Below are 57528 nucleotides of genomic sequence, written 5' to 3'. Positions count from 1 at the left end.
AAATAACGGTAGTCGAGCAAGCTCTTAGATTACATAAATCACAACTTACTGATCCTATCACTTTGCTTGCTGCGTTAGGCGGTTTTGAAATTGTACATATTACCGGTGCTATGCTTGCTGCTGCTGAGCAGGGCATGGCTGTAGTCGTTGATGGTTTTATTTGTAGCGCCGCAGCTATGGTTGCTATCGCGATTAACCCAGCAGTGAAAGATTATTTAATTTTTGCGCATTGCTCAAACGAGCAAGGGCATCGACTGATGTTAGACGCGCTAAATGTTACGCCACTGCTGCAACTTGATTTACGTTTAGGTGAAGGTACGGGCGCGGCGTTGAGCCTTCCGCTATTGCAAGCCGCACTTGGTTTTTATAATCAGATGGCCAGCTTTGCTGACGCCGGTGTTGAGCAGGTTGTTAGTTAATGCAGCCTAATCATGAGCAAAATACAGTAACGCAATGGCAGCTGCTGTTACTGGCAATCAGTTTTTTAACCCGGTTACCAGTGCCACTAAACTTTGTGGTAACGGGCGCTCATTTAAATCAAGCAAGCCGCTACTTTGCTTTGGTGGGGTTATTACTCGGCGGGTTGTTAGCACTGGCATATAGTGTTTTCCAGCTGCTGTTACCCCCTTCAATCAGCGTATTACTAATGATGGCTGTGGGACTGTTATTAACGGGTGCCTTTCACGAAGATGGGTGGGCTGATGTATGGGATGGTTTTGGTGGCGGTTGGCAGGTAGAGCAAAAACTTGCCATTATGAAAGACAGCCGTCTTGGCACCTATGGCGCAGCGGCATTATTTATCATACTGCTAGCGAAATTTCAGAGCTTACTCTTTCTAAGTGAGTCATTGTTAAGTGTGCTGAGTGCAATTGTGATTGGGCAATGCCTAAGCCGCGCCGTCGCGACCAGCTTAATATTCAGTATGAATTATGTAAGCGCTGATGCTACTGCAAAAGTAAAACCGCTGGCGATGCATTTATCGGTCACCAGTTTGGCCACGTTACTTTTAACCGCCGCTACTTTGCTGGTTAGCCTGATTGCCGTTGGCATATTGTTATGGCAAACCGCATTCATTCTTATCGCAGTATTACTGCTCCTCAGAGTAATCATGATCCGCTGGTTTAAGCAGCAGTTAGCTGGTTACACTGGCGATTGTTTAGGTGCGGCACAACAGCTCAGTGAAGTGATTATTTACCTTACCTTAGTGAGTCTATTATGAGCCTTAACCACACACTTATTTTAGGCGGCGCGCGCAGTGGTAAAAGCCGTTTTGCCGAGCAGTTAGCTCTAAACAGTAATAAAGCGGTTATTTACCTCGCCACAGGGCAAGCCCATGATAGTGAAATGCAAGCACGTATTGCCCACCATCAACAACAGCGTCCCACCGATTGGCCGTTGGTTGAAGAGCCAATAACATTAGCCGATGCGCTACAAACATACAGTACTAAAGACAACTGTATTTTAGTTGATTGCTTAACGTTGTGGCTCAGTAACTGTTTATGCCATGCCAGAGCTGACTGCTGGAATGAGCAAAAAGCAGCGCTGTTAACGGCTCTTGCACATTTACCTGGGCAGGTCATTTTTGTCAGTAATGAAGTGGGCCACGGTATTGTGCCACTGGGTGAATTAAGCCGTGAATTTGTCGATGAATCGGGTTGGCTACATCAAGCCATAGCCGCAAGCGCTGCAAGGGTTGAATTTATCATGGCAGGTCTTGCCTTAACATTAAAAGAGCAGTCATGATGAAAACATTAATGGTACAAGGTACCACTTCTGATGCAGGGAAAAGTACTTTAGTGGCAGCGTTGTGCCGGGTATTTGTTGAGCAAGGCATTAAAGTTGCGCCATTCAAACCGCAAAATATGGCTTTAAATAGCGCTGTAACCGAAGATGGCGGCGAGATTGGTCGTGCGCAAGCATTACAAGCAATTGCCGCTAAAGTAGCGCCACGGGTTGATTTTAACCCTATTTTACTCAAACCAAACAGTGATACTGGCGCGCAAGTGATTATTCACGGCAAAGCGATTAGTAATATGGAAGCGCAGGCATATCACGATTATAAAAAAGTCGCGATGGATGCGGTGCTCGCCTCACAACAACGTTTAAGCGAAGAGTTTGAACTGTTAGTGGTTGAAGGGGCAGGCAGCCCTGCTGAAATCAATCTGCGTGCTGGTGATATTGCTAATATGGGTTACGCCGAAGCGGTTGATTGCCCCGTGATCATTATTGCAGACATAGATAAAGGCGGTGTGTTTGCGCATTTGGTCGGTACTCTTGCATTGTTAAGCGAGTCAGAACAAGCACGAGTAAAAGGCTTTGTGATCAACCGTTTTCGTGGCGATATAGGTTTATTGCAAGGTGGCCTTGATTGGCTTGCAGAGTACACCGGTAAACCTGTATTAGGTGTATTACCTTATTTGCATGATCTCGCCTTAGATGCCGAAGATGCTGTCGCGATAGATAACCAAGTCAGCCAAGCGAAAATTAAAATAGCCATTTTACTGTTGCCACATATTAGTAATCATACTGATTTTGATGCACTGCGATTAAATCCACACATTGATACTAATTACGTACGCCATACCCAAGCAATTCCAGATGTTGATCTTATTATTATCCCTGGTAGCAAAAATGTGATCAGTGATTTGACCTTTTTAAACAATGAAGGCTGGGGTGAGCAAATTAAGCGTCACCTACGTTACGGCGGTAAACTACTCGGTATTTGTGGTGGCTTACAAATGTTGGGCACTGATATTTTTGACCCTGATGGAGTTGAATCAAAGCAAACTCAATGTAAAGGCTTAGGTTTTGCTGATTTTGTTACTCATCTCGGGCAGCAAAAAGTACTAACCCAAGCTGAGGGAGCGATCACTTTACAGGGCCAGCAAGCCAAAGTGAGCGGTTATGAAATTCATGCCGGTAGCAGCCAAGGCGCCGCATTTGAACAGCCATTTTTAAAATTTACGCAACATCCTAATGATGTTGCGCAAGACGGTTTTATATCAAAAGATAACTGTATAGCAGGTACTTACTTACATGGCTTGTTTGATAGCAGCGCAGCCACGCAATTGATACTCGATTGGGTATTGCCAAATAGTGGTATTACGCAATTAATTGATATCGACACACATCGCGAACAGCAATTAACGCGCTTAGCGAACATGTGCAAAGAACATTTAGATTTAGACAAAATAACGCAAATTTACCAAACTTGGGAAGGAGTTAAGCATGAGCGATAAAAATAACGACAAACACCAGCAACGCCAACAAAAAGTAAAAGATAAAGTGGATGAGCGCATTGCCGCGGCACAAACAGAGAAAGGCGTTTTTCAGGTGATCACCGGTAACGGCAAAGGTAAATCAACCTCAGGGTTTGGCACCGTAACACGTTGTGTAGGTCATGGCATGAAAGCTGCCGTGTGCCAGTTTATTAAAGGTACTTGGCCCTGTGGAGAGCGCAATGTATTGCAAGGCGCAGGGGTTGAATTTGTCATTATGAACACCGGTTTTACCTGGGAGACGCAAAATAAAGAATCAGATACCGCAGCGGCGCAAGCGACGTGGCAAGAAGCTAAGCGTATGTTGGCTGACGAATCAATTAATTTAGTATTACTTGATGAAATTACTTATATGATCACCTACGGTTACATTGATTTAGAGGAAGCACTCGAAGTGATCGCTAATCGTCCGCCAATGCAATCTTTAATTATTACTGGTCGTGGTGCGCACCGCAAGTTAACTGACTTAGCAGATACCGTAAGTGAAGTACGCAATGTTAAGCACGCGTTTGACGCCGGTGTTAAAGCACAAATAGGGTTTGATTACTAATGGCTAGGTTTAGGTTTATACTCGTTTTATCGTTGGCTTTGTGCTGCTTTAAGCTCGTGGCTGAGCCTAATAAGCAGCAATTAAGAATTGTTGCCCTTGCCCCGCATATCGTTGAAAACCTGTATACCATAGGTGCGGGTGAGCAAATAGTTGGCACTGTTGAATATGCCGATTTTCCCGCTGCGGCAAATGATATTGTGCGCATTGGTGGTCATCAAGGCATTCAGCTGGAGAAGCTATTAGCACTTAAACCAGACTTAGTGTTAGCCTGGAAAACCGGCAGTAAAACTGAAGATTTAGCCCGTATCGAAGGCTTTGGTATTGAGGTTTTTTACAGTGATGCGAGCGACGTTAATAAAGTACCAACTGAATTGCGCCGTTTAGGGGCGCTCACTGGACGTGAGCAAGCGGCTGAGCAAGCGGCGATTAAATTTGAAAATAAAATTGCAGTCATTAAAGACAAATATAGTGATAAGAGCAACATTGCGGTGTTTTATCAATTGTGGCCAGAGCCGATGATGACGGTAGGGAAAAATACCTGGATCAATCAATTAATCGACATTTGCCAAGGGCGCAATGTATTTGCAAACAGCCGTACGGATTACCCGCAGATCAGCATTGAGAATGTGGTTGTAGCAAAACCTGAGGTGATAATATTACCAGGCGAAAAATCACAAAAGCCGCAAACTGTGATTGATTGGTCGTCATGGCCAGAAGTGCCAGCAGTAAAGCATAATCAATTTGTTCATGTTAATGCTGATTTATTACATCGTTTTACCACGCGAATGCTCGATGGTCTTGCTGATATGTGTATTAAAATGGATGCCTCACGCGCCGTAATTAAGGAGCCACAATGAGTAATTGGCAAGACTTTTTAAAAACCGAATGTGCAAAGCAATATATGCAAGATACGCTTGCTGTGGTTGCACAAAAACGCAGCCAAGGTATTGCTGTATACCCAGCACAATCGCATGTATTTAGCGCTTTTGATGCAACACCGCTGGATGAAATAAAAGTGGTGATGCTCGGGCAAGATCCTTATCACGGCGAAGGCCAAGCACATGGTTTATGTTTTTCAGTGTTGCCTGAACTGCGTAAACTGCCGCCATCATTAAAAAATATTTATAAAGAGCTGGCTACAGATATTGCAGGCTTTAGTATCCCTGAGCATGGTTACTTACAACGCTGGGCAGAGCAGGGCGTATTCTTACTCAATACAGTGCTGACTGTTGAGCAAGGCCAAGCACATTCACACAAGCACTTAGGTTGGGAGCAGTTTACTGATCAGGTGATTGCCCATATTAATCAACACTGTGAAGGTGTGGTGTTTATTTTATGGGGGGCGCACGCACAAAAGAAAGGTAAAGGTATTGATAGCTCAAGGCATTATGTTTTAAATGGCCCACACCCGTCGCCGCTGTCTGCACATCGTGGCTTTTTTGGTTGTCAGCATTTTTCCAAAACTAATCAGCTACTAACGCAGCAAGGTAAGAGTGCGATTGATTGGCAAGTTTAACAATTGTAGGCGGGGTTTATCCCGCGCAGATTGGAGGCTTTGTCGCGATGTAAAATCGCTTATATGGACTACACAAATTGTAATTCAATGCATGTAGGTTAGCCTGCGCAAAATGTAGCTAATTTAACAAAAATAAAGCCCCTTACAGCTCAGTAAGGGCCCTTTAGTTGGTTAGTTGTACTGCGCTGTGTAAATTAAAAATCTAATTCATCAATCGCAATATTGTCTGCAAAAAAATCTAACTCCTGTAGTTCTTTACGTAAACGATGCTTATCTTTTAAAGCTTCTATTTCGCGCCATTTTCTCTTTTTATTTTTCTGAGAGGCCTTTCTTGTTGTATCAGGACCTTCTAATATTTCTAAAATATCGTCTAGGCTATCCATGAACTTCTCCTATTGATTTTTTGAACCTCGGAAATACCTATACCACAGGCCAAACTAAAATAGAATAAAAAAGTGACGGTTATGTTACAGGTAAGTGATAAATTAATGAATAGGGATTATTTTTGGCATAAAAAAACGTCGTAAATACGACGTTTAGTCTTTTATTAATTAACGAGCCGATAAAAGCGGTTACATCGCTTTAAAGCGTGCTTCTAGTTGCTCTTGGGCATCTGCAAATGAGCGAATACCTTCAGCTAGTTTTTCAGTCGCCATGGCATCTTGATTATGTAACCAGCGGAACTGTGCTTCAGTTAATGGTGCTGGCTTTGGCTCTTTAGCAATATCACTTTCAAGTAAATATTCTTGTGCGCCTTCAAGGTTACCTAGCTCTTCTAAAAGGTTCGGGCTAATCGTTAGCTTGTCGCAACCAGTTAGTGCGATGATTTCACCGGTGTTACGGAAACTTGCGCCCATAACTACGGTTTTATAATCATGGCGCTTATAAAATTCAAAAATACTGCGTACTGATTGCACGCCTGGATCTTGTAATGGATCGGTTGGTTTTTCTAAGCCGTTAGCAACGTGCCAATCTAAAATACGGCCAACAAATGGTGAGATTAAAAATACATTCGCATCGGCGCAAGCACGGGCTTGGGCATCACTAAATAACAAGGTTAAGTTACACTTAGTGCCTTCTTTTTCTAGCTGCTCAGCGGCTTTAATCCCTTCCCATGTTGAAGCAACCTTGATTAAGATTTTGTCTTTGCTCACACCTTCTTTTTCATAAAGACTTAATAAGGTATGGGCTTTATTAATGGTCGCTTGGGTATCAAATGATAAGCGCGCATCAACCTCGGTAGAAATGTAGCCAGGTACGATTTCACTGATCTCTTTACCTAGCAATACGGCAAAGTAATCACAGGCAAGTTCTAATTGTTTAGCAGCGTCTTGCTCGGTTTCTTTAGCATAACTCCACGCTTTATCTAAATACGGCTTATAGGCTGCGATTTCACTGGCTTTTAATAGCAGTGAAGGGTTAGTTGTTGCATCTTCTGGTTGGTGTTTTTTAATCGCTTCAATATCACCAGTGTCGGCCACGATAGATGAATGTTGTTTGAGCCTTTGTAGAGCTGAAGTCATTTGCTTTCCTCATTCCAAGCAAGTTAAAAGAAAATACTGTAACTACCTTATACTGCAACACTGTGACAGTGCTTTATAGGTCTTATGTCCGTATCAGTAAAGAACGAAGGCGCATTGCTTAATCTGCTATGCGAATAAGGTAGGTATCATACCAATCAATTCAAGCAGATTGATATAAACAAAACGTGCTTTTCGTTTCATTTAATGTTGAAATTGACATTAAATAATTTCCAAGTCAATAGCTAACTATGATCACTGTTATTTCACCTGCAAAAAATTTAGATTACGAGAGCCAAGCAAGTACCGATAAATTCACGCAACCTGAGTTACTTGAACACAGCGAAGAGTTAATGACAGTGTGCCGCGAATTAACGCCAGCACAAATTAGCAGTTTAATGAAAATTAGCGATAAGCTAGCAGGCCTTAATGCTGCGCGCTTTAGTGAATGGTCACAGCCGTTTACTAGCAACAACGCTAAACAAGCTGTGATGGCCTTTAATGGCGATGTATATGGCGGTTTAGATGCCAACAGCTTAACTGCTGGGCAACTTGATTATGCACAAAGTCATTTACGTATTTTGTCAGGTCTTTATGGGTTATTAAAACCACTTGATTTAATGCAAGCGTATCGCTTAGAAATGGGCACTAAGCTTGATAATAGCCGTGGTAAAAACCTCTATGAGTTTTGGGGCACTATTATTGCTGACAAACTCAATACCGTACTGGCAGAGCAAGATAGCCAATATTTAGTAAATCTAGCATCAAATGAGTATTTTAAAGCGGTTGATAAAAAAGCCTTAAACGCGCAAATCATTACTCCGCACTTTAAAGACTGCAAAAACGGCCAATATAAAATTATTAGCTTTTACGCGAAAAAAGCCCGCGGCTTGATGGCTCGCTACATTATTGAGAATAAAGTTACCCAGTTAAGCGATTTAAAAAAGTTTACTGTCGATGGTTACTACTTCAGTAGCGAAGCGAGCCAAAAAGAGCTTGAACCGGTATTTTTGCGTGATGAGCAAAATTAGATTGCTAACTTTATTGTAACAATGCTCACAGCTCGAGATCTGAACAATCTGAAAGTGGCAAAGGGCAGAGTGAAATAAGCTCATAAGCGCGAGTTTTCCTCGCGCTTTAACTGTGCATTTCTTATCTAGCCGATGTACATTTTTACACTATTTGCAGCGTAATAATTGGTAATAACATTAGACACCAACTAAAACAGCAACTAGTTTTGAGTTAATCAGGTCGAAGGTTTGACGTTATGAGTAACAGCCACACTGAACAGCCCGAAAATCCATGTATTCGTCACTGCTGTTTAGATAATAATGATATATGTCTTGGTTGCTTTAGAACACTCGCTGACATTTTAGCGTGGCATAGTGCTACTTTAGAGCAAAAACAGCAGATCCTTAATGAATGCCAAATTCGTAAAAACGCTCAGCATAAGTAATCGCGTTGTCATTTAAAATTTAGTTCGCAGGACTTACCTCAAATTCCAAGAGCAACCACTCTATAAACACCCTCACCACAGCACATCCCAAGCCGCGGCACAGAAAAATAGAGCATGTTAGCGATAGGCTCGTTTCATTGTATTTGCAGTAAATATTTAGTGGGTCAATTTTTGTTAAATATACTGAACGATTTATTAGCGTGTGAGGTTGCATACGTATTCAATTTTTATTCTGTTAGAACCATTCTATTGTTAATCGCTTGTAAATGTAAAAGTACCTAAATGACAACATAATGGAAAACACAATGAAAATTAAAAAAATAGTAACCACGATAGGGCTAAGCGTTGGCTTAAGTACTGCATCGATTGCAAATGCAGCACCCACCACATTCGTCCATTTATTTGAATGGAATTGGCAAGATGTCGCCCTAGAATGTGAACAATACCTAGGACCTAAAGGCTATGCTGCGGTTCAGGTCTCACCACCCAATGAGCATATCATTGGCAGTCAATGGTGGACGCGTTATCAACCTGTCAGTTACCTGTTACAAAGCCGAGGCGGTAGCCGTGAGCAGTTTATTGATATGGTTAATCGTTGTGATGCCGCTGGCGTTGATATTTATGTAGATACCTTGATCAATCATATGGCGGCAGGCAGTGGAACAGGCACCGCTGGTAATACCTATGGTAATAAACAATACCCAATTTATAGCCCACAAGACTTTCACACCAGTTGCACCATTAATGGCTCAGACTACGGCAACGATCGTTACCGAGTACAAAACTGTGAGTTAGTCGGCTTAGCTGATTTAGATACAGCTGCAACGTATGTTCAAAACACATTAGCGGCTTACATTAATGAATTACAAGCCATTGGTGTTAAGGGATTTCGGTTTGATGCAGCTAAACACGTTGCAGCCAGTGATATTCAAAGTTTAATGGCGAAAGTAAATGGTTCGCCAGTGGTATTTCAAGAAGTGATTGATCAAGGTGGCGAGGCTGTAGCAGCCTCAGAATACTTAGCCACAGGTTTAGTGACTGAATTTAAATACAGCACTGAGCTTGGCAATACCTTTAGAAATGGCTCACTCGCATGGTTAAGTAATTTTGGTGAAGGCTGGGGATTTATGCCAAGTGCATCAGCTGTGGTATTTGTAGATAATCACGATAATCAACGTGGTCATGGTGGCGCTGGCAATGTAATTACCTTTGCCGATGGCCGTTTGTACGACTTAGCAAATGTATTTATGTTGGCTTACCCGTATGGTTATCCAAAAGTAATGTCTAGTTATGACTTTGATGGTGATACTGATGCCGGTGGCCCAAGCGTACCTGTGCATAACAACGGTAATTTAGAATGCTTTGCAAGTAATTGGCAATGTGAACATCGTTGGTCATACATTGCCGGTGGCGTAGATTTTAGAAATAACACGACAGATAACTGGGCAACAACCAATTGGTGGGATAATACAAATAATCAAATAGCCTTTGGTAGAGGAAGCGCTGGCCATGTCGCAATTAACAAAGAAGAGTCAACACTCAATGCCACCGTGCAAACAGATATGACTCCAGGACAATACTGTAACGTGTTAAAAGGACATCTGACTAATGATGCAACAAGTTGTACTGGTGAAGTTATAACGGTTAATGCTAATGGCACTATTAACTTAAATGTGGCTGCGTGGGATGCAATGGCTATTCATAAAAATGCCAAGTTAACCACAAGCACCACCCCCGATCCTGAGAGTGATTGGCAGCGCACTGTGATATTTATTAGCGCACAAACGCAAAGTGGCCAAGATATGTTTATTCGCGGCGGGATTGACCATGTTTATGCAAACACAAACCTTGGACGTAACTGCCAAACAAGTAATTTTGAATGTGCGATGCCAATTCGCCACAATAATTTAAAAAATGCCACTACCAGTCCTTGGAAAGCGAACGACAACTACCTAGATTGGTACGGTGTTGAAAGTGGCCAAAGTACTGAAGCGCAAGGCACGGCAACCGATTGGACCACTAATATTTGGCCCGTAACTTGGGGAGCAGAAAAAACCGTTGCTAACGATGGCTTTGGTGTTACACCGCTAAATATTTGGGGGGAGCATTATTGGCTGCTCGATGTTGATATGGATTGCAGCAAAGCGGTTAATGGCTGGTTTGAGGTCAAAGCGTTTATTAAAAATGGTCAGGGCTGGGAGGGCGATATAGCGCAAGCAAACACCCCTTATGTTAGTACTAATCATGTTGCTCAATGCGGCAAAATTAATAAGTTCGAGTTTAGTAATTCAACTGTAGAAATACGCAACTTCTAATTTTATTACAGGAACACCGCAACTAAACCATGAGTATGTGTTTAGTGGCGAAGGCTAGCTCTACCTTGCTGGATCAGACCACTTAGGTGTTTGCCAGTAAAAGGCAGCACAAAAACTAAAAAGCCGAGCTTAGGTAGTTGCTCGGCTTTGTTAATTATCCAGAATTTAGGTTAATTACTGTTATTTTTTCTTTTTGACTTTCGTTTTTGCTTTTTTACGGGCTTTTATTTTAGCCGGATCTTTAAGCTTTTTGATCGGTAATTTAGCTTCTTTATGTTGTGGCTCAAGACCTTTGATAACACGACGTTTCAGCTTTTGCTCAGTGTAACGCTCAACTTTGGCAACAATTGCAATATCGTGGGCTTCCACTAATGAAATCGCGATGCCTTTTTTACCGGCGCGGCCAGTACGGCCAATACGATGCACATACACATCTGCGGTACGCGGCATATCAAAGTTAATTACATGGCTGATGTCCGCAACATCAATACCACGGGCGGCAACATCGGTTGCGACTAAAATTTTAGTCCGACCAGAATGGAAGTTTTCCATCGCTTTCATACGTTTGTCTTGTGGCATTTCACCACGCAGCCATGCAGCTTTAACACCGTTGTTAGTTAACTCGCCAATTAAGGTTTCTAGGCGCTCACGGGTTTTAACAAACACAATCGCTTTGCTTACATCAGGACCATTTAGGGTATTAACCAGTAATTCCAGTTTATGATGATAGTCATCGGCTAAATGGATCCACTGGTGAATTTTGGCTTTTTCTTTACGTGATGACTCCGCTTCAAGCAGTGCAGGGTCATTTAATATTTGCTCTGCAAAACGTTCAACACTGTCGCCTTCAAGAGTGGCTGAGAACAAAAAGCATTGACGACGGTTTTTAGCTTCTTCACAAATGCGCATCATCTCTTTACGAAAGCCCATGTCTAGCATGCGGTCGGCTTCGTCTAAAATAAGCATTTCGACATTTTCAGCGTGGAAGTTTTCGGTTTCTAGGTATTCCATTAATCGCCCTGGTGTGGCAATTAAAATGTCGTTATTTTTTTCAAAAATTTCTTTGTGCGTACCGTAGTTAATACCGCCAGTTACTACGCCTATTTTAAGGTGAGTGCCTTTGGCAAGTAGTTCACACTGTTCATGAATTTGATAAGCTAACTCGCGCGTTGGTGTCATTATTAACACGCGGGCAAAACCAGGTTCACGACGCGGAAAATCAAGTAAGTATTGAATCGCTGGGATCAAAAATGCCGCTGTTTTACCAGTACCGGTTGGTGCAGAGGCTAAAATATCACGCCCTTGCAGCGCTTCAGGAATTGCTTGTTGTTGAATGCTGGTAGGGGTTTCATAACCCATTTTAGCAACGGCTTGTAGTAGCTTGTTATCAATATCAAAATCAGAAAATTGCATAGAGTGTCAAAAATAGAGGACAATTGCCGTTAATTATACGCGCTATCCGCCAGTTGGTGAATGAAAAGGTGAAAAAATGTCAGGCTTTGTGTTTAAACAATTTAAAGTAGCGCAAACCCGCAGCGCGATGAAAGTCTCAACGGATGGGATTTTACTGGGGGCATGGGCTGATTTAGCCACCGCACAGCGGTTGCTTGATATTGGTACGGGAACTGGCTTGTTGGCACTAATGTGCAAGCAACGTAAGTCCAGTATGGCCGTTAGCGCCGTTGAAATTGATGGCAATGCATGTGCTGATGCACAGCAAAATTTTGCTAATAGCCCATGGCCAGATATTAGGTTGATGCAAAAAGCTATTCAGCAAGTAACCAGTGAGATTAAATTTGATGTGCTGATCAGTAACCCGCCGTATTTTAACGCCAGTTTAAAAGGGGAGGACTTAGCCCGTAATACCGCACGTCATACAGATAGCTTAAGTTTTAGTGAGTTACTCAGCGCATTTAAAAATTTGAGTCATCAAAATAGTTTTTTTAACGTTATTTTGCCGTGTCCTGAGGCGCAGTTATTTATCGCTCAAGCACAACGACAAGGGCTGCATTTAGTGCGCCATTGTTTGGTGAACACGACGAAAGCAAAAGTGCCAAGTCGCAGCTTAATGTGTTTTGCCTATCAGGCAGAGCCATGCGAGCAAACTAGTTTAACGATTCATGCTGAAGGTGGGCAATATAGCGATGAGTATATTGCCCTATGTAAGGATTTTTATTTAAAGATGTAGTTACTAGGCTATAACGTTGGGTTACAGCCTTGTTTTGATGCGATTAACGATCGTTTAACTGCTGGCTTATTTCGCTAAAAATACTGGCATCATCAATGGTTGATGGGATCTGCAGTTCATCCCCATCAATGAGTTGACGGAGGTTTTTACGTAAAATTTTACCTGAGCGTGTTTTTGGTAAACGTTCAACACTGACGATATTTTTTAAACAGGCGATAGCACCAATTTGATTACGAACGGCGAGGATCAATTGTTGCTCAACGTCAGTGGGGTTACCAATAAAATCGTTTTTTAATACGATCATCGCCATTGGCAATTGCCCTTTGAGTGAGTCATTTACGCCAAATACAGCACATTCTGCTACTGCGGGATGGGCGGCCACAATCTCTTCCATTTCACCGGTTGAAAGCCGATGACCTGCCACATTGATCACATCGTCGGTTCTACCCATAATAAACAGGTAACCGTCGTCATCTAAGTAACCGCCGTCACCCGTTAAATAATACCCAGGATATTCGCTTAAATAGCCTGCTTTATAGCGTTTTGTGTTTTGCCAAATAGTTGGTAAACACCCAGGTGGTAATGGCAATTTGATCACTACCGCGCCTTGTTCGTTTGCTGCACATTGGCTGCCATCGACATTTAGAATTTGTACATCAAAACCTGGAGTGGGGACAGTTGCACTACCGGGCTTTGTATTTAGTTGCTCAATGCCGATAGGGTTGCATGCAATTGCCCAGCCTGTTTCTGTTTGCCACCAATGGTCAAGCACAGGTAACTGAGTGTGTTCGGTTAACCATGCATAGGTTGCGGGATCTAACCGCTCACCAGCTAAAAATAATCGTTTTAAACTCGTGGTATCGTACTTTTTAAAGCCCTCAGCGGTGGGATCTTCTTTTTTGATCGCTCTAAAAGCGGTTGGCGCACTGAATAAAGCGTTTACTTGATACTCTTCAACTACTCGCCAAAATGCACTGGCATCAGGTGTGCGTACGGGTTTTCCTTCATAAAGTACTGTGGTGCATCGAAACATTAATGGCGCATAGACAATATAAGAATGGCCCACCACCCAGCCAATATCAGACGCTGCCCAAAATACTTCTCCAGGTTGCATGCCATAGACTGTTTCCATACTGTAATGCATAGCAACAGCATGGCCTGCGTTTTCGCGTATTACGCCTTTTGGCGTGCCGGTTGTGCCTGATGTATATAGAATATAAAGCGGGTGATCACCTGCAACGGGAACTACATCGGCGGGTTCAGCTGTTTGCATGGCCTGCTCCCAATCGATGTCCGTAGCATTGAGCTTTGCTGTAATATGTTTGCGTTGATAAATAATACTGTGCGCAACTTTATGCTCGGCAAGCTTTATTGCATTATCAATAAGTGGTTTGTAAGCAATGACTGAATTCACCTCAACCCCACATGAGGCACTGAGGATTAATTTGGGTTTAGCATCATCAATGCGTACCGCTAATTCATGGGCGGCAAATCCACCAAATACCACAGAATGAATCGCTCCTAAGCGAGCGCATGCCAACATACCAATAACAGCCTGCGGGATCATTGGCATATAAATGACGACACGATCCCCTTTTACAACACCTAATGATTGCATTACACCGGCAAATTTAGCGACTTCTTGTTGAAGTTGTAAATAGCTATATGTGCACTTGCTGTCAGTGACGGGGGAATCATAAATTAGCGCTGTTTGCTCACCAAACCCAGCTGCAACATGTTGATCTAATGCCAGATAACAGCTATTGAGCTGGCTATCTGCATACCAATGATAAAGGCCGTCATTATCTTGTGTGTAAGCGTGTTGCGGGGCTTTGAACCAAGGGATGCGTTTTGCTTGTGTTAACCAAAATTCGGCTGGATCGTGAATAAACGACTGATATTGTTGTTGATAGTTGCCTTGCATAGCAGGATCCTGTGTATAAATGTGTGAGAGACCCTACAAAATGTAAGCCCTTTTCTATAAACCCGATATGCGACCATAGTCTGTTAGCCGTTTAGCAGTAATATTCACAGGGTTAAATACTACTGCCGTTAGCTGACATTCTCAGGCTTTATACTACGCTTTTAAAGCAGCTATATATTAGGAGAACAATAATGACAGTTTCAGCAATTCCAAAGGGGTATCATGCAATTACTCCTTACTTGATAATTAACGGTGCAGCAAAAGCAATAGATTATTACTGCAAGGTATTTAACGCGCAGCTTATTATGCAAATGCCTTTACCTGATGGTGGTATTGCCCATGCGGAGATTAAAATTGGTGATTCGCATATTATGCTTTCAGATATGTGCCCCGAAGTGCATTTTAAAAGCCCCGATGAGCTGGGCGGCACACCGGTTAGTTTAATGCTGTACGTTGCGGATGTGGATGCTGTATTTGCTCAAGCAATTGCAGAAGGTGCAACAGAAGTTCGCCCAGTGCACGACCAATTTTACGGTGATCGAGCGGGCACTTTACAAGACCCATTTGGCCATGTTTGGACAATCGGCACTCATAAGGAAGATCTCAACGATGATGAAATTAGTCAACGTATGGCCGATTTAATAAGCAAAGAAGAAGACGCATAAATTATTAACACGCATAAATTATGGGGCTCATATCTGATCTTACAGTTTTGAAAAATAGGTTTATATTTCATCTGACAGACAGCTATGAGCGAAAAGCAGTCAGTCGGATTTTTTACATTGTATGACTGCTTCAAGCTTAAAGCAGCCGTTGATATCAAATATCTAAATGGTAACAGTGGACTTATCTAGAATTCTCTGAACACTCAACTTATAAAGTTCACTTTGCCCAAAAAGAGAAATTACAAATAGTGTAGAACAACATACGCTTCAAAGACCAATATGGACTATCGAAAAACGGTTGAGTTAAAGTAATTTATAATGCATATTCATTAACAATTTTTGGGAATGATTGTACTAAATTTTAGTTTTATAATTAGAAATATTATTCAGTTGCAAGATTATATGATAAATAGATGTTATAAAAGGAATTGAGCATGTGTTTTACAACAAAAATATTGCAAGCTGAACATGGAGATTGCGTTTTAATACAAGGGAAGTTTGATGGTGCTATCTTGCGAAATATATTAGTTGATGGTGGCACAACTAATACTTACCGTAGATCAAATCGTCCAGGGCCATTAAAAAATGAGTTGGCTAAAATTAAATCACAAGGACATAAAATTGACTTACTCATTTTAACTCATGTTGATGATGATCACATTGCTGGCATATTAGCTGGATTCAAGCAAAATGAGTTACTAAACGAACTAACACAGGAAGTTTGGTTTAATTCTGGAAAATTAATTTTTGAACATTTTGGTAAAAAAATAGACAACTCTAATTTTGTAGAAGCATCGCAGATCAGAGATGACGTTTCCGGCTTAACTAGTATTAACCAAGGTGTTACTTTTGAATCTATTTTAGAAAATAAAGCAATCTGGCATCAAGAGTTAATCTTGGCAGGTCAACAAATAGAACGGTTTGGAGCAACATTTTCCATATTATCACCCACTAAAGACAAATTAGAAAAATTACTCGTAAAATGGAAGAAAGAAACCAGTTCTAATTTGACTTCTGCCGGAAATACGGATTATTCAAAAGGTTTTGCCGAGCTATTAGAAAACGATGAATTTAAAGAAGATAAATCTATTCACAACGGTAGTTCAATTGCTTTTATTTTTGAATATCAGGGGCAAAAAATTATGCTATTAGGTGATGCGCATGATCATGTTGTCGTTGATAGTTTGAAACAGTTATTTGCAAAAGGTTTTACTAATCAATTTGATTTTGTAAAACTATCGCATCATGGCAGTCAATATAACACCAGCAGCGAATTTTTAAATTTAATTAATTGTGATAATTTTGTTGTGTCAACCAACTCATCCAAGCATGGTTTGCCAAATAAATTAACTTTAGCGCGAATTTATCAAGCGAAGCCAAACGTAACTATTTATTTTAACTACCCTGAGTTAGTTATTCCTAAAATATTCAATAATCCACAAGAAAAAATAGACCTGGAAGCTCAAGGCTTTAAGTTATCTAATCAAGGTACAATTTTTTAATTATGGCTAACCCGCAAGATATAATAAGAAAAAATACTGTAGTAGTTGATGATGGCAGCGGTGTTATTTTGCAGCCGATGACTCAAGAATATAGTTATGTGGTTACAGCAAAGCATGTAATTCAAGTTGATAAAAATGATATTTCTAAAGGCTTTAAATTACAGAATGATATTGAGATCTACACGACAGCTGATACTAAAATAGCTCTTTTTGATTTCTACTATCATAACGATGTTGATCTAGTGATATTGAAAGTTGAATATTTAGAATCGGATATATTAACAAAACATAATACTTGTCAGTTTGACGAAAGGTTACAACTATGGGGTTTCCCTCAATTCTCAGCAAATCATAGAAATGAAGAAAAGCCACGTAAAGAGTGGATTGAAAGTTATGCAGCTACTGTCTGTAGCGTAAGTTCTGATAAACTTGAATGTAAAGCTGATGATAACGTTGAAATCAGTGGGCTGGAAGGTTTTTCTGGTGGTGGGCTGTTTGATATCACAGATAATAAAGTTTATTTGGCTGCTATAGAATATCGGGTTCACAATCCCGATGCGTATGTAAATCGTATTTGCTCTGTACCAATTCAAAATTTGCAGAAAATCCTAGACGAGAATAATTTATTACCTATTTGTCCTCCTTATCTTGGTTCTTTGAGCGAGTTAACATCAGAAGCTTTCCAATCTCTATCTTTTTTTAACCCACAAACCAAAGAAAAGTTAGCAAAACTATTTACTAACTTATCAAAAGATAAAATTGAACAAGCCTCGTTTACTCCTTATAGCTTAATTCAAAAAAATAAAAAGTTAATTAATGAGTTAAATAACGAGCCAAAATCAATTGAAAACAAAGAGTTATGGACTTCTATTTTAGAGTTTTTACAAGTATACGAATTACTTGATTCGCAATTTGAGTGGGATGAAGAATTTGTAAATTACCTAACTAAAAACTTTAAATTTTTGTATTTTATTGATGAGAGTTGGAAAAATAAATTAAAGGATATCGTACTGTTCGATTGTGGCGATTTGGTTAATGAAGGCTACTTAATACTTATACACAACGGCTCAGAAAGGCCGGATGAGCCTGATCAGCTAAACAAATATCGAGATCCTGAAAATTTGCCATCTTTTATTGCGAATGGAATAGACGATCCAGATTCAATTGCTCATATTCATTCTAAAAGATCGAAAAATATATCTATTTTACATATGGCCAAATTGAATAAATTTAGCCTGAGTGACAGGGAAGCTGACTTTGACAATTTAACTGTTGTACACCTAGAAGAAATGAAAAATCAACTAATAGATAGTTATTCAAAGTATTTGAGCTGTGGAGAGAAACAATGATTTCATCATTTGTACCTGAAAATTTAGAAATAAACAGCGAGTTCTTAAACTCTAACCATTTTGATTTATATAATTTTGTATATTCAATTACATCGAAATCTAGGCTTTCATGTATTTGCATAAAGTTAAACGAAGAAGCAACGTTAGTTGAACATTGGGAACGAATTACTAATGAGATCGCGATTGAATTTATTAGTAATTTAAATGACAGTTTTTCTAAGTGGAACTGCTATTTAATTTTTATTTGTCCGAGAGCAGTAAGCAAAGAAATTAAGTACAAGATTGAGAACGATAAATTTGCTATACGTAAAATTGTTATTGACGATATTAAAAAACAATTAACGGAAGATGAAATTAGTAAATTACTTAATGAACGAATTTTATCGAGTAATATTCGATTGGCTCAAAAAATGACGTCCAATAGTAAAGATAACGTTAGCTTATCAGATGTGGCAAATCGAATTTTAAATGTCGATATACCTTTAGATGCTAGTGATAATTCAATTGAACAGCGAAAATCTTGGATCGGCGAAGAAATAGAAAGGATTCGTATAAATGAAAATCAAACAAGTTAAAATCCAAGCGTTTAAATCTTACCTTGAAGAAAAAGATGGGATATTTGATTTCTCTCATGGCAATGAAAGCGATGTTGCTAATATAGTTTCTATTTATGCCCCCAATGGTTTTGGTAAAACATCCTTTTATGATGCTGTCGATTTTTGCATTACTAATAATGTGACGCGTTATATACGAGATGACAAAGTTCGAGTTAAAAACGATAAGTTATCTAAAAAAGGCTCTTATATTTTAAGAAACTCTAAAGCATCTAAATCATTAGATACAAAGGTCGATATTGTTACCAGCGATAATCAAGTTTTTAATAAGGTCTTAAAGCGTAAAAATGGTAATCATAGAGATTATTTATTTAGAGATTCAGACACGCCAGAAAATAAAAAGTACTTCCGTGATTTAATGTTATCACAAGAAGCCATAGACGCTTTTTTGCGTGAAACCGATCCTGCTACCAGATATGAAAAATTTGCTGAAAACCATGTAAATGAACTTTCTGAATTAAACTATAAACGTAAACAAATCCAAAAAATATTAGATGACATTAATACTTCGGTTAAAACGGATAACAAAACAAAGCTAGGTAAAGATAGTGCATTATTAAAAGTTAATGCTGATGGTACTATTCTAACTAAATTGGGTGAATTAATTACTCAATGTAACAATTTCGGTTTAAGTATAACACCTATTCAAAGCGATTTTGATGAGGCTAAATATAAACTGTTGAAGTTGGAAATTAGACATTTATTAGACACTTTAGACCAAGACGCTATACAGAAAAACCAACTTAAAGGCTTGTATTTAGGTTTTATTGAGAGTTTTGAATTTATTAAATCATCAATTTATCGCATTCAAAATGCTAGAGAACCAATTCATTTATTTAGGATAAAACAGCAGTTAACTCACCAAAAAGATGACTTAATAAAGCTTGAGTTGAAGTTATCTACATTAACCAACCGTTATGAGCAGATATCGGAAATTTGTAATGATGAAGATAGCTTTTTTAAAAAGTTATCAGAAAAAAATGGTTTATTAGCTAAAAACAAAAAACTTAAAAAAGACTTAGTGCTAATAGAAAATGAAAAAAAATTGCTTACAGTGCAAGTTTTAGAAGCTGAAAAGTTACAGCACCAGACTAAGCTTGAATCTAATTCATTGCTAGAAAAAGAAAAAAATAGTCAATCCCTTTTTGTTCAAAAAACTGAACTAGAAAAACGTTTGCAAAAGCTTAAAATTAGAAATGAAGAACTTGTAAAAGAGCTTAGCAATAAAAATCTCGATTTAGAAAAGCAGAATACCCAACTTAAGTATGTTAATAACTTCGATATTCATACCCCAGTTGCAGCAGAAATGGAGCGTATAGACGTTAAATTATTTAATCAATTTCATACTGAATTTAAAGAAAATATTTTAAGAATTGATAAGTTAAATCTTGACCTGACGGCTAAGAAAAATGAAATAGCTAGAATAGAGCAACACTCAAGTGCTATTTCTGAATTGATTAAATTGGGTAGTCAAATAATTGAACACACAGAAACCAATAATTGCCCATTGTGTTCTCATCCACATCAAAATTTTGAAACACTCAAAGCCGAAGTTAAAAATAATAAAGCTCTTGATTCGATTACTAGTGCGCTAATCCAATCCCAGTCGGAAATTGCATCTAAAATAAAGGACTTGGAAAAAGAGAATGAAGCGATTTCGTCTAAGTACGATGAATATAAAAATCTACAAATTCAAGAATATTTAGATTTTATGGCTAAATTAAAAGCCAGTATCGAATCATTGACCAATGATAAATCTCGGTTGAATAGCGAGATTAGGTATTCTAATGATGAGTATGAGTCGATCTTAAAAAGCAGCCTGTCTATGAATCAAGCAGAGTATAGTGCTTATTTGCGTAAATCAATTGAAGATACGGAACGCACTCTTGCAGCAACAAACGACAACATACAGCAAAAATTAGAAGCCATACAAAAGCTAGATAACCCCTTTAAAACGTTACGTGATGAAGATCTTTTAATTGCTCAAAGAATAAAAGGGATGGAAGACTCTAAGTTATACCAACAATTTATTGAAATATGCCGTATTGAAGACGTTGAACTTTCTTTAGATGTTGATGTTTTACGTGAAAAATTTAGAAAATTAAATCTCAATTACTCAATTTATGTTCAAACAGCAAAAAATAATATCCAGCAGTTGTCTGAAAAAATAAAAACAGGCGAAGATAAATTGCCCAATGCGTTACAAAAATTAACCGATGATGAACAGCAAAGAATGATTGTACAGGCAGAGCAAACTGTAAAATCTGAATCTGAAAAACTTAAAAAATATTCTAATATATTCCCTGAAATAGTTGAGATTACCGTTTTTGATGTGGAACAAAGATATAAAGATGCAAAAGTACAAAATCAGTCTATAGATCAGGATATTCAAAAGATTAATGAGCGACTTAATTTTTTGAAAATGTTGGAGAGCTCTGCTGATGAAGCATTGAAGTTAAGTGAATCGGTTAAATTGCAAAATGAAATAGAGCTACTATCTCTAAAAATTAGCTCATTAGAAAAATTACAAACAACTTTGAAAGTAGATATAAAGTTAATAGACGATAGAATCGAAGCTTATATAAATGACTATTTTTATTTAGATGTTATTAACGAAATATACAAGACGATAGATCCTCACCCGGAATTCAAAAAAATTGAATTTAGCTATGAAGCTTCAAACTCTAAACCCGAATTACATATCAAAGTTAAAGATCAGGACAATAATGAAATTATTGCCCCATCACTTTATTTTAGTTCTGCTCAAATCAATGTACTGAGTTTGAGTATATTTTTAGCTAAGGCTTTAAATACTAAAGATTACGATGGCAATGATACACATTGTATTTTTATTGATGATCCCGTTCAGTCTATGGATTCGATTAATGTTTTAAGTGTGATTGATTTATTCAGAAATATTGCATTTGAATTTGATAAACAACTTATTATTTCAACGCATGATGAAAATTTTCATGGGTTATTAAAAAAGAAAATACCGCCGCATTTATTTAAGTCTAAATTTTTGAAACTTGAGTCATTTGGGAAAGTAGCAATCGACTAATAAATGAAATTAGGGAGCCCGCCTGTTTTCTTATTAGTCACAAAATCAGGTTATCATTTAATAAATGATGTATATTCCAGTGATTTGAACACCGGTTACCCCGCTGTTCACGATGCTCTGGAATATGCAATAGGCACTGAAATATTAAAAAGTTTCAGTGTCTTTCTCTGATACGTTGAACTTCGAGGCTGCTTTTTAGTATCTGACGAATGACCGCCTTGGTGGCATTTGCGACCATCAGTATAGACTTAAATTCAAATACTGAATGTCCGCAATTGGCACTCAGCCGATAGTTGGTATCGAGCGATATACGGTCATTGAGGTTTTAGTTAATCTAAGTCACTACTACTAGGGTGACCTGTGAGGAAACTTTTCTCTTTTTGCATAATAAAATAACCTACCCCAAGGGTAATATTTATAGTTAGCAATAATTTACACTATTTGCTATTAATAGAAGCACATAAAAGAAGGACATTTTTGCGTGAAAATAGGGAAAGTGTCCTCTGATAAAGCTGCTAGCCGTATAGTTGTAACCTCTAGTTTGTGTGATACTGTAGTGATACATTATTTGGTCATGTATTGGATTTATTATGAGAGTTGAACTTGTTACGACCCTTAAACGTCAAGCTACCAAAATTTTAGCGGATCTCCATGCTTCTAAAGAACCCGTATTAATTACTGAACGTGGTCAACCATCTGCTTATTTAGTTGATGTCGATGATTATGAGTTTATGCAACAGCGAATGGCTATTCTTGAAGGTGTAGCACGCGGTGAGCAAGCAATTAAAAATGGTCATACATTTTCAAATCAAGAAGCAAAAGAAAAAATGAGCAAATGGCTGAAGTAATATGGACGTCATCAGCTCTCGATGATTTAAATGATATTGCTGAATATATTGCCTTAAGTAATATTCCAGCGGCTAAAATATTGACTCAAAAAAATATTTGATAAAATATCTAGATTAGAAAGTCACCCCGAGTCGGGTAAAACACCGCTGGAGTTAATTAACTTAAATTACCGTGACGTTAATGTTAATCCTTGTCGTACTTTCTATAAAGTTGATAGCGATAAAGTTTATATTTTACATGTCATGCGTCAAGAACGAGAGCTGCGTAGATTTCTTCTAAAGAGTTAAATACGGCTAATCGGGTAGGCCGGAGGTCTCTAACCTCCAGCCCCCACACCACCCAGTATGCGCTTTTTATAGCTGGAAGTGCAATGAGCGGTTCATCTCCCGTAATAAATATTTATCCAAACATCTCTCAATGACGCTAAACCGTCATTGCCTAGCACAATATTAATTCCTTTTGTTTTAGCGCTTTTAAATATTTTGATTCATCATAAGCTGTCCTTGCTTTTCAACAGCTAAATAGAATTCTTACCTATTTATAGGCCTGCGCTCTTATCGCTGATTGGTGGGAGTTACCTTTCGATTTTTGCTGCGCGTAATATATACCAGCCCTATGATTACAGGCTGGGCAGAAGATAATTAAGGAAAGGTAATTTCAACTGTTGAGGCTTTATTCAATAGTGGTAATAAGGATTTTTCGCGTCTTAAGTCTTTTAACTCACGTTCTAATTGGCGTTGTTGTGTATTTAACTCTTTGCGCTGCGTTTGCGTGATGTTATTGCTGTTTAACTGCTGATTAATTTCAGAGAGTTGTTGTTTTAGCTCGGTTATACGGTTATCAACTGCTATGCGACGTTGTTGGATTTGATAACGGTCGTTACCTTCTTCCCACGCTTTTCGAAATGCACGGTTGTTACATACACCGTTATATGAGACTCCGCGCATAGCCAGAGTAAAGCCGTTTTCAGGTTGGCAATACACGGCTAAGCCATCCTCGTAGCTAGTTTTAAATTGTTCAATGTTTGGGTTGATATTGTAATCGTTACACGCCGCGATCTTTGTTATGCCATCGGCATAATCACCACCATTTACGCCGTGTTCATAACCTAAACTTTCCCAGTTGGCTGTTCTACACTCATCCTGACTCAAGGTTGTACAGCCATTATTTAGCAATACAAAAATACTTAATATTAATAAACGATTTTGCATAACTATCCTGTTATTTACGTTCTGTTCCAATACCTTATAGTACATTTTATGGTTATTAAAAAGCTACAATTTAAGTGGGTTTGTAGACTATTTTAAGTAACAAATTATGTCCTTCATTAAGTTTAATTGCCACAGAGCGCATCTTAACTAGTGGTGCTTTGTACTGCGCGGAGCGCCAAGTATAATCGCCACTTGGCAAATACACACCGATAAGAATGCACTCACGCCCAAGGCGCCCCCAAAATTATTAAAGTAAGGGATTAAATTTTCAAACATGACAGCAAATATAATACTGGATGAAAATAGCGTATAGATACCAAAGCGTTTTGGCGCACTCATGCCAATAAAGGAGCCACCAAAAAAAATGCTGCTGTATAGCTCGGCGTTGAATTCGGTGGGGAGTAGAATAAGGTAAGCGACGATAGATAAAATGGCAGAGGCCCGAATCGCATCAAGACGATGGTGCTTAGCCAAATAAAAGGTCGAGAATGCGCCAAGTAATGCTAATAGGATTGCTGCTAAATTCATCATACGATCCCTTTCGCTAAGACAAATAAAGCCACGCTGATGAAGGCAATACTACCTAATTTCCCGCCAAAACCAGTAAACATCTTCGCAGTCAGCACATATAACATAGCGCCAATTAAAGAAATAATGGCAAGTTCCCAATAACTATTGATCAAACCTTGTGAGCACATACCGGCAAAACTGCCAGCATAAATAGCAGCGTAAGGATGGTTTTCATACTGCTTTGGAAAAGCAATAAAACTACCAATAAGTCCGGTTAAACAGGACGCGATAACAGCGGGAACTGCAAACTGAGTATGCAAAATAAAACAACTCATACAGCCGATAAAAAATGTGACGTACTTTAGGAGAAAAAATTTGCTCATGAGGGCAGCGGTTTCTTTAATGAGTTTAGTAATTGAGAGTGTGGCAGTGCTTAGCTATGTTACTAAACACTGCGCTGAAGTTATACGAGTTTTTCGTTAAAAAATGCGACCGTTCGTTGCCAAGCAAGTTCGGCGTTTTCTTTATCGTAGCGTCCAGTTGAATCGTTATGAAAGCCATGGTTGGTTTTCGGGTACATATGCATTTTATAGTCAACACCGAGGCTTTTTAAGTCACGCTCATAATCGGGCCATGTTGCATTGACGCGCTCATCGAGCTCGGCAAGTTGGATAACTAAGGGGGCTTTAATATTTTTACGCAGCGCTTCGCTGGCAGGAGTGCCGTAAAAGGGCACGCCAGCATTTAACAGTGTTGAGTCAACAGCCGCTAAGTAATTAACAATGTAGCCGCCAAAACAAAAACCAACGGCGCCAAGTTTACCGTTACCTTGCGGGTGCGATTTTAAGAATCTAGCCGCAGCGACAAAATCGTTTTGGATTTTTTCTTGATCCATAGAGCGCTGCATTGCTCGTCCCTCGTCATCATTGCCTGGGTAGCCGCCAAGTGGAAATAGCGCATCGGGTGCAAAAGCAATAAAACCAGCTTTTGCTAAGCGACGGGCAACATCTTTAATATATGGATTTAACCCACGGTTTTCATGGATCACTAAGACCACTGGGCGTGTGCCAGTTAACCCTGTTGGAACGACCAAATAACCTTGGCCTTTACTGTGGCCATCGGGTGAATCAAAGGTTTGGTAAGTGGCTTTGATTGCTTCGTCATTAAACGAAACTTGTTCGGCGAGGGCATAATTTGGTAATAATGCCGCTGTTAAAACGGCCATTGAATAGCCCAATGCAGCTAAGCTTGCAAGTTTTTTCATAAAGGTGCGTCGGTCCATTTTTCCATGGGCGTATTCATCGTACCAGTCAAAAGCTTCTTGAGGGATGTGATCTGAGAGTGGGTTTTGCATGCCAGCGCCTTTATGTTAATGAGAAACTTTTTATAACATAGCTGAGAGAATTTAAAATGTATATTATTGTATGCTTAGCAACCAACATTGAGCACGCACAATTAAGTTTAACTAACTTCTTCACCGGCATGCTTTGCGGCTAATTCATCAAGTTCCGCACAGGTGTAGTCAAATCCTACGCCATCAAATTGATAACTTACTTTTACATCAAAACCCCCATTGAGCAGTTTTGTTGTTACGCGAGCGATAGGCCAGTGTTTTAATTCGTTTAAAAAACGATTAGCTATTTGCGCCGATTGAAAGTGATAGCGTATTTCTGAATTCATATAAAGTAAGTATAATTTAGGCTGTTAACCTCGCAGTTTGTGGATTTAGCTGATTTAGTCAAGTTTTTTGTTATTTAACCTGTTTGATAAACTCGATTGTGCGGTTATTAGCATTGGTTTTCGTGTGCTTTTGCTTTAACGTAAGGGTCTATCAAATAAAATAGTTTGCGAGAAGATTAAAAAGTATGCCTAAGTACGGTATAAACGTGTTATGAAAACGCCAAAACAGATCCTACCGTTAATCGAAGACGGTATCGTTGATGAAGTCATCAGCCAGTTAATGAGTGGCAAAGAAGCCTCGGTGTATGTCGTTCGTTGCGGCAATGATATTCGTTGTGCGAAAGTCTATAAAGATGTGCAACAGCGAAGTTTTAAACAAGCTGTAAAATACCAAGAAGGACGCAAAGTACGAAATAGTCGTCGTGGTCGAGCGATGGAGAAAGGCTCTAAGTTTGGCCGTAAAGAACAAGAAAACGTGTGGCAAAATGCAGAAGTTGATGCACTTTTCACGCTGTCTCGGGTTGGTGTAAAAGTACCACAGCCTCATGGTTGTTATGATGGGGTACTGATCATGGATTTAGTCACTGATAATGACGGTGATGTTGCGCCGCGTTTAAATGATGTCAGTTTAACTACTGAGCAGGCAATTGAAGATCACGCCACTATGGTGCATTACATTCGTTTAATGTTATGTGCGGGTATTGTGCATGGCGATTTATCTGAATTTAATGTGTTAGTAGACAGCTATGGTCCGGTGGTGATTGATTTACCGCAGGCGGTGAATGCAGCGGCAAATAATAATGCTCAAGAAATGTTTTTACGCGACGTACGCAATATGCGTTTGTATTACGGGCAGTACGCACCAGAAATACTCGACACACGTTTTGGTGAAGAAATGTGGGCCTTGTACCAAGCTGGTGAATTAACCCCTGAAACCGTGCTTCACGGTGATATCGCAGATGATCATGCTGCAGCTGATGTTGATTCAGTACTTGATGAAATTAAAGCGGCGTTTGAACAAATGCAGGAGAATCAAGAGCGAATAAAGGCCGCACAAGCGCCTGACGAAGATTAGTCCTACTCTGTGGTAGTGAGGTATTAAAGTGGGCGCGCTAACAGCTTAAAACTCTGTTAGACTGCGCAGCCTTTAGTGACTCACAGTGAGTTGCTGTAAACGACAGTTAGGAACGCCGGTGTCAAAATTTTTCTATCGTGGTAAGCCCGATATCATGGGCAAGCACAATCAAGGTACGTATCAACCTAAACCAAAAGTAAAGCCAGGCAGTGAAGGCAATCCACTGCAATTGTGCGTACCAAACCATGAACGTGAAAGTGAAGTTATCGCCATTTTAACGGCCAACGAGCTATTTGCAGAGATCATTGTTGATAGCGAGCTTGCTGAAAATATAGCGCCTTTAGAAATTGTGTTACAGAAGCCCGTTAGCCAAGTTTTTGCAAAAACGCCACAGCGCAACGATCCTTGTCTATGTGGTAGCAATAAAAAATACAAAAAATGTTGTGGCTAACTAATTTAACGCTGCAACTGGCAGTACTGCTGAGTAACTTGAGCTCAGCTTAAATACATATTTTTCTCGTTAAAATCGCGTTTACTATTTACCGCTCAGTGCAGCATATGTTCATGTTTTTGTGCTAAGGTTAGCCATAATAGATGATAATTCAAGCAGTGATAATCGCGTATGGCATACTGTGAAAATGAGTTTAATCAACAGCTTGAAAGAAAGTGGTTACAGCGAGCATGTTCGTCGCTGTTTATACTTTCACTGCTGTTGATTGTTGTTTTGTATTGCACTTTTTTACCTGAACTTAGTGAGCATATATTTTTAAACGGTGTACTCACTGACACTATAAACTTGTTAATTGTTGTGGCTATTTTTGTGATCGTGCAAAAAGCCAATTTGTCGACCACTGCTTATGTCTATTTAAGTCTCGGTTTGACGTTTTGGACTGCAGGATTAACCTTTGATCTGCTTGATGAAATTTTAACTCAGCCGTTATTTATCGGTATTTATGTCGAAGATATTTTGCGTACTGCGGGAATGCTGCTTACCTGTTACGGGCTAAAGTTAACAATGGCTGATTTAAAGCGCACTCAGCAATGCTTATCAAAAGAGTTGACCACGGATTATTTAACAAAAATAGCAAATCGACGCTTTTTTTATCAACACATACAACAGGTGCAAGCCCAGCGGTTTACTCTGATTATTATAGATATCGACTTTTTTAAATCGATCAATGATGAATTTGGTCATGATGTTGGCGACAAGGTGCTGACCGAGCTGGCAGCGTTATATGCAAATGTACTGAGTCAAGACTGCGTATTTGCGCGCCTTGGCGGAGAAGAGTTTGCCGTATATGTGCCTGATGATAATCAGCAATATGCTATCGACCTCAGTCAGCAGTTACTCGCAATTGCACGAACTATTGAGCTAAACAAACAGCGTAATGTAACAGTGAGTATTGGGGTGTCGTTTAAGGCCGCTGATGAGTCACTTGCTGAGGTACTTAAGCGTGCCGATCAAGCGTTATATAAAGCTAAAAACAACGGACGCAACCAATATAGCCTTGCTTAATTTCTAAGCGATTGATTATAGTAAAATTTACAATTTTGACTGGGATTTTTACAGCCTCAGCCACATTTTACCCCCTGCTCATTTACTTTTTATAAAGAAAAGCATTATTAAACAATGCCTTTATTTAACTGTTAGGGCTGGTATTGAGCTTGCACTGTATCGATAATATGACTTTATTTTTCAAGGTAATACTATGGCTGTTATGCAACGCTTAAAACAAAAAACGCGACAATTGATAGATTCAAAACACATGCTAACCAGCATAACTGCGGCCTCATTTTTAGAGTCAACAATCGTTCCTATCCCTCTTGAAGCTGTACTCGTGCCTTTGATGCAAGCTCGTCGTGATAAGCTTTGGCTGATAGCCTTAATGGCTACCATAGGCTGTGTAATTGGTGCGTTATTTGGCTATGCGTTAGGGTACTATTTGTTTGATGTGGTAGGTGATTGGGTGATCAATAGTTTTTCAAACCCAGCGCAGTTTGAACAAGTAACACAGCAAATGCAGCAACAGGGTTTTTGGTTTGTAATAACCCTTGGCATTGTGCCCATTCCATTTCAAATTGCGATGCTAGCTGCCGGCGCGACGAAATATTCGTTAGTGATGTTTTTAATTGCCACCATGATCGCGCGTTCAATCCGCTATTTTGGCTTAGCGCTGGTGGTGTATTTTGCGGGTAATCAAGCTGAGCGAATTATTAAAAAGCATAAAACCAAGGCGATGCTTGGCTTAACAGTATTAGTGTTACTTATTTGGTGGTTAACAACCTTGCTATAGCCGCTAAATAGCGGCTATAGCAGTCAGTTTACTTGTTGGTGCTGTGTATCAGTGAATGTACTTGGCGCCAATCGACCAGTTTAAAGTTTTGTGGCTGTTGTGGCATACGGTTAAAACCATCTTGCACAATTAACACGCCAAGAGGATAGCCTGGCAAAGGTTTGGCTGTAACCGTTAAGCCATCGGTTTCTGATACGCCATCAATGCCTTGCGCTAAATTGGCGATAATATTAAATTTGCTGGTAAATTCAAGGGTAGGGTGATTTTCCCCCTTGTTTATCCGATACACTACATAGCTATTATCACCTTGGCTTGATACCACTAAGAAGCGCTCATTTTCACCTTGATAAATTTCCATGCCTTCTACATCATCAATCAACAGTTCATTAATTGACTGCAATAAAATCGGCGCTTGTTTTGCGTCGGGCTCGGCATCGATAAACCAAATCCCAGCATCTTCTTCACCGGCAAACAGTTCGCCGTTTTCATCATCACTACTGCAACCTTCAGGTTGGCTTGGCAGGTTAAATTCGCGCACAAGTTTGCCAGCGACTTTTTGCTGTTGGTTGGTAATTTTGTATTGCTGATATAGCCCTGATTTGTCATTTACAAAGACATAATTCCCAGAATGCGATGAGTACATACATAAGCCATATATTTCACTTAAATTTGTCGCCACGCTGCCTAGCAGCTGTATGTTATTGTGTAGATCTACAGTGAATAAACTAATGCTATTTTCACTGCGATTACTGGCTGCTATCAAGGTCTGAGTGGGATTATCTATGCTGCTATTTTGGCGAACATCAACATTGTTAACTCTGCCAACTTCCAGCGCTTGAGTTTGCTCTCCCGCTAAGTTGTATACCATAAGGCCGCGGCGTTTATCGGTACCTATGATCAGACTTTTGCTGGCATCTGTTGGGTGCAGCCAAATGGCTGGGTCATCTGCGGCATCGCCAAAGGCAGCAACGGGGGTCGTTTGCCTATTCGCATACACATGAGCTGTTTTTGCTGCGGTGTTATTTGTTGTGGCGCTGCTAAGTGGCTCTAAAATGAGTTGGCTACTGAGGTACGCGCCCGTTTCATCATCATAGATAATGGCTTGCGTGTTGGCTGTGTTATTAGTCACGGCTACAGCAGCGATACTTTGTTCACCTGCTAAATGCCATTTTTGCTGCAAGTTGTGCTCAGTATGGTATCTGTGTAGGCTATTATCGCTGCTTGTGGTAAACCATAAACTGCCATCTGCGCTGGTGGTTAATACGCCAATCCCGCTGCTGAGCTCGCCAAATGGTGCCACCATTGCCAGTGGCTGTTTATCTGCGGAGGATTCTGCATTGGCGTTCATTTGCCAAATGCCTAGCTCTTCTTCACTGATAAATAGTTGTTGGCTTGCATCATTAACCGCACAGCCTGCGGCTTCATTTACAGCTGCAAACTCTCTTACTGCAATATTAGCGGTTTCTCCGCTGGCAAGATTATACACTATGGTTTCTGTCATTAAGCCACGCACATCAGCAACAAAAGCTGAAATACTGCCAGTATCGAGATTGTTAAATAAGCATACCGCATCAGGTCGCGCTTGTGGGACGACAATTTCGGGGTGCTCTGTTAGTTGCCAATTGCCGTTATTTTTAGCAAGCGTAAACATCGCAACCTGATCATGCTCGTTATCAATACTAGCCACCAAAAAAGTATTCTCGGCAATAGAGCGTACTGACAAGGTTTCAAAATTCCCTGACTTAACAACATCACTGTGTTGGCCATTTTTTGAGACTACAATGAGACCCTGACTTTCACTTGCCAGTAACCATGTATCGTCAACAAGCCAAGCGGCTTGTGAACCTTGAATATTATTTTGTTGCCAAAATGGCGTGCTGCTAAGCTTGAGCGTAGTTTGCTCTGCGAGTGAGGAGTGAGCATCTTGGCTGCTGCAAGCGCCTAATGTTGCTGTGAATGTAAGTATGCTTAATGCATAAGCAAGTGGTTTAAGTGTTGGCATGAATAAAGTCCTAGTTAGCTTGGTATGCGATGCAAGCTAAATAACTTTTATGACAACGCCGTGACAAAATAAAGACTGCTACCATGGACATTAAAGGGTTTAATTTTGCCTTATTGTCTTCGGTTTGTTGGTAATGCTTTGTTTTAATTGTTTTTAAATTTAAATTGTTAACGCGATAAGCGCTCTTTTATTGCGAGGCCACAGGCTGAGCTGATTTGACCCTAAGCTATTATTTTTCCGTGATAGTGGTGGTTATTTGTGATTTAAGTTGCGCGAGTGTTTGCAGTACCGAGCGCTGCCAAATAGCTTTAAACGCTTTACAAAATAAATATAAAAACAGTAAGGGCATCAAGAATAGTTTGATGATCAGCAGTGATACTAAGTTTAAAAACTCAATAAATAACCCTTCCAACGAATCGGCCATCTCAGTAATGCCATTGCTAACGGTATCCACGACTTTGCTAATTAAATTACCTGAATTACCGGTGAGTTGGTCATTATAATCATGCAGCAGTTGCTGCTGTTGATTTTTCTGCTGATGCAATGCGGCCAGCTGATTGTTGATAGACGCTTGTTGTTGCCTTAAATCTCGCTGCTTTTTGAGTAGAGGCTTGGCTTGTGGCAGCTCTGTTAAGGTAAGTTTTTCGGTTAAACTGCGGGTTGTTTGAATTGCCTCAATTTGCTTATCTAATTCATCAAGCTGTTGCTTATTATCTGTAATAACAGCTTTTAATTGCTGTTGTTGGACAGCAATGAGCTCAAGCTCATCTAGACTAGTTTGTTTTTGACTATTTATTTTTGCGCTTAATTGCGCTGATAGCGTAGAGGTTGTGTTTGCTTTCGCGCTGAGAGTTTCGACGGTGTTTTCAACATATTGATTTTGAGAATTAATCTCTTCATCTAAAAAAGCTTGGCTGGCAAGGCCGGTTGATAACACCACCAGTGGAATTAAAAACCGCACTAAAATCAAACTTGCGAGTAATTTACCTGTTAACTGCTTTAAATACCCGAAGTGATCGCAAAGCAAATAACCAATAGCGCTGGCGGTAAACAAACTACTAAAAAAGACGCCTGATGAAATCGTAAATAATATTCGTTGGATAAAGAGTGAGCCTAATGACATGCGCATGGCATCGGCAATGTATTCCGCTAAATCGTTAACGGGGTCAAGTAGTTGTGCAGGTGCAATACTGGCTATGCCGATGCCAACTTCAGCAGATTGCAATAATGAAATAATCCCATTCACGCTGCGAGCAGAGGCGTACACGAGTGAAGATTGTACTAAGGCTTGATCAAGAAACGCCATTATGTAGCCGTTAAATTGCTCTAACCAGCAAAGCACTAGTAGTATAACTATGGCAATATACTTGATAATATCTCGTTGTTTGCGTTGCATGTATTCCTCGTTAACGTCGGTCCGCTTGCTTACGCTACACTAGTTAAGTGCAATTAAGCAATTGTGTAAGATTGAATTATTTTAGTAATTTACTGTCTATCAATGACTTTAAATGCTCTGTTGAGAATGTATGAAAGAACCCGCTTCACTTGGACAATGTTGTATAGATGATCTTGATCCTGTTCAAGATCTTGGTCGATTAGTGTCTTATTTACGATCGAATTTAGTGACGCACCTGGATACCGAGTTGATGCCAATGGATTTAACGTCAGCGCAGTACATTGTGGTGGTATTACTTGCTCGCGGTAAGGTGAATACCTTAGCTCAGTTGTGTGAACACATGGTGTATGACCGTGGTGCAATGAGCCGTTTGCTGTCACGTTTAGAGGAAAAGGGCTTAGTTGCTAGGCAACAATCTGCGGAAGATCGCCGCTCTACGTTACTCTGTTTGACCGAAAAAGGTCAACAGCTTTACCCTGAAATTTTGCCTATCGTAAATAATATTTACCGCACAGCTTTAAGCGACTTTTCTGACGATGAAAAGGCACAGTTAGCAAGTTTGTTGTTTAGAGCAATTCATAATTTAAAATCGTAAATTGATCTAACGGTTAGATTGCTGTGAATTCTGAGGTTTGATAATATAGTTGCCTAGGCATTTATATTTAACAAATCTCAGGACGTTATGATCGAAGCGACTTTATTACATCAGCTACAACAGCAATTTCCTGATCATCAATTTACAGTTAATAACTTAAAAGTAATGCACAGGGGTCGTTTTGCTAATGCCATTGTGTACCGTTATACCGACTTGCAACTTGATTTAGTGATCAAAGATTTTCAACACAGTCCTTGGTGGGTGAGAAAAACCTTTGCACCTTTATCGGTGAATCAAGAATATAAAGGGTTAGCTCGTTTAGCGGGTATAACAGGTGTGAGCGGTCGATTTTTGCGATTATCGCCGCTTGCTGTTGCCTATGATTATATTGAAGGCACGCCACTTAAGCAGTTAGTACAGCAAAATAAAGTCTTACCTGTAAGCTTTTTTAAAGACTTTGAACGACTGGTTGCGTTAATGCATCGCCGTGGGGTGGTACATCTGGATTTGCGTAATTTAGGTAATGTGCTGTGTAGCCATGACGGTAAGCCGTATATTATCGATTTTCAGTCAGCGATACGTTATGCGCGTTTTCCTCGTTGGTTGCAGCGATTTATGCGCGGTGCTGATATGTCGGGTGTTTATAAAGCATGGGCTAAACTATCTGAACAACCGCTACCGGATGCTAAAGCGGATTATTTAAGTAATTTTAATCATGTTAGAAAGCGCTGGATTTTTAGAGGTTACCCGATACAACGTGCATATATGTGGGGCTGTGGAGTAGCTACGCAAATCGCTTCTGCCATTATGGAACGATTTTTATAAAGCGCGTAACCGCGCTTTATAAATGTTGCTAAGTTGGCTGGTTTAAAATTTTGGCCAACCGTTTGAGTCCCAATTTAATGTACTGATCAGCAGTTTTGGCACACCGTTGTCACCTGCGTCATAGGCGTGGCGAACCATTACATCGGTATTCAAGATATCTTGACCACCTGGGCCTACCCACTGACTGTTGCCAGCGTCTAAAATACTGCCACCGCCAGAGAGCATATTGTTGCCATTTTTGTCTAAGTAAGGGCCTCGGATATCGCTGGCACGGCCGTATGCGATACGGTAGGTGCTGTCGGTGCCTGCACAACATTTACCCACCGAGACAAATAAATAGTAATAACCTTGGCGATAGACAATACTCGGCGCTTCAATACCACCAGAGCGACTTGCTAATGAATAAAGCTCGCCAAATGGTTTCATGGTGATCGGGTTTATACGCATTAATTTGATGCCTGAATTCCATGAGCCGAAAACTAACCACGGTGCTCCATCTTTTGCGACGACTAAGTCAGGGTCAATGGCATTGTAGTTATTGCTGTTAGTGGTATTAATCACTAAACCATCATCTCGCCAGCTACCTGCTGACACGCTAGTGGCAGAGGTTAAGCCTATTGCTGACACCCGAGAGCCGAAAGTTGATATTGAATAATAAAGCCAACTACGACCATTGTAGCTTTTAAGCTCTGGTGCCCAAACATCAATGCCATCATGTTCAGGCACATAGTTAGACCACCAGTTTAAACCATTAGGGAAAATCGCAGCCGCATCATTCCAGGCAACCCCATCATTTGACCATTTTCCGGCGATGCCAGGGCCGGTTTGAAATATCCACCAAGTGCCATTTTCGTAACCTATGGTTGGATCGTGAGTCACTAAACTGCCTGTTAATGGCCAATGATCTGTCGCGCCATTGGTGGTTGAAGGATCGTAGGGCGCCGATTCTACGTTAGCGAGCTTGTTGAGCTGCCAAAGCTGTGCATCACTGGCGTTATAGGTCCATTGGCTGATATTAGCGCCATCGTTGCCGTTAAACTCAAACAAATCGAGCGCTTTGCCACTATTGGCGTTAATGAAGCTAACGTAACCACTGCCATCGTCATTTATTTGCCAATGTTGCGTAGCCACACCTGAGTATTCATATTGTGCGACATTCGCCCCATCAGCTGTTGACCAGTCATATACTTCCATGGCTTTACCACTGTTTAGGTTGATCACAGAATAGTTATTGCCACCAACGTTGGTAATGATCCAGCGTTGAGTATTATGTTGATTTGCAGCCCACTGGCTTATATTTGCGCCATCATTGCTTTGCGCGCTACTAACTTCGACAAGTTTGCCACTGTATTTTGACTGAATAGTGTAAACACCGTTATCAATTGCATAAGCGCCATTAGCATAAAAACCAACGGCTATACACGCGGCGGCTATTCCTTTATTGGAAAATATCATTGTGTCTCCAAATTATTGTGTGTGGATTGTAGTGTTAGCGAAGCAAGATAATTGCTACTTCACTATTTATAATACTTTATTATATTAATATATTTGTAAAGGGTTTGTTTTGTAATGTTTAATAAAAGTTAAAAAATAGTGGTTTAGGCTGGTTTTTATAAGCGAGGATCTGCCTTGAGTAGTACAAAGAGCAGGGCAGCTTAGGGCAAGGCGCCCTAAGCTAGTTGATTATTGTTGTATTAATTGGCTTGGGATCGACCAGTGTTGTACGAGCTCTTCACCTTGCCAGGTTTGAATAGTTACCCAAAGTTTATCACCCTTGCTGATGGTTGCAGAGGCAATAGCATGTGCGTGTTGTCCGTGATTGGTGCCGTGCATAATGCCTTCATCCCCCTTTGCCAGTTCACTCAGTGGCAAAGGCTGCGGGCCTATATTTAAATAAGCTTGGCGAATGTTACTGATTTCACCTTGGTTAAACGCTAAAAAGAAGTCTTTTACGTACTCGTTATGATGCGAATAGGGTTGCTCCATATTCAGTGGCATAGGGGCTATTTTAAATTCGCCTATCGTTTGCTCTTGCCATAGATCAGGAAAGGTTGGATTTAATGCCTGATAAATATAGATGCAAGGCAACACCAAAATCAGTGCATTAAGTAAATACTTGTTACGTTGCCACCAGGTTTTTTGTAAGCGTGCCATTAGTTAGCCTCCACAGTATCGTTAATTGTTACAGGGCTTTGCTTTTGTGCTTTAACAAGTTTTTTTGAATACATCATAAAGCCGGTAATTGACATACCACTTAAAATTACGCCAAACAGGAACCAAATTACTTTGGTCCAAAGACCACCAATTGTGCCGTAATGTAATGGATCTGCTATGTGTGACAGGGTCTGTAATGCGCTCATGGTTTCAGGGCTTTTGCTAGCAGCTATTTCGCCTGTCCATGGGTTGATTGCTGTCGAATACGCATAGCCATCATAAAAAATAGTATCACCGGCACCCATGATGCTATACATACCGCGGTTATGCTCAGGAAGCATGATGTATGTGGGAGTAAATTCGCTAAACTGGTTTTTAGTTAGAGTAATTGCACTGTCTAAATCAATTGCTTCAGCATTGCTGACACTGGGTAATTGGGCTTCGCTTACTATCGGCGCATGTTCTTCAATATCAATCTCGTTATGCCACATAATGGCCTGAGCTAAATACCAAAGCCCAGTTAAACTCATAATCGCCATAAACCAAATAGACCAAACACCGCCCATTGTATGTAAGTCTTTTAATAAAGTTTTACTGCCTTGATTAAAGCGTATTTTAGGCTGAATGAAGGCACGCCAGAAGTTTTTATAAATAATTAAGCCAGTTACTAAGGCACCCAAAGTCACAAATGCCATAGCACTGACAAGATAGTAGCCAACGCTATAGCCTTGCTGCCATGGAAAATATAACCAGCTGTGCAAAGTGCGCATAAACTCGATGAATGAAGTGGTTTGATAGATAGCTTGTACTTCACCTGTGTATTGATTTACATAGGCTGTTGCGTATGGCTTATCGGTATCAGTAAAAATAATTGCATTAACTAAATAAGGTTCGTAACTAACAACACTCATGACATCAGCAGTTGGGTACTGGCTTGTTACGCTATCAATAAGCGTTTGCTTAGATTTTTCAGGTAAGTTATCAGGGTTGCTAGCGCGTGCTTGTGAATTTGTTAGCCAAGTTATTTCGTGGCTGATCACCGAAATAGTGCCTGTTACACAAATAAAGCAGAATAAAACCCACACTGGTAGCGAGAACCAGCCATGTAATTGAAACCAAAATCGCTTACTTAGTTTTGCCATCATTAACCTTTATGTAAATAACACTTGTTATCGTTAGTGTTGTGTTTGAGTTATTGTACTATTAATTTATAGCCAATTTCAATTTATCAATTAGGCAGCTAAACGGCAGCAATATACGTTTTAGAGTCGTATTATGGTTTTGTAAAGCTAAGGGTGCGTGCTAAAAAGACCGAGCTGATTTGCTTTCATAGGTAAGCGTATTTAACAGTACAGGCAGTTATTGGTGATGTGTTTAGCTTGTAATTAGGGTAAAAAGAGAGCTTACACTCTCTTTTTATGCATTGCTTTTAGCTATCAAGATCTTGTTTATTGATAGTAATAACGCGTTGTGGGAATGGAATTTCAATATCCGCGCCTTGAATTGCACTATAAACTCCACCGTTGATGGCAAGTTTAGTTTCGATGATTTTAGTCGTTGGCACCCAGTAGCGATAGCTGATGGTTACGCCGCTGTCAGCAAAACGTTCAATACCAACTTGTGCAAGAGGTTCATCAGCAACTAATTCATGCACTTTTAAAACCTCTTCTATGAGTTCTATGGCATGTTGTGCATTGGCGTTGTAGGCGATATCAATTTCACCTTTGACCAACGAATAGTTAAACGAGTTATGCAGTATTTCGCCAACGATGTGTTTGTTAGGAATGGTTATTTCTACTTTTTCTTCGTTAATCAAAATGGTGTAGCCCAGCTCGATGGTTTTGACTTGGCCACTGACATTTTTAACTTCAATAGTATCGCCAACAATAAATGGCCGAGTAGCGATGATGGCAAGACCAGCGCCATAATTTGAGAGCATGCCTTGCAGGGCTAAACCAGCGCCAAGAGAAGCGGCACCAATTGCAGCAACGAATGGGGTAACGCTTACGCCTATTTTACCCAGCGCGATAATAACGAACATAATGATCAGTAATACTTTCACCACATTACTAACAAAGTTGGTCAGGGTGATATCGATATTATGGCGTGCCATTAATGCGGCAACCATCTTCGCTATTTTCTGTGCGACCCATAAACCAAAAATCAAAATGAGTAACGCGCCGACCAGCTGCATGCTGTATTTAACGAGGTACTCGCTGATCATGGTGTAATATTTTTCGACTTGCTGTATTTCTGTACTGATCATCTTATGGCCATAAATAATTTGATTGCAATATGACTGCGTATCATAGCAGAGCTTGACTTAAAAATGGATAAAGTAACGGCACGATTAACGCTGTTAGTAAGGCGCTGAGCGCCATAGCAACAGAAGCAAACGCACCAATTTTTGGATGCTCTGTTAAGGCTGCGGCGGTGCCTATTGCATGAAATGCGCAACCCACGGCTACGCCTTGTGCTTGATGATTATAAATGCCTACGAGTTTTAAAATTAGTAGGGCAAATAATGCGCCGAGCAAACCGATGAAAATTACCATTGCTGCCGCTAAAGAAGGTATGCCATCGAGTGCTCCCGTAACTAATAAAGTAATCGGGGTGGTCACTGATAAAGCCGCCACAGAAGCGGCTAATTGAGCCGGCACATCAAATGCCGCACTGAGTAAAGTTGCAACTACAGTGGCATTGATTATTCCCAAACTACAGCTGCCTACGATGAGTAGTAGGTTTTTTCGTATATGTATAAACTGTTGATATAGTGGTAATGCAAGCGCAACAATGGCAGGTTCGAGTAAACTGCTTAATAGTTGACTATGGCTGGCAAATTGTGAGTAGGGCAGTGAAAAGCTCACCAATAATAAGGCCAGTAAAGCAATAGTCATCAAAACAGGGTTAGTTAGCGTTTTTACTATAGGGTAGTTAATAGCCATATTGAGTTTTCTTAGCACTAAAAACACTGCAATTGTAACTATGCCACTCAGCCACCATAAATTATCCACGCTCAGCACGCCCTTTAAATAGGCAGATCATAAAAGCGATCAGTAACATGCTACTTAGCGGCACTAAAATAACGGTGGCGGTTAAAAACTGCCATTGCTGGGTAATGATCGCAAGGTGTTCAATAAAACCCACTCCAGCAGGAATGAAAAATAATGGCATAAAGTTCAGCAGTGGTTTAGCGCAAGGTGTTAAATGATGTTCTTTTACTAATCCTGTTAAAAGCAGGGTGAGTAAAATCAGCATACCTAATAGCGGGGCGGGAAAACTGCCTTGCAGCCAATACATAATTGTTTTTGCTACAGCCAAACAACCTAAAATCAAACAGCTGCTGAGCAAATAAGGCAATATTTTTTTTAGCACAGGGGTTAGGGGATCCATTGATTATTTACTCACTACGGGTCGCACCACACTTCAGCATGTTTTGTCGTTTAAAACTATGCGACTTATTGCTAAACATGCACATTCAGCGAACTTGTTACCAGCGTTTACTGTTTTGATATTCAATGTTATCAGCGCCTTTGGCTTTAGCAATAGCCTTTTTGGTATTGCTATTAATAAGCAGACGAATTTGGCTAATGGTTTCTTTGGCTAAAATTTGCCTTTTAGAAGAGGTAAAACTTTGTTGTGTAACGCGCTTGATTGCCGCTAATGTATCGGGTGAACGAGCTAATAAGGTATTGATCATCGCTAAACAACGCTGTTTTGGATCATCATGTACTTCAGTTATTAACCCCAATTGCAACGCTTTATCCGCACTAATGGGCTCGGCATGACTGGCAAGCCACATTGCATCATCACGTTTAATTAAGCTAGGCAGTATCACGTTCGCGCCCATATCAGGACATAGTCCCCAGCGCGCTTCCATAATGGCTAATTTAGCATCAGGATGAACAATACGATAATCAGCGCCAAGAGCTATTTGTAGCCCGCCACCAAAGCAATTACCTTGAATAATCGCAAATACCGGCACACTTAAAGATTGCCAGCCAAGCACAACGTGCTGCGCTAAATTGCAGTTTCCTGGCAGCCATTTAAACAGCAGCTTGACAATATTAATAGGGCTTTTCATAACCGCGGTAACATCCAGCCCTGCACAAAAATGTTCTCCGTCACCTTGAATAATGACGGCACGGATACTGGCATCGTTGTTAATTTGCTTAATAATTGTTGTTAGCTGTTTGAACATGACAAAGTTTAACGCGTTCTGTTTATCTTGTCGGGATAATGTCACGTAGGCAATAGATTGTTGTTTTTCAAAGTTTATCATGTCAACTCCTCGGACCTGTTTAGGATTAGCTTACGAGTTAATTGAATTGATGTAAAGCATGGCTTTTTAGTTGAAAAATAAGCTGTATTGGCGATGGTTATTGTTAATTTGACATACAAATGATTACAAAGTGGTCTATATTTTTAGCTGAACTAATTGTTATCTCATCGTTCAATATAGCCACTAAGCGCAACGTTGCGTTTAAGCACAATTTGAAAATAACCATAAAGGTAGGATCCGCAAACTACCAAGGAGAAAAAATCATGCTAACACGGTTCACGCCTAGCATTTTAGGAACTTACATGTCACTGGCGATTAAAGGCGTTGTAGGGACAACATTAATTGTATCTTTAGTTGGTTGCTCAGATGACAACGCGACAAAACAAGTGGCTCCTGCTCCGGCGGTTTCTGTGTTTAATGTGGTGACTCAGGAAGTGGGGGATTATCGAGAGTTTGTTGCTCGTACACAAGCTCATCAAGAAGTGAAAATTCGTGCTCGTGTTGAGGGGGAATTAATTGAACGTCATTTTGACGAAGGTTCATTTGTTGAAAAAGGACAGTTATTACTAAAGATTGACCCAAGTGAATATCAATCGTCTGTCGCTGAAATTGAGGCGGACTTAAAAAGTAAACTTGCTGGTCAAGACGGCGCATCTCGCGATTTAAAACGCGGTAAAGAAGTCGCCGCGCAAGGGTTTATCTCGCAATCTGATTTAGATAAATTAATGACTAAGTATGAGCAAGCTACTGCGGCTGTTATCTCTGCAAGGGCAAGCCTTGAAAAAGCAAAATTAAATCTAAGTTACACCGAGATTAAAGCGCCGTTTGCAGGGCGTATTGGTAAGGTGAGTTATGACGTAGGTAATATTGTTAGTCCTTCATCAAATGAATTGGCGGAATTGACCGATGTGGATCCAATTTATGTCAACTTCCAAGTCGAAGAAGGCGATTACATTAGCTACCGTCAAAAACATCAAGACAGTACTAATAACCCGCAAAACGTACCAATAGATTTATCCCTGCGTTTGCCAAATAACTCGGACTTGGGGGTAAAAGGGCTGTTAGATTTTGCCGATACGAAAATTGATCGCAGCACCGGTACTGTTGAGCTAAGAGCGACATTTGCCAATCCACAAAATATTATCATGCCAGGCTTGTTTGTTACTTTGATTGTTGAAAGTAAAGATAAGCAACTGCAAGCACTTATTCCTCAAGCTGCTGTACAAGAAAATCAACAAGGTAAATTTGTACTCGTGGTGGGTGAAGATAACAAAGTTGCAACGCGGATTGTGCAACTAGGACGACGTATTAATGCGATGTGGGTCGTTAAATCAGGCTTAGAAGAAGGTGAGCAAGTCATCGTTGAAGGTTTGCAAAAAGTCCGTCAAGGGGCTGAAGTCAAACCTGTAGAAAAAGTAGTTGATCACACCACCGGAACTATTTCTAACAAAACTAATGCTGCTAGCTAACAGGAGCGCACATGATCAGTAAAACGTTTATCGCGCGGCCAAAGTTTGCCTTAGTTATTTCGATAGTGATTACGCTAGCGGGTTTGATTTCAATGGCATTACTACCGGTGAATATGTACCCAGAAATTACTCCCCCACAAGTACAAATTACTGCCACTTATCCAGGTGCTAGCGCACAAATTGTAGAAGAATCGGTGATCCGACCCATTGAAGAGCAAGTCAATGGTGTTGAAAATATGATGTATATCGAATCCAGCTCGACTAATAACGGCACTGCGAATATCACTGTGTACTTTAAAGTTGGTACTGACACTGATATTGCACAAGTGAATGTACAAAATCGAGTGGCACTTGCAGAGCCCGGGTTACCTAGTGAGGTAACACGCCAAGGTGTTTCGGTTAAGAAAAAGTCCAGTTCAATGTTACTCGGTATTAACTTGTACTCGAATCAAGAAAATATCGATGCAATATTTTTAAGTAACTACGCAACTAATTATTTAACCGAGCCGCTAGGGCGAATTCCTGGCGTGGCGTCTGCTGAAGTGATGGGGGAAAAAACCTATTCTATGCGTTTATGGTTACGCCCCGATAAAATGGCAGCTTTAGGGCTGACAGTAGGTGAAGTGCGAGGCGCATTACAAGAGCAAAATACCATAGTGGCAGCGGGTAAACTAGGTGCGGCACCGAGCTTACCAGGTCAGCAATTTGAGTATTCAATTCAAGCTAAAGGGCGCTTAAAAACCCCAGACGAGTTTGGCCAGACCATTATTCGCGCGAATAAAGATGGTAACTTCGTACGTTTAAATGATATTGCGCGGATTGAACTTGGCTCTGTGGATTACAGCATCAATGCAAAGTTAAATCAGCAAGATACAGCATTTATCGTTATTTACCAATTAACCGATGCTAATGCAACACAAGTAGCAAATGATGTGAAGGCAACCATGGCAGAGCTTGCTAAACAGCTACCAGATGGAGTGGAGTTCTCAATTCCTTATGACACCACTGAGTTTATCGAACGCTCTATTGAAGAAGTAATTGTTACGTTATTTCAAGCGGTAGGTTTAGTTGTGCTAGTGGTATTTTTGTTCTTACAAAATTGGCGTGCGACACTTATCCCAACGATCGCAATTCCCGTCTCTTTAATTGGTACTTTTGCTTTTATGATGGCAATGGGTTATTCAATTAACTTAATTACTTTATTTGGTTTAGTGCTCGCGATTGGTATTGTAGTTGATGATGCGATTATCGTGATTGAAAACGTTGAGCGGATCCTCAAAGAAGAACAGCTACCAATTAAAGAAGCGGTCACTAAAGCAATGGATCAAGTGACAGGGCCTATTATTGCGACCACATTGGTGTTGCTAGCGGTATTTGTACCGGTAGGCTTTATGCCAGGTATTACTGGTGAGCTGTATAAGCAGTTCTCGGTAACCATTTCGTTCGCGGTGCTTATTTCGTCGGTCAATGCATTAACATTAAGCCCCGCTTTATGTGCGTTATTGTTAACTGAAAAGTCAATGAAACCAATTAAGTGGTTGGCACCAATTGAAAATGCTATTACTAAATCGACGTCTGTTTACAGTAAAATAATTCACTTTATTTTAAAGCGCTCAGCGCGGATGGCCATTGTTGCGTTAGTGATTTTTGTCGCTGCCGGTTGGCTGGCGAAGAGTGTGCCAACGGGTTTTGTGCCGGCAGAAGATCAAGGCTTTGTATTTGTAGATGTGCAATTACCTGATGCTGCGGCCTCTGGACGTACTTCAGATGTCATGCATAAAATAGGTGAAATTGTAAAACAAGAGCCAGCGGCAACTGATTTTATTGCGGTGTCTGGGTTCTCTTTATTAGGTGGTGCGGGATCAAATAACGCGCTTGGCATTGTTATTTTAAAGGATTGGGAAGAGCGCACCACAACAGAGCTCGGCTTGAAGTCGGTGATCGGCCGTTTGATGGGGCAATTATGGGCGATGCCAGATGCACAGGTTATGGTGTTCAATCCACCGCCTATTCCGGGGTTAGGTGCGAGTGCGGGATTTGAGTTCCGTTTGCAAGACAGTGAGGGACGCGATCCGACTGAGCTGGCGCAAGTACTTAATGGTTTAGTTTATGAAGCGAATCAACACCCAAGTTTAAGTAGTGTATACAGTACTTTTAGAGCGAATGTTCCACAGTACTTTTTAGAGATAGATCGCAATAAAGCGAAAGCTCAAGGGGTTGCTTTAAGTGATATATTCTTAACGCTGCAAGCTCAGTTAGGTTCACTGTATATTAATGATTTCAATCAATTTAGCCGTACTTATAAAGTCATAATGCAAGCTGAAAGCGAGTTCCGTAAAAACCCTGCTGACTTACAGCATTATTTTGTTCGCAATGACGAAGGTGATATGGTGCCACTTACCACGCTTGCTAAACTTGAGCCAATTCTTGGTCCAACAACCTTGAATCACTTTAATTTGTACCGCAGTGCAAGTATTAGTGGTCAAGCCGCCGCTGGTTTTTCAAGTGGCGATGCAATCGCAGCAATGCAAGAGCTTGCCGAACAACTACCGAGTGGCTATATATTTGAATGGGCAGGGCAATCTAAACAAGAGATTGAAGCCGGCAATATGGCACCTGTGCTGTTCGCATTGGCGGTTATCTTTGTGTATTTATTCTTGGTGGCACAATATGAAAGTTGGACCATTCCGTTCTCCGTTATAGCGGCAATCCCGTTAGCAATGTTTGGTGCTATGTTAGCGCTCTACGTGCTGGGGATGGAAAATAATATTTATGCGCAGGTCGGTTTAGTACTGTTAATAGGTATGTCGACCAAAACCGCTATTTTGATTGTTGAATTTGCGATGGAAGAACGCCTTGCTGGTAAGAGTATATTCGATGCCGCATTGAGTGCAGCGAAAATGCGCTTTCGTGCGGTATTAATGACGGCACTATCATTTGTACTTGGTGTATTACCATTAGTATTTGCTACCGGTGCTGGGGCTGGAAGCCGCGTATCACTGGGTGTAACTGTACTTGCGGGGATGTTAGCAGCGACGATATTTGGTACCTTACTAGTACCGCTATTTTATAGCTTGGTGCAAGCAATGCGTGAAAAAGTAAAAGGCACAGCGACGACACAAGAGTAAAATAAGCCTTGTATAAAAAAAGTCAGGGAAACCTGGCTTTTTTTTGGCAAAAATTTGCTGAGGTTTGATACTATATCCCGCATTAGCATCATGAAAGGTTTATGGCGATGACAGGACCCCGTTTATACAGCGAAGAAGAAGTAACACATCAAGCTTACGATATCTTTTTAGAGTTAGCCCCAGACAACCTCAGTGAGCAAGATGTTGCAGACTTTAATCAACACCGTGAAGAACTTGGTTTCATTGAAGAAGGTGAACCGGATGAGCAATGGCATGACTTTGTTGCCTTGGAAATAGAACCGGAATTATTTATTCAGGTTTTGGTGGGTCTTGAATTCGATAATCAAGATATTTTATTTGCTAAGATTTTGATTAGCCGTGATAAAGATGCCCCGTTTTGCCATATTCTGTGGAAAGATAGCGAATAATATCGATGTCGTACTTGTGTGAAAGTCGCCGTATTTTTAACCTCAGTAAAGTGAGCGTACAGTGATCAGAATATTACTGTTATTGAGCTGTTTGCTGAGTTTAAACGTTTGGGCTGTTGACCCTTTTGAAGATTTTCATGAGTATGGACAACTCTCCGATGAAGAGATCCATAAAATCCATCAGGGTGAACTTTTATACGGTGATACGGAGTTTGGCTTTATTGTTAGCCGCGGTAATACCAATTCGACCAGTTTAAAGTTCAAAGGTAATTTATACCAAGATCTCGAGAAGTGGCGCAATCAATTCAAAATAGACAGCTTATATAAACGCGACCGTAATGAAACCACAGGCAATGATGAAGTATCAGCTAACCGTATTTTTCTCTCAGCGCAGGGCAATTATAAGGTTGGGGTAAAAAATGCATCATTCTTTATGTATGGCGATTACGAAGAAGATGAGTTCAGTGGTCTTGATTTCAAAAGTACATTAGCGGCAGGTTACGGTAATCGTTTATATCAAGGAGTAAAGAACCAAGTTGATTTTGATCTAGGGCCTGGTTTATACCGCTCGGTGGCAGAAAGTGACGCTGAACTTGAAGACGATGAAGATAAAACCAAAACCGGTTATTTGTTACGGTTAGCACTGCAATGGGAGCGTACGGTATCGACACGTACTCGTTTTAATCAAGATTTAAGTATTGAGCAATCTTTATCAGGGCTAAACTCTCGTTTAAAGTCAGAGACCTCATTGATAAGCCAAGTAATGGGCGCTGTATCATTAAAGTTTGCTTATTTATATCGTTATAATTCTAAGCCGGAAGACGATAAGTTAAAGTTTGATTCAGAGCTAAGTGCGACATTAGTTTATAGTTTTTAAGAGAGTGTTATGTATCAACATAAGCAATTTGCATTGTTCATTTTTGTTATTTTAAGCTGGATTGCCAGCTTTGTCGGTTTAGCTTGGTATTTAATTGGTGCAGATATACCGTTAATGGTATTTGCAGCGATTTTAGTGCTGGTGGGTTTTTTATTCCATGGTTTAACCATTAAAGTGGATAACAGCCAGATCAGCTGGGGTTTTGGTCCTGGTGTGTTTGGTGATAAGTTACAGTTAGCGGATATTATTGCAGCGAAAGCGGTAGAAAATTCTTTTCGTCATGGCATTGGCCTGCGTATTACCCATGATGGATGGGTGTACACAGTGTCAGGATTTAGTGCTGTGCAGCTAACTTTAAAAGATGGCAGTCAATATCGTTTAGGGACCAATGACCAAGCTGGCTTACTCGCAGCCTTGGCGGGTAAAATTAGTCAGCCCGAGGTGGTAGAAACGGTATAATTTGGACAATAAAAAAAGCGCAATAGCGCTTTTTTTATTGTCGCTTTAAGTCGGTATTAGTGATCGTGACCACAACCGCCAGCACCATGAACATGGCCGTGCGCTAATTCGTCTGCTGTTGCATCACGCACTTCAAGTATTTCGACATCAAAGTTTAAGGTGATGCCTGCGAGTGGGTTATTACCATCAACAATTACTTCATCTTCTTGAATATCGATGATCATAACTGATTGGTCACCGTCATCGGTTGAAGCACGAAATTGCATGCCGACCTCAATTTCCATCCCTTCAAACATTGACTTTGGTACTGCTTGCATAAGTTCATCATGGCGTTCGCCATAACCTTGCTCAGGTGGCACTGTCACACTTAACGTGTCGCCAGCTTCTTTGCCTTGGAGAGCATCTTCTAGGCCTTGAATTAAGTAACCGGTACCAACGATAAAAATGAGTGGCTCACCATCAAATGAGTTATCGATAGAGTTTTTGTCATTATCCATTACTGAATAATGCATTTTTACCACTTTATTTGTTGCAATGATCATAGTCACTCCTATTTATTCGTCTTCGAGAGAGTAGGGTAGAGGAAGGATTGATAGCTCTACCGTTGGGGCATGTTTTGCACGCAGTAACTGACTAGGTTCACTGTCGTTTGGCAACACAACAAGGCCAAATAAGGTTTTACTTTGTTGATTGTAGGCTTGGCTGATTAATTTTCCAGCACGGCGCCAGTTTTCACCCATTTGGGTTTCAATCTCTGGCTCTGCGAGCTCGCCATCGCTGTGCCCTGATACGATATACATGGCACGTTTGTTTTTACCAAGGAACTTCATGCGAGCAACGGTTTCTTGGCCTGTGTAACAGCCTTTTCGAAAGCTTATTCCGCCAATTGCTTGCAGGTTAACCATTTGTGGCACGTATTCACCCAGTGCCGCTTCATCGAGCTCAGGCTCACCGGCTAAAATACTATGTTGGTGCCACAGCGCATCATTTTCAAGGGCAATAACATCATCTGGCAGTGAAAAATCAGTATTAACCATCAATAAGACACGGTTATCGGCTAATTTAAGTGCTTTACCATGACTAAAATTACATGCGCTATCTTGTTCATTAAAGTGAATGTTTAATGCCGTTAATGTTGACCTTAAATCATCGCCAATTAGGCCAATTAGTTTGCTGGTATCGGCTTGTATTTCAACTTTTGAAAACACCGCATACTTTTTTAATTCAGTTAAGGATTGTGCAACTTCAACGGCTGATGCGGCTAAATAGTAACTATCTTGATAAGCAAATAGCTTGGCAACACTCCATAGTTTCCCTTTGGCATTGCAGTGTCCTGTCCACAAAAAATTTGTTTGACTGAGCTTATTAATATCTTGGGTAATTTGGCCATGAAGGTAGGCGAGTTTATCAACACCGCTTATGCGGATCAGCTGATGTGATAAAGGGCATGCGTGTACTGTTGACATAAAAACCTGCGTGACAAGAAATGTAGGCGCATATGATAGCGTAGTTAGCGCTGCTGGTATAGGTGCATAAATAGCTGTTTATTCAGGTGCAATTTGTTAAACTGCAAGGCAACTAAGTTTGAGGTAAAAAATGACTGAAATTCACAATAAAGCGCGTATTCGCTGGGCTTGTCGTCGTGGCATGTTAGAACTAGATGTGTTATTTATGCCATTTGTAGATGAGGCCTTTGATTCGTTATCTGCGCAGCAGCAAGCAGTACTACAACGTTTGTTAGAAGCCGATGATCCTGATCTATTTGCATGGTTTATGGGCCATCAAGAATGTAAAGATCCACAGCTGAAGCAAATGGTACAGCTGATTTTAGACCGAGTTCGTGTATAGGTTTATCATTGAAAGTAACATTGCGGACCACAAGCCCTTTGTGGTCTACTTTAGCTTGTTTGCAGTGTGTTACAGCCTATTTTTAACGACTATTTTTGCGCAAATCATTTGTGTGATTAGTTGTGCAATGTGTGGCTTGTTAAGTTGGCAATGGTACAAAAAGTCCCATCCTCAGCAAGGCGTGTTTATATTAGCGCCTCCGCAATGTCGTTTTGAAAATAATACGCTAAAAATAAATGGTCATATTAGTCACAAAAGCCGCGTTTATCAGCACAGTGTTTGGCTCTATATTGAGGGCTTGGCAAGCTCCCACTGGCTGATAATTAACGCCAGTGGGGTTGATGAACTAAGCTTTATTAGATTGAAACGTGCTATTTTGGCTGCTCGTCATGAGCGTGGGGAGTCAAAATAGTTGGCGTTGGATTATCATTTAACTGTGGGTAATCAATGGTGTAATGTAAGCCTCGGCTCTCTTTACGTTCCATCGCACTGCGAATGATAAGTTCAGCGACTTGGACTAAATTTCGTAATTCAAGTAAATTATTACTAACCCGAAAGTTAGCATAATAGTCACGAATTTCTTGCTGCAGTAATTCAACTCGGTGTAATGCACGCTCTAACCGTTTAGTGGAGCGGACAATGCCAACATAATCCCACATAAATAATCGTAACTCATGCCAGTTATGGGTGATCACCACCTCTTCATCTGAGTTAGTCACGCGGCTTTCATCCCACACTGGTAGCTCTTTTAATGCTGGGCTGTGCTGTATTTTAGCTAAAATATCTTTTGCCGCAGCGTGGGCAAATACAATACACTCTAATAAGGAATTGCTGGCCATACGATTCGCGCCATGCAGGCCTGTGTAGGCAACTTCACCAATCGCATATAAGTTATCTAAATCAGTTTTACCGTTGAAGTCGGTCATCACTCCGCCGCAGGTATAGTGCGCGGCAGGGACCACCGGAATGGGATCTTTTGTGATATCAAGACCGACACTTAAGCATTTTGCATAAATGGTAGGGAAATGCTCAATGATAAAATCTTTATCTTTATGGCTTATGTCTAAATACACACAATTAGCACCTAAGCGCTTCATTTCAAAGTCGATAGCGCGTGCAACAATGTCTCGCGGGGCAAGTTCTTCACGCTCATCAAAGTCTTTCATAAAGCGTGTGCCATCTGGGCGTTTTAAATACGCGCCTTCGCCACGCATTGCTTCAGTAATTAAGAAATTTTGTAATTCAGGGTGATATAAGCTGGTCGGGTGAAATTGGTTAAATTCCATATTTGCCACGCGACAGCCCGCACGCCAAGCCATGGCAATGCCATCACCACTGGATACATCAGGATTCGAAGTATATAAATAGACTTTACTGGCACCACCGGTGGCCAACGCGAAAAACTTGGCTGAAATAGTTTCAACGCGTTTAGCACAGCGGTTCCACATGTAGATCCCATGAATGTGTTTGCCTGTTTGCGCTAATTTTTTATCACCAATTAAATCAATGGCATTATATTGTTCAAGCAAAGTGATATTGGCATGCGCTTGCACTTGGCTGATCAAGGTTGTTTGTACAGCACGGCCAGTAGCATCGGCGGCATGTAAAATACGACGATGGCTATGACCACCTTCACGGGTTAAATGAAAGCGCTCTTTGCCTTTGCTATCAAATTCCATATCAAAAGGCACGCCTTGCTCGATTAACCATTGTAGGCAGTCTGGGGCATTACTTGCAGTATAATGAACGGCATTTCGATCACATAAACCACCGCCAGCGTCTAAGGTGTCTTGCACATGTGACTCAATGCTGTCATTCTTTTTATCGAAGACGGCGGCAATGCCGCCTTGCGCATACAGTGTGGAACCTTCCGTTAATTCACCTTTACTGATCACGGTAACGTTACAGTGATTAGCTAAAGAAAGTGCTAATGAGAGGCCGGCAGCGCCGCTACCAATAATAGCGACATCCGCGATGTGGTGTTTATTTTGGTTCATGTCCGTGGTCTTTGCGGTTACAATGCCCGATACTCGTTTATAAATAGTAATGAGCAAATAATATTATGATAGGCGTATATGTATCATATTTGGCGCAACACTATTAGTGATTTTCATCGTTTGCGAGCTAATTTATGGTCTATCCTATAAAAAAATAATATTAAACAGAACTTTTCATTCATACAGTAGTCAGAGTATTTGTAAACAATGGCAGGATATGAATGACAAGCAATAATCAGACAGAGGAGTACCGGCTCGAATGAGCGAGCAGGATTTGGATTTAGCGCTAGTAAAAAGGGTCCAGCAGGGCGATAAAAATGCCTTCAATCTTTTAGTAAAGAAGTATCAGAATAAAATAGCCGGTTTGATTTCACGTTATGTATCAAATCAAGGTGATATTGCTGATGTTGCTCAAGAAGCTTTTATTAAAGCATATCGCGCACTTCCAAACTTTAGAGGGGACAGTGCCTTTTATACTTGGTTATACCGTATCGCCGTTAATTGTGCTAAAAATTACTTAGTGGCTCAGGGTCGCAAACCGCCAGCAAATGATATCGATGCTGACGACGCCGAATTTTATGATGGCGCGGATGCAATGCGCTCAAATGCATCCCCTGAGAACTTGTTATTAAGCGAAGAAGTTCGTGCAGTGATTTTTAACACCATTGATAGTTTGCCTGAAGATCTTAAAACTGCGATCACCCTACGAGAAATCGAAGGGATGAGCTATGAAGAAATAGCCGTGGTGATGGATTGCCCAGTCGGGACGGTACGTTCGCGTATTTTCCGTGCCCGTGAAGCAATTGATAACAAATTAAACCCATTAATAGGCGAGTCTTAATATGACAAAAGCACACGTTAACAAGTTGGATAATCAGCATCTATCCGCATTACTTGACGGCGAACAATCATTAACTGACGAGGTTATTGCGCAGCAAGATGCAGCAACCTTAGGACGTTATGCGCTAATCGGTGATGTAATGCGTGCTGAGTCTGAGGATGCCTTCGTCTTTGATATAAGTGATAGTGTGGCAAAAGCGCTCGAAAGTGAGCCTGTCTACGCTGATTTTACTCAAAAAGAGTCTCAACCTGCAGCTATCGCGGCAACGGGCACTGATAATGTCGTGGCATTTAACTGGCGTAAGCCTGTGGCGCAGCTAGCAATTGCAGCGAGTGTTGCTATGTTTGCCATCGTTGGTATTCAGACCTTGCCACAAGGTGAGAATTCGCCAAACAATGAAATTCCAATGTTACAAACAACACCAGTAACAGGTATGGCTTCACCAGTTAGTTATTCATCAGAACCCGCTCTACAAAATGCAGAGCAAGGCTTACGTGAATTACAACAGCAACGTATTGGTGCGTTAGTATTAGAGCATCAACGCCAAGCACGTGTTGCATATTCATTAGAAAAAGCTCACACTGAGGCGCAAGCCGAAGAGGAAAAAAACTAATTAAATGAAAGTAATTACTTTTATTTTGTCGTTGGTACTAATGGCCCCTGCCTTTGCTGACGACGAAAACCCCGCAAAACAGCTATTGCTCAAAATGGCTGACGCCGTCCATAACCGTAACTTTGACGCATCCTTTGTGGTTGTCAAAGGAAAATCAATGGAACCGTACCGTTGGTTACATGCAAAACAAGGTAATACCGAACTCGAACATTTGAGCTTACTCAATGGTGCTGGGCTTGAAATGGTGCGAATTGATAGTCAGGTCACCTATTTTGAACCGCAGTCTGAGCCATACTCAATTGATACTGATTCAATCGCAGGTCCCATCCCTGAAGTATTGTTTAAAGATATCGAACGTTTAAGCCAGCATTATGATTTTGTCCTTGGTGGTAAAGGCCGTATAGCTGGGCGTGCAGCGCAACTTGTTCGGATAGAATCAAAAGATGAATATAAATTTAATTACTGGCTGTGGCTTGATGCGGAGTCATCGCTATTACTAAAATCTGCTTATGTTAATCACGATGGTGAAATGATAGAGCAGTTACAGTTAACCCATATTAGTGTAACTGAAGAGCCTGCTGCGTTATTACTGGAAATGCTTAATCGTAAGTTTCCTACGCCATTACCTACAACGGCAATTTCTCAAAGAAAAGCAAGTAGCAGTAGCAATAATTGGCAAATTGGCTGGTTACCTGATGGTTTTAGCTTATTAAAGTCAGACCGCCATAAGCTGGATTTAAACAACGAACTCACGGACTATTACCTCTATTCAGATGGTTTTGTAGAAGTCTCTATTTTTGTACAACGTCCACTACCAGGGCGCAGACCCAGTGGGGCTTTATCGTCTGGTGCCACCACAGTGTATGTGCATAATAGTGGCAGCTTTGATGTGTCGGTAGTGGGGAATATCCCTGCCACGACAGCTAAAGCGATTGCTGAATCGGTTGCAAGACCTTTGTAATATAAGCTGATAATGATAGAACAAACTCTTACAGTGGTGTCGCTTGATGGCGCCACTGCGCATTTAGAAGCCCAACAAAAACAAGCTTGTGCAGGTTGTAATGGTCGTTGTGGCTCACAAGTTTTTAGCAAGCTATTCGGCACGGCTAAAAAAACCTTTCCCTATCGATTTGAAGTTCCTGTGGTTGTTGGGCAAAAAGTGACCTTAGCGTTAGATGACAGTCATATGGTTAAGCATGCTTTTGCTGTGTATATGTTGCCTCTGGTACTAAGTTTAGTCTTTGCGTTAACGGCCGCAGAGGTTTTGTCTGCGCCTGAGTGGTTGCAAATTATTGCCGCTATAGGCGGTGGTTTTACTGGCTTTGCTATTGCTAAGAGCCGAGTGAAAAGCCTAAGACACGATATAAAAGTAATAAAAATTCACCCAATTAGCCTTCCTTTAACTCAAATAGATGGTGATTGAAGCCAATTAAATGTAAAATTGCGGCTTTATACACTCAGTCCATTAAAATAGAAGTTTAGAATCCAGTTTATGAAGCATATCCGTAATTTTTCGATCATCGCCCATATTGACCACGGTAAATCGACCCTTTCAGATCGTTTGATCCAAGTTTGTGGTGGTTTAACCGACCGCGAAATGCAAAAGCAAGTATTGGATTCAATGGATATTGAGCGTGAGCGTGGTATTACCATTAAAGCGCAAAGTGTAACGCTAAATTATAAAGCTAATGATGGCAAAACTTACCAACTTAACTTTATCGACACCCCAGGACACGTTGACTTTACTTATGAAGTATCGCGTTCATTGGCTGCCTGCGAAGGTGCATTATTGGTTGTTGATGCAGGTCAAGGTGTAGAAGCACAAACGCTAGCGAACTGTTACACCGCGATAGAAATGAATTTAGAAGTCATTCCGGTACTGAATAAAATCGATTTACCACAAGCTGATCCGCTTCGTGTAGCTGAAGAGATTGAAGATATCATTGGTATTGATGCCTTAGATGCGGTGCAATGCAGTGCTAAAACTGGCGTGGGTATTGCTGAAGTACTTGAAATGATTGTTAAGGACGTGCCACCACCTGTGGGTGACAAAGACCAACCGCTACAAGCACTGATTATCGACTCGTGGTTTGACCCGTATCAGGGCGTTGTCTCGTTAGTACGTATTAAACACGGTGAATTACGTACCGGCGACAAAATAAAAATTATGTCGAATGAGCATATCCACACCGCAGATCAGGTGGGTGTTTTTACCCCGAAACAAACCAATACCGGTATTTTAAGAACCGGTGAAGTAGGTTTTGTAATTGCGGGCATTAAAGAAATTCATGGTGCACCAGTAGGTGATACGATCACCCACCAGAAAAATCCGGCACCGGAGCGTTTACCTGGCTTTCAAAAAATTAAACCGCAGGTTTATGCTGGTATGTTCCCAATTGCCTCGGATGAGTATGAATCGTTCCGTGATGCGCTGAATAAATTAAGCTTAAACGATGCGTCGTTATTCTTTGAACCAGAGAATTCAACCGCGCTTGGTTTTGGTTTCCGTTGTGGCTTCTTAGGCATGCTGCACATGGAGATTATTCAAGAACGTTTAGAGCGTGAATACGACATCGACTTAATTACCACTGCTCCAACGGTAATTTACGAAGTTGTAACCAAAGAAGGCACTACACAAATTGATAATCCATCTGATTTACCTGCCGTAAACGATATTTTAGAAATTCGTGAGCCAATGGTCGAAGCCAATATTCTTGTGCCGCAAGAGTATTTAGGCAGTGTTATTACTTTGTGTATCGAAAAACGTGGTATGCAAACGAAAATGAGTTATCACGGTAAGCAAGTCGCTGTTACTTACGAACTACCGATGGCTGAAGTGGTGATGGACTTCTTTGATAAGTTAAAATCAACCAGTCGTGGCTTTGCCTCGCTTGATTATAACTTTAAGTATTTTCAAACATCTGACATGGTTCGCGTCGATATTTTAATTAATGGTGAACGTGTTGATGCACTTGCTATTATTGTACACAGAGACAGTGCGCAATCACGTGGTCGTCAATTAGCCGATGCATTGAAGGAATTAATTCCTCGTCAAATGTTCGATATTGCGATTCAAGCGGCAATTGGCCAACATGTTATTGCCCGTACCACGGTAAAGCAATTACGTAAAAACGTAATTGCCAAGTGTTATGGTGGTGATGTGAGTCGTAAGAAAAAGCTTCTTCAAAAGCAAAAAGATGGTAAAAAACGAATGAAACAACTTGGAAACGTTGAAGTGCCTCAAGAAGCATTTTTAGCAATTCTTAAAGTTGGTAAATAAATTTCGTAATCCAATTACGTAAGATAAAGGATGTAATGCATGGCAGGTTATTTTTCAATATTTTTAGTGTTGCTAACACTTGGCTCAGGCTTAATTTGGTTAATTGACCATTTTATGTTTGCACCAAAAAGGCAGCAACGCTTGGCTCTGGCGCAGAGTTCTGCAGGCGGCGAGCTAGATGAAGAAACTGCTGCATTGATCGCACCTGAGCCGACTATCACGGAAACCGCGAAATCTATTTTCCCGATGATAGCGGCGATTACGATTTTTAGATCGTTTTTATTTGAACCGTTTCAAATACCGTCAGGTTCAATGATGCCAACACTCTTAGTTGGTGATTTTATCTTAGTACAAAAATATTCGTATGGCGTAAAAGATCCCGTTTGGCGCTCACAATTAATCGATGTGGCTGAGCCTGAACGTGGTGATATTGTGGTATTTAAATACCCTTTAGATGAGCGAGTAGATTACATTAAGCGTGCTATCGGTTTGCCGGGTGATAAAATTGTTTACCGTGACAAGCGTTTGTATATTCAACCAAATTGTGCAGAGGGAGAAGCACAACAAGGTGATTTACTGTGTAATGAATTTAATAAAATTGATATGGAGATCATAAATCGTGATGAATTTAAACAAGGCTCTATGGATTTAGTGCGTTTAAATGAAAATTTAACTACGCTAAAACATGATATTTTAATAAACCCAGAAGCGCTGGAAATGAAAGGGCGTTACTATCAACAACCGGGTACACGTTCTGATGAATGGGTAGTGCCGGCTGATCATTATTTTATGATGGGTGACAACCGCGATAACAGCCAAGATAGTCGCGTATGGGGCTTTGTGCCAAAAGAAAACTTGGTGGGTAAAGCTGTCTTTATATGGATGAGTTTTGAATTTGAGAATGGCCCAGACGACATTTTACCAGGCTGGGTTCCAACTGGTGTTCGTTTTGAACGCCTAGGTAATATTCAGTAACAATGAAAAAAAATGTAACAGAGTTATATAGCAAAATAGGCTACACCTTTATTGATCAAGGATTGCTTGAGCAAGCGATGACTCATCGCAGCCATAAAGGTCAACATAATGAACGCTTAGAGTTTTTAGGCGATTCAATTTTAAGTTTCGTGATAGCGAATGCTTTATATAGTAAGTTCCCTAAAGCGCGCGAAGGTGATTTGAGTCGTATGCGCTCTACACTTGTGCGTGGGCAAACCTTAGCTGAGTTTGGTTTAGAGTTTGGTTTAGGTGATTACTTGCGCTTAGGGCCAGGTGAGCTTAAAAGCGGTGGTTTTAGACGTGAATCAACCTTAGCCGATGCTGTTGAAGCAATCATAGGTGCCGTATTTTTAGACGCTGGTATTGATGTGTGTGGTGATTTAATTTTAGCTTGGTATGAAATGCGTTTAGACGCCATTTCACCGGGGTTAAACCAAAAAGATCCTAAAACACTATTGCAAGAGTACTTACAAGCCCGCAAATTACCTTTGCCAGGCTATACTGTAGTAGATACCAAAGGTCAGGCGCACAATCAAACGTTCACGGTAGAATGTATTGTTGAAGGTATGGATAGCATTATCTCAGTGGGCAGCTCTCGTCGTAAAGCTGAACAAAAAGCTGCTGAAAAAGCATTAAAGATACTTAAAAATGAATCTTGATACATTGATCCAACCTCACAACGGTGATGTTGATACCTTTTGCGGCATGGTCGCTATTGTTGGCCGCCCAAATGTAGGTAAATCTACCTTGCTTAATGAAATTATTGAGCAGAAAGTAAGTA

General features: G+C 40.6%; 59 protein-coding genes and 1 pseudogene (1 of these 60 only partly in view). 39 read left to right on the top strand and 21 right to left on the bottom strand.

Annotated elements, in window-relative coordinates:
- The 7 genes in view from cobT to ung are tightly spaced (each overlapping or abutting the next) and all read left to right on the top strand, a layout consistent with a single transcriptional unit that may run on beyond the window.
- Window positions 1-419, top strand: the 3' end of a protein-coding gene (cobT, locus tag ENH88_RS06015; protein ID WP_304180641.1) for a nicotinate-nucleotide--dimethylbenzimidazole phosphoribosyltransferase. The gene continues 646 nt to the left of window position 1, outside the view; only the last 419 of its 1065 coding nucleotides appear in the window; the start codon falls outside the window, past its left edge; its stop codon occupies window positions 417-419.
- Complete coding sequence (locus ENH88_RS06010) at window positions 419-1219, top strand: adenosylcobinamide-GDP ribazoletransferase (RefSeq protein WP_304180640.1); 801 nt, start codon at window positions 419-421, stop codon at window positions 1217-1219. The genes cobT and ENH88_RS06010 overlap by 1 nt, the downstream gene beginning before the upstream one ends.
- Window positions 1216-1743: a bifunctional adenosylcobinamide kinase/adenosylcobinamide-phosphate guanylyltransferase gene (cobU, locus tag ENH88_RS06005; RefSeq protein WP_304180638.1), complete on the top strand. Its 528-nt coding sequence runs from the start codon at window positions 1216-1218 to the stop codon at window positions 1741-1743. The genes ENH88_RS06010 and cobU overlap by 4 nt, the downstream gene beginning before the upstream one ends.
- Window positions 1743-3239: a cobyric acid synthase gene (locus tag ENH88_RS06000; RefSeq protein ID WP_304180673.1), complete on the top strand. Its 1497-nt coding sequence runs from the start codon at window positions 1743-1745 to the stop codon at window positions 3237-3239. The genes cobU and ENH88_RS06000 overlap by 1 nt, the downstream gene beginning before the upstream one ends.
- Entirely contained in the window at window positions 3229-3828 is a 600-nt protein-coding gene (gene cobO, locus ENH88_RS05995) for a cob(I)yrinic acid a,c-diamide adenosyltransferase (RefSeq protein WP_304180637.1), read from the top strand. The genes ENH88_RS06000 and cobO overlap by 11 nt, the downstream gene beginning before the upstream one ends.
- Window positions 3828-4685 (top strand): cobalamin-binding protein, encoded by an 858-nt coding sequence (locus tag ENH88_RS05990; protein WP_304180636.1) that lies wholly within the window; start codon window positions 3828-3830, stop codon window positions 4683-4685. Before cobO ends, ENH88_RS05990 begins: the two co-directional genes overlap by 1 nt.
- Window positions 4682-5344 carry a uracil-DNA glycosylase gene (gene ung, locus ENH88_RS05985; RefSeq protein WP_304180634.1) on the top strand — a complete coding sequence of 221 codons (663 nt, stop codon included), beginning with the start codon at window positions 4682-4684 and terminating at the stop codon, window positions 5342-5344. Before ENH88_RS05990 ends, ung begins: the two co-directional genes overlap by 4 nt.
- 194 nt (window positions 5345-5538) lie before the next feature.
- Here ung and ENH88_RS05980 read toward each other — a convergent pair whose 3' ends face one another.
- Both ENH88_RS05980 and tal read right to left on the bottom strand, forming a co-directional pair.
- Window positions 5539-5727 (bottom strand): DUF3545 family protein, encoded by a 189-nt coding sequence (locus ENH88_RS05980; protein ID WP_304180632.1) that lies wholly within the window; start codon window positions 5725-5727, stop codon window positions 5539-5541.
- A gap of 189 nt (window positions 5728-5916) precedes the next feature.
- The gene (tal, locus tag ENH88_RS05975) at window positions 5917-6867 is read right to left on the bottom strand and encodes a transaldolase (protein WP_304180630.1); all 951 of its coding nucleotides are present in this window, start codon (window positions 6865-6867) and stop codon (window positions 5917-5919) included.
- A 248-nt stretch (window positions 6868-7115) separates the two neighbouring features.
- Here tal and yaaA point away from each other — a divergent pair, with 248 nt between their 5' ends.
- From yaaA to ENH88_RS05960, 3 genes are all read left to right on the top strand, one after another.
- Window positions 7116-7895 (top strand): peroxide stress protein YaaA, encoded by a 780-nt coding sequence (gene yaaA / locus ENH88_RS05970; protein WP_304180628.1) that lies wholly within the window; start codon window positions 7116-7118, stop codon window positions 7893-7895.
- 236 nt (window positions 7896-8131) lie between these two features.
- Window positions 8132-8320 carry a DUF1289 domain-containing protein gene (locus ENH88_RS05965; RefSeq protein WP_304180626.1) on the top strand — a complete coding sequence of 63 codons (189 nt, stop codon included), beginning with the start codon at window positions 8132-8134 and terminating at the stop codon, window positions 8318-8320.
- Between the two features lie 305 nt (window positions 8321-8625).
- A complete protein-coding gene (locus ENH88_RS05960) occupies window positions 8626-10635 on the top strand; it encodes an alpha-amylase (RefSeq protein ID WP_304180624.1) in 2010 nt (669 codons plus the stop codon).
- Window positions 10636-10815: 180 nt separating this feature from the next.
- Here the strand turns inward: ENH88_RS05960 and srmB are convergent, their stop codons facing one another.
- Window positions 10816-12048: an ATP-dependent RNA helicase SrmB gene (gene srmB, locus ENH88_RS05955; protein ID WP_064666361.1), complete on the bottom strand. Its 1233-nt coding sequence runs from the start codon at window positions 12046-12048 to the stop codon at window positions 10816-10818.
- Window positions 12049-12124: 76 nt separating this feature from the next.
- On the opposite strand from srmB, the gene ENH88_RS05950 reads away from it, so the two are divergent.
- Window positions 12125-12823, top strand: a complete 699-nt coding sequence (locus tag ENH88_RS05950; protein ID WP_304180621.1) for a tRNA1(Val) (adenine(37)-N6)-methyltransferase — start codon at window positions 12125-12127, stop codon at window positions 12821-12823.
- A gap of 43 nt (window positions 12824-12866) precedes the next feature.
- Here ENH88_RS05950 and ENH88_RS05945 read toward each other — a convergent pair whose 3' ends face one another.
- On the bottom strand, window positions 12867-14747 hold the full coding sequence (locus tag ENH88_RS05945; RefSeq protein ID WP_304180619.1) for an AMP-binding protein: 1881 nt from the start codon (window positions 14745-14747) through the stop codon (window positions 12867-12869).
- A 191-nt stretch (window positions 14748-14938) separates the two neighbouring features.
- On the opposite strand from ENH88_RS05945, the gene ENH88_RS05940 reads away from it, so the two are divergent.
- The 7 genes and pseudogenes from ENH88_RS05940 (at window position 14939) to ENH88_RS05910 (ending at window position 23074) form a co-directional block, all read left to right on the top strand.
- Window positions 14939-15412 carry a VOC family protein gene (locus ENH88_RS05940; RefSeq protein WP_064666364.1) on the top strand — a complete coding sequence of 158 codons (474 nt, stop codon included), beginning with the start codon at window positions 14939-14941 and terminating at the stop codon, window positions 15410-15412.
- Between the two features lie 434 nt (window positions 15413-15846).
- A complete protein-coding gene (locus ENH88_RS05935; RefSeq protein ID WP_304180618.1) occupies window positions 15847-16914 on the top strand; it encodes a ComEC/Rec2 family competence protein in 1068 nt (355 codons plus the stop codon).
- 2 nt (window positions 16915-16916) lie between these two features.
- Window positions 16917-18263, top strand: a complete 1347-nt coding sequence (locus tag ENH88_RS05930; RefSeq protein ID WP_304180617.1) for an ABC-three component system protein — start codon at window positions 16917-16919, stop codon at window positions 18261-18263.
- The gene (locus ENH88_RS05925; protein WP_304180616.1) at window positions 18260-18838 is read left to right on the top strand and encodes an ABC-three component system middle component 1; all 579 of its coding nucleotides are present in this window, start codon (window positions 18260-18262) and stop codon (window positions 18836-18838) included. Before ENH88_RS05930 ends, ENH88_RS05925 begins: the two co-directional genes overlap by 4 nt.
- The gene (locus ENH88_RS05920) at window positions 18819-21938 is read left to right on the top strand and encodes an AAA family ATPase (RefSeq protein ID WP_304180615.1); all 3120 of its coding nucleotides are present in this window, start codon (window positions 18819-18821) and stop codon (window positions 21936-21938) included. The genes ENH88_RS05925 and ENH88_RS05920 overlap by 20 nt, the downstream gene beginning before the upstream one ends.
- Window positions 21939-22528: 590 nt before the next feature.
- On the top strand, window positions 22529-22786 hold the full coding sequence (locus ENH88_RS05915; RefSeq protein ID WP_304180614.1) for a type II toxin-antitoxin system Phd/YefM family antitoxin: 258 nt from the start codon (window positions 22529-22531) through the stop codon (window positions 22784-22786).
- Window positions 22774-23074: pseudogene (locus ENH88_RS05910) on the top strand (type II toxin-antitoxin system RelE/ParE family toxin). The gene ENH88_RS05915 and the pseudogene ENH88_RS05910 overlap by 13 nt, the downstream one beginning before the upstream one ends.
- A 354-nt stretch (window positions 23075-23428) precedes the next feature.
- Here the strand turns inward: ENH88_RS05910 and ENH88_RS05905 are convergent.
- From ENH88_RS05905 to ENH88_RS05885, 5 genes are all read right to left on the bottom strand, one after another.
- Complete coding sequence (locus tag ENH88_RS05905; RefSeq protein WP_304180613.1) at window positions 23429-23998, bottom strand: DUF2799 domain-containing protein; 570 nt, start codon at window positions 23996-23998, stop codon at window positions 23429-23431.
- A gap of 147 nt (window positions 23999-24145) precedes the next feature.
- Window positions 24146-24526 (bottom strand): hypothetical protein, encoded by a 381-nt coding sequence (locus ENH88_RS05900; RefSeq protein ID WP_283710236.1) that lies wholly within the window; start codon window positions 24524-24526, stop codon window positions 24146-24148.
- Entirely contained in the window at window positions 24526-24891 is a 366-nt protein-coding gene (locus tag ENH88_RS05895; RefSeq protein ID WP_304180612.1) for a hypothetical protein, read from the bottom strand. Before ENH88_RS05895 ends, ENH88_RS05900 begins: the two co-directional genes overlap by 1 nt.
- Window positions 24892-24971: 80 nt before the next feature.
- Window positions 24972-25862 carry a dienelactone hydrolase family protein gene (locus tag ENH88_RS05890; protein WP_304180611.1) on the bottom strand — a complete coding sequence of 297 codons (891 nt, stop codon included), beginning with the start codon at window positions 25860-25862 and terminating at the stop codon, window positions 24972-24974.
- Between the two features lie 107 nt (window positions 25863-25969).
- Window positions 25970-26188, bottom strand: a complete 219-nt coding sequence (locus tag ENH88_RS05885; protein ID WP_304180610.1) for a hypothetical protein — start codon at window positions 26186-26188, stop codon at window positions 25970-25972.
- Between the two features lie 211 nt (window positions 26189-26399).
- Here ENH88_RS05885 and ENH88_RS05880 point away from each other — a divergent pair, with 211 nt between their 5' ends.
- The 4 genes from ENH88_RS05880 (at window position 26400) to ENH88_RS05865 (ending at window position 29557) form a co-directional block, all read left to right on the top strand.
- A complete protein-coding gene (locus tag ENH88_RS05880; protein WP_304180609.1) occupies window positions 26400-27263 on the top strand; it encodes a PA4780 family RIO1-like protein kinase in 864 nt (287 codons plus the stop codon).
- Window positions 27264-27381: 118 nt separating this feature from the next.
- The gene (locus tag ENH88_RS05875; protein ID WP_304180608.1) at window positions 27382-27714 is read left to right on the top strand and encodes a PBPRA1643 family SWIM/SEC-C metal-binding motif protein; all 333 of its coding nucleotides are present in this window, start codon (window positions 27382-27384) and stop codon (window positions 27712-27714) included.
- Window positions 27715-27885: 171 nt separating this feature from the next.
- Window positions 27886-28779: a GGDEF domain-containing protein gene (locus tag ENH88_RS05870; protein ID WP_304180607.1), complete on the top strand. Its 894-nt coding sequence runs from the start codon at window positions 27886-27888 to the stop codon at window positions 28777-28779.
- Between the two features lie 193 nt (window positions 28780-28972).
- Complete coding sequence (locus ENH88_RS05865) at window positions 28973-29557, top strand: YqaA family protein (protein WP_304180606.1); 585 nt, start codon at window positions 28973-28975, stop codon at window positions 29555-29557.
- 28 nt (window positions 29558-29585) lie between these two features.
- Here ENH88_RS05865 and ENH88_RS05860 read toward each other — a convergent pair whose 3' ends face one another.
- Both ENH88_RS05860 and ENH88_RS05855 read right to left on the bottom strand, forming a co-directional pair.
- A complete protein-coding gene (locus ENH88_RS05860; protein ID WP_304180605.1) occupies window positions 29586-31559 on the bottom strand; it encodes a phytase in 1974 nt (657 codons plus the stop codon).
- 229 nt (window positions 31560-31788) lie between these two features.
- On the bottom strand, window positions 31789-32955 hold the full coding sequence (locus ENH88_RS05855; protein ID WP_304180604.1) for a hypothetical protein: 1167 nt from the start codon (window positions 32953-32955) through the stop codon (window positions 31789-31791).
- Between the two features lie 130 nt (window positions 32956-33085).
- Between ENH88_RS05855 and ENH88_RS05850 the strand changes: the two genes are divergently transcribed.
- On the top strand, window positions 33086-33550 hold the full coding sequence (locus ENH88_RS05850) for a MarR family winged helix-turn-helix transcriptional regulator (RefSeq protein ID WP_064666377.1): 465 nt from the start codon (window positions 33086-33088) through the stop codon (window positions 33548-33550).
- 87 nt (window positions 33551-33637) lie between these two features.
- The gene (locus tag ENH88_RS05845) at window positions 33638-34375 is read left to right on the top strand and encodes an RIO1 family regulatory kinase/ATPase (RefSeq protein WP_304180602.1); all 738 of its coding nucleotides are present in this window, start codon (window positions 33638-33640) and stop codon (window positions 34373-34375) included.
- A 42-nt stretch (window positions 34376-34417) separates the two neighbouring features.
- On the opposite strand, the gene ENH88_RS05840 is transcribed toward ENH88_RS05845, so the two are convergent.
- From ENH88_RS05840 to ENH88_RS05810, 7 genes are all read right to left on the bottom strand, one after another.
- Window positions 34418-35830, bottom strand: a complete 1413-nt coding sequence (locus ENH88_RS05840) for a family 43 glycosylhydrolase (protein ID WP_304180600.1) — start codon at window positions 35828-35830, stop codon at window positions 34418-34420.
- 228 nt (window positions 35831-36058) lie between these two features.
- Window positions 36059-36529 (bottom strand): hypothetical protein, encoded by a 471-nt coding sequence (locus ENH88_RS05835; RefSeq protein ID WP_304180599.1) that lies wholly within the window; start codon window positions 36527-36529, stop codon window positions 36059-36061.
- A complete protein-coding gene (locus tag ENH88_RS05830) occupies window positions 36529-37671 on the bottom strand; it encodes a PepSY-associated TM helix domain-containing protein (RefSeq protein WP_304180651.1) in 1143 nt (380 codons plus the stop codon). Before ENH88_RS05830 ends, ENH88_RS05835 begins: the two co-directional genes overlap by 1 nt.
- 287 nt (window positions 37672-37958) lie before the next feature.
- Complete coding sequence (locus ENH88_RS05825; RefSeq protein WP_304180597.1) at window positions 37959-38795, bottom strand: mechanosensitive ion channel family protein; 837 nt, start codon at window positions 38793-38795, stop codon at window positions 37959-37961.
- Between the two features lie 40 nt (window positions 38796-38835).
- Window positions 38836-39543 (bottom strand): LrgB family protein, encoded by a 708-nt coding sequence (locus ENH88_RS05820; protein ID WP_304180595.1) that lies wholly within the window; start codon window positions 39541-39543, stop codon window positions 38836-38838.
- Complete coding sequence (locus tag ENH88_RS05815) at window positions 39536-39889, bottom strand: CidA/LrgA family protein (RefSeq protein ID WP_304180650.1); 354 nt, start codon at window positions 39887-39889, stop codon at window positions 39536-39538. Before ENH88_RS05815 ends, ENH88_RS05820 begins: the two co-directional genes overlap by 8 nt.
- 130 nt (window positions 39890-40019) lie before the next feature.
- Entirely contained in the window at window positions 40020-40811 is a 792-nt protein-coding gene (locus tag ENH88_RS05810) for a crotonase/enoyl-CoA hydratase family protein (protein WP_304180593.1), read from the bottom strand.
- A gap of 263 nt (window positions 40812-41074) precedes the next feature.
- On the opposite strand from ENH88_RS05810, the gene ENH88_RS05805 reads away from it, so the two are divergent.
- The 5 genes from ENH88_RS05805 to ENH88_RS05785 all read left to right on the top strand — a co-directional run bounded on the left by ENH88_RS05805 (window position 41075) and on the right by ENH88_RS05785 (window position 47172).
- Window positions 41075-42280, top strand: a complete 1206-nt coding sequence (locus ENH88_RS05805; RefSeq protein ID WP_304180592.1) for an efflux RND transporter periplasmic adaptor subunit — start codon at window positions 41075-41077, stop codon at window positions 42278-42280.
- An 11-nt stretch (window positions 42281-42291) separates the two neighbouring features.
- The gene (locus tag ENH88_RS05800) at window positions 42292-45408 is read left to right on the top strand and encodes an efflux RND transporter permease subunit (RefSeq protein WP_304180591.1); all 3117 of its coding nucleotides are present in this window, start codon (window positions 42292-42294) and stop codon (window positions 45406-45408) included.
- A gap of 107 nt (window positions 45409-45515) precedes the next feature.
- Window positions 45516-45836 carry an HI1450 family dsDNA-mimic protein gene (locus tag ENH88_RS05795; RefSeq protein ID WP_064666387.1) on the top strand — a complete coding sequence of 107 codons (321 nt, stop codon included), beginning with the start codon at window positions 45516-45518 and terminating at the stop codon, window positions 45834-45836.
- 61 nt (window positions 45837-45897) lie between these two features.
- On the top strand, window positions 45898-46713 hold the full coding sequence (locus ENH88_RS05790; RefSeq protein ID WP_304180588.1) for a DUF481 domain-containing protein: 816 nt from the start codon (window positions 45898-45900) through the stop codon (window positions 46711-46713).
- Window positions 46714-46722: 9 nt separating this feature from the next.
- The gene (locus tag ENH88_RS05785; RefSeq protein ID WP_304180586.1) at window positions 46723-47172 is read left to right on the top strand and encodes a hypothetical protein; all 450 of its coding nucleotides are present in this window, start codon (window positions 46723-46725) and stop codon (window positions 47170-47172) included.
- Window positions 47173-47228: 56 nt separating this feature from the next.
- Here ENH88_RS05785 and ENH88_RS05780 read toward each other — a convergent pair whose 3' ends face one another.
- Window positions 47229-47714: an FKBP-type peptidyl-prolyl cis-trans isomerase gene (locus ENH88_RS05780; protein ID WP_304180584.1), complete on the bottom strand. Its 486-nt coding sequence runs from the start codon at window positions 47712-47714 to the stop codon at window positions 47229-47231.
- A gap of 12 nt (window positions 47715-47726) precedes the next feature.
- Window positions 47727-48638: a tRNA-modifying protein YgfZ gene (gene ygfZ / locus ENH88_RS05775; RefSeq protein ID WP_304180582.1), complete on the bottom strand. Its 912-nt coding sequence runs from the start codon at window positions 48636-48638 to the stop codon at window positions 47727-47729.
- Between the two features lie 130 nt (window positions 48639-48768).
- On the opposite strand from ygfZ, the gene ENH88_RS05770 reads away from it, so the two are divergent.
- Entirely contained in the window at window positions 48769-49020 is a 252-nt protein-coding gene (locus ENH88_RS05770; RefSeq protein ID WP_304180580.1) for a succinate dehydrogenase assembly factor 2, read from the top strand.
- Window positions 49013-49432, top strand: a complete 420-nt coding sequence (locus tag ENH88_RS05765; protein WP_304180578.1) for a hypothetical protein — start codon at window positions 49013-49015, stop codon at window positions 49430-49432. The genes ENH88_RS05770 and ENH88_RS05765 overlap by 8 nt, the downstream gene beginning before the upstream one ends.
- On the opposite strand, the gene nadB is transcribed toward ENH88_RS05765, so the two are convergent.
- Window positions 49392-51017 (bottom strand): L-aspartate oxidase, encoded by a 1626-nt coding sequence (gene nadB / locus ENH88_RS05760; protein WP_304180577.1) that lies wholly within the window; start codon window positions 51015-51017, stop codon window positions 49392-49394. The two genes, ENH88_RS05765 and nadB, sit on opposite strands and share 41 nt — an antisense overlap.
- 259 nt (window positions 51018-51276) lie before the next feature.
- On the opposite strand from nadB, the gene rpoE reads away from it, so the two are divergent.
- From rpoE to ENH88_RS05720, 8 genes are all read left to right on the top strand, one after another.
- Entirely contained in the window at window positions 51277-51858 is a 582-nt protein-coding gene (gene rpoE / locus ENH88_RS05755) for an RNA polymerase sigma factor RpoE (RefSeq protein ID WP_064666393.1), read from the top strand.
- Window position 51859: 1 nt separating this feature from the next.
- Window positions 51860-52471: a sigma-E factor negative regulatory protein gene (locus ENH88_RS05750; RefSeq protein WP_304180575.1), complete on the top strand. Its 612-nt coding sequence runs from the start codon at window positions 51860-51862 to the stop codon at window positions 52469-52471.
- Between the two features lie 4 nt (window positions 52472-52475).
- On the top strand, window positions 52476-53432 hold the full coding sequence (locus ENH88_RS05745; protein ID WP_304180573.1) for a MucB/RseB C-terminal domain-containing protein: 957 nt from the start codon (window positions 52476-52478) through the stop codon (window positions 53430-53432).
- 12 nt (window positions 53433-53444) lie between these two features.
- Window positions 53445-53894 carry a SoxR reducing system RseC family protein gene (locus ENH88_RS05740; protein WP_304180571.1) on the top strand — a complete coding sequence of 150 codons (450 nt, stop codon included), beginning with the start codon at window positions 53445-53447 and terminating at the stop codon, window positions 53892-53894.
- A 69-nt stretch (window positions 53895-53963) separates the two neighbouring features.
- Window positions 53964-55751, top strand: coding sequence for a translation elongation factor 4 (gene lepA, locus ENH88_RS05735; protein WP_304180569.1), 1788 nt, complete (start codon window positions 53964-53966; stop codon window positions 55749-55751).
- 39 nt (window positions 55752-55790) lie between these two features.
- Entirely contained in the window at window positions 55791-56726 is a 936-nt protein-coding gene (lepB, locus tag ENH88_RS05730; protein WP_304180567.1) for a signal peptidase I, read from the top strand.
- A gap of 2 nt (window positions 56727-56728) precedes the next feature.
- Window positions 56729-57406: a ribonuclease III gene (gene rnc, locus ENH88_RS05725; protein ID WP_304180565.1), complete on the top strand. Its 678-nt coding sequence runs from the start codon at window positions 56729-56731 to the stop codon at window positions 57404-57406.
- On the top strand, window positions 57396-57528 hold a 133-nt coding region (locus ENH88_RS05720; protein WP_304180648.1), incomplete at its 3' end, for a GTPase. The genes rnc and ENH88_RS05720, both read left to right, overlap by 11 nt.

Source organism: Pseudoalteromonas prydzensis (assembly GCF_011050055.1).
Lineage (GTDB): Bacteria > Pseudomonadota > Gammaproteobacteria > Enterobacterales > Alteromonadaceae > Pseudoalteromonas > Pseudoalteromonas prydzensis_A.
This window is presented reverse-complemented; position numbering and strand designations above follow the sequence as displayed.

What these genes read in the sequence shown, in the direction of transcription:
- ENH88_RS06010 (WP_304180640.1), top strand. Translation starts at nt 419, where the DNA reads ATGCAGCCTAATCATGAGCAAAATACAGTAACGCAATGGCAGCTGCTG.
- cobU (WP_304180638.1), top strand. Translation starts at nt 1,216, where the DNA reads ATGAGCCTTAACCACACACTTATTTTAGGCGGCGCGCGCAGTGGTAAA.
- ENH88_RS06000 (WP_304180673.1), top strand. Translation starts at nt 1,743, where the DNA reads ATGAAAACATTAATGGTACAAGGTACCACTTCTGATGCAGGGAAAAGT.
- cobO (WP_304180637.1), top strand. Translation starts at nt 3,229, where the DNA reads ATGAGCGATAAAAATAACGACAAACACCAGCAACGCCAACAAAAAGTA.
- ENH88_RS05990 (WP_304180636.1), top strand. Translation starts at nt 3,828, where the DNA reads ATGGCTAGGTTTAGGTTTATACTCGTTTTATCGTTGGCTTTGTGCTGC.
- ung (WP_304180634.1), top strand. Translation starts at nt 4,682, where the DNA reads ATGAGTAATTGGCAAGACTTTTTAAAAACCGAATGTGCAAAGCAATAT.
- ENH88_RS05980 (WP_304180632.1), bottom strand. Translation starts at nt 5,727, where the DNA reads ATGGATAGCCTAGACGATATTTTAGAAATATTAGAAGGTCCTGATACA.
- tal (WP_304180630.1), bottom strand. Translation starts at nt 6,867, where the DNA reads ATGACTTCAGCTCTACAAAGGCTCAAACAACATTCATCTATCGTGGCC.
- yaaA (WP_304180628.1), top strand. Translation starts at nt 7,116, where the DNA reads ATGATCACTGTTATTTCACCTGCAAAAAATTTAGATTACGAGAGCCAA.
- ENH88_RS05965 (WP_304180626.1), top strand. Translation starts at nt 8,132, where the DNA reads ATGAGTAACAGCCACACTGAACAGCCCGAAAATCCATGTATTCGTCAC.
- ENH88_RS05960 (WP_304180624.1), top strand. Translation starts at nt 8,626, where the DNA reads ATGAAAATTAAAAAAATAGTAACCACGATAGGGCTAAGCGTTGGCTTA.
- srmB (WP_064666361.1), bottom strand. Translation starts at nt 12,048, where the DNA reads ATGCAATTTTCTGATTTTGATATTGATAACAAGCTACTACAAGCCGTT.
- ENH88_RS05950 (WP_304180621.1), top strand. Translation starts at nt 12,125, where the DNA reads ATGTCAGGCTTTGTGTTTAAACAATTTAAAGTAGCGCAAACCCGCAGC.
- ENH88_RS05945 (WP_304180619.1), bottom strand. Translation starts at nt 14,747, where the DNA reads ATGCAAGGCAACTATCAACAACAATATCAGTCGTTTATTCACGATCCA.
- ENH88_RS05940 (WP_064666364.1), top strand. Translation starts at nt 14,939, where the DNA reads ATGACAGTTTCAGCAATTCCAAAGGGGTATCATGCAATTACTCCTTAC.
- ENH88_RS05935 (WP_304180618.1), top strand. Translation starts at nt 15,847, where the DNA reads ATGTGTTTTACAACAAAAATATTGCAAGCTGAACATGGAGATTGCGTT.
- ENH88_RS05930 (WP_304180617.1), top strand. Translation starts at nt 16,917, where the DNA reads ATGGCTAACCCGCAAGATATAATAAGAAAAAATACTGTAGTAGTTGAT.
- ENH88_RS05925 (WP_304180616.1), top strand. Translation starts at nt 18,260, where the DNA reads ATGATTTCATCATTTGTACCTGAAAATTTAGAAATAAACAGCGAGTTC.
- ENH88_RS05920 (WP_304180615.1), top strand. Translation starts at nt 18,819, where the DNA reads ATGAAAATCAAACAAGTTAAAATCCAAGCGTTTAAATCTTACCTTGAA.
- ENH88_RS05915 (WP_304180614.1), top strand. Translation starts at nt 22,529, where the DNA reads ATGAGAGTTGAACTTGTTACGACCCTTAAACGTCAAGCTACCAAAATT.
- ENH88_RS05905 (WP_304180613.1), bottom strand. Translation starts at nt 23,998, where the DNA reads ATGCAAAATCGTTTATTAATATTAAGTATTTTTGTATTGCTAAATAAT.
- ENH88_RS05900 (WP_283710236.1), bottom strand. Translation starts at nt 24,526, where the DNA reads ATGAATTTAGCAGCAATCCTATTAGCATTACTTGGCGCATTCTCGACC.
- ENH88_RS05895 (WP_304180612.1), bottom strand. Translation starts at nt 24,891, where the DNA reads ATGAGCAAATTTTTTCTCCTAAAGTACGTCACATTTTTTATCGGCTGT.
- ENH88_RS05890 (WP_304180611.1), bottom strand. Translation starts at nt 25,862, where the DNA reads ATGCAAAACCCACTCTCAGATCACATCCCTCAAGAAGCTTTTGACTGG.
- ENH88_RS05885 (WP_304180610.1), bottom strand. Translation starts at nt 26,188, where the DNA reads ATGAATTCAGAAATACGCTATCACTTTCAATCGGCGCAAATAGCTAAT.
- ENH88_RS05880 (WP_304180609.1), top strand. Translation starts at nt 26,400, where the DNA reads ATGAAAACGCCAAAACAGATCCTACCGTTAATCGAAGACGGTATCGTT.
- ENH88_RS05870 (WP_304180607.1), top strand. Translation starts at nt 27,886, where the DNA reads ATGGCATACTGTGAAAATGAGTTTAATCAACAGCTTGAAAGAAAGTGG.
- ENH88_RS05865 (WP_304180606.1), top strand. Translation starts at nt 28,973, where the DNA reads ATGGCTGTTATGCAACGCTTAAAACAAAAAACGCGACAATTGATAGAT.
- ENH88_RS05860 (WP_304180605.1), bottom strand. Translation starts at nt 31,559, where the DNA reads ATGCCAACACTTAAACCACTTGCTTATGCATTAAGCATACTTACATTC.
- ENH88_RS05855 (WP_304180604.1), bottom strand. Translation starts at nt 32,955, where the DNA reads ATGCAACGCAAACAACGAGATATTATCAAGTATATTGCCATAGTTATA.
- ENH88_RS05850 (WP_064666377.1), top strand. Translation starts at nt 33,086, where the DNA reads ATGAAAGAACCCGCTTCACTTGGACAATGTTGTATAGATGATCTTGAT.
- ENH88_RS05845 (WP_304180602.1), top strand. Translation starts at nt 33,638, where the DNA reads ATGATCGAAGCGACTTTATTACATCAGCTACAACAGCAATTTCCTGAT.
- ENH88_RS05840 (WP_304180600.1), bottom strand. Translation starts at nt 35,830, where the DNA reads ATGATATTTTCCAATAAAGGAATAGCCGCCGCGTGTATAGCCGTTGGT.
- ENH88_RS05835 (WP_304180599.1), bottom strand. Translation starts at nt 36,529, where the DNA reads ATGGCACGCTTACAAAAAACCTGGTGGCAACGTAACAAGTATTTACTT.
- ENH88_RS05830 (WP_304180651.1), bottom strand. Translation starts at nt 37,671, where the DNA reads ATGGCAAAACTAAGTAAGCGATTTTGGTTTCAATTACATGGCTGGTTC.
- ENH88_RS05825 (WP_304180597.1), bottom strand. Translation starts at nt 38,795, where the DNA reads ATGATCAGTACAGAAATACAGCAAGTCGAAAAATATTACACCATGATC.
- ENH88_RS05810 (WP_304180593.1), bottom strand. Translation starts at nt 40,811, where the DNA reads ATGATAAACTTTGAAAAACAACAATCTATTGCCTACGTGACATTATCC.
- ENH88_RS05805 (WP_304180592.1), top strand. Translation starts at nt 41,075, where the DNA reads ATGCTAACACGGTTCACGCCTAGCATTTTAGGAACTTACATGTCACTG.
- ENH88_RS05800 (WP_304180591.1), top strand. Translation starts at nt 42,292, where the DNA reads ATGATCAGTAAAACGTTTATCGCGCGGCCAAAGTTTGCCTTAGTTATT.
- ENH88_RS05795 (WP_064666387.1), top strand. Translation starts at nt 45,516, where the DNA reads ATGACAGGACCCCGTTTATACAGCGAAGAAGAAGTAACACATCAAGCT.
- ENH88_RS05785 (WP_304180586.1), top strand. Translation starts at nt 46,723, where the DNA reads ATGTATCAACATAAGCAATTTGCATTGTTCATTTTTGTTATTTTAAGC.
- ENH88_RS05780 (WP_304180584.1), bottom strand. Translation starts at nt 47,714, where the DNA reads ATGATCATTGCAACAAATAAAGTGGTAAAAATGCATTATTCAGTAATG.
- ygfZ (WP_304180582.1), bottom strand. Translation starts at nt 48,638, where the DNA reads ATGTCAACAGTACACGCATGCCCTTTATCACATCAGCTGATCCGCATA.
- ENH88_RS05770 (WP_304180580.1), top strand. Translation starts at nt 48,769, where the DNA reads ATGACTGAAATTCACAATAAAGCGCGTATTCGCTGGGCTTGTCGTCGT.
- nadB (WP_304180577.1), bottom strand. Translation starts at nt 51,017, where the DNA reads ATGAACCAAAATAAACACCACATCGCGGATGTCGCTATTATTGGTAGC.
- rpoE (WP_064666393.1), top strand. Translation starts at nt 51,277, where the DNA reads ATGAGCGAGCAGGATTTGGATTTAGCGCTAGTAAAAAGGGTCCAGCAG.
- ENH88_RS05750 (WP_304180575.1), top strand. Translation starts at nt 51,860, where the DNA reads ATGACAAAAGCACACGTTAACAAGTTGGATAATCAGCATCTATCCGCA.
- ENH88_RS05745 (WP_304180573.1), top strand. Translation starts at nt 52,476, where the DNA reads ATGAAAGTAATTACTTTTATTTTGTCGTTGGTACTAATGGCCCCTGCC.
- ENH88_RS05740 (WP_304180571.1), top strand. Translation starts at nt 53,445, where the DNA reads ATGATAGAACAAACTCTTACAGTGGTGTCGCTTGATGGCGCCACTGCG.
- lepA (WP_304180569.1), top strand. Translation starts at nt 53,964, where the DNA reads ATGAAGCATATCCGTAATTTTTCGATCATCGCCCATATTGACCACGGT.
- lepB (WP_304180567.1), top strand. Translation starts at nt 55,791, where the DNA reads ATGGCAGGTTATTTTTCAATATTTTTAGTGTTGCTAACACTTGGCTCA.
- rnc (WP_304180565.1), top strand. Translation starts at nt 56,729, where the DNA reads ATGAAAAAAAATGTAACAGAGTTATATAGCAAAATAGGCTACACCTTT.